The sequence below is a fragment of the Pseudooceanicola sp. NS-SX8 genome, from assembly GCF_057380755.1.
The window spans coordinates 2,344,134-2,401,804 of record NZ_CM170819.1; the positions used below are offsets into that span (position 1 = coordinate 2,344,134).

The following is a 57,671-nucleotide window of genomic DNA, read 5'->3' on the forward strand; positions in this document are numbered from 1 at the left end:
AGGCCGAGGTGCTGGACCTGATGGCGGGGCTGCAAAAGGAGCTGGGCACGGCGATTGCCCTGATCACCCACGACATGGGCGTCGTGGCGCGGATGTGCGACCGGATCAAGGTGATGCGGCTGGGCGAATTCGTGGAACAGGGCGAGATCCGGGAGATCTTTGCCAATCCGCAGCACCCCTACACGCAGCGGCTTCTGGACGCGATGCCGCGCATCGACGCCGACAAGGATGAAGCCGCCACGCGCGAACTGGGCGAGGAAATCCTGAAGGTCGATGACATCAAGGTGCATTTCCCCATCAAGCAGAAGGGTGGCCTGTTCGGTACCACCGTGCCGCTGAAGGCCGTCAACGGCGTGAGCTTTAACCTGCGTGCCGGGGAAACCCTTGGCATCGTGGGGGAATCCGGCTGTGGTAAGTCCACGCTGGCGCGCGCGGTGCTGCGCCTGATCGATCCGACGGCGGGCGATGTGAGCTGGCTGGGCACGCCGCTGACGGCGCTGGATCGTAAGTCGCTCATCAAGGAGCGGAAGGATCTGCAGATCGTTTTCCAGGATCCGCTCGCCTCTCTCGATCCGCGGATGACCATCGCGGACAGCATCGCGGAGCCGCTGAAGACCTATCGCCCGGAAATGGCAAAGAGCGAACGCCGCGAGGCTGTGCTGGCCATGATGGAACGCGTGGGTCTGGAGCCGGAGAAGTACAACCGCTATCCGCATGAGCTCTCTGGCGGGCAGAACCAGCGGGTCGGCATCGCCCGGGCGATGATCAACCGGCCCAAGCTGATCATCTGCGACGAGGCGGTTTCCGCGCTGGACGTGTCGATCCAGGCGCAGATCGTGCAGCTGCTGAAGGAGCTGCAGGCGGAGTTCGGCATGTCCATGCTGTTCATCAGCCACGACCTGTCTGTGGTGCGCGAAATCTCCGACCGGATCATGGTGCTCTACCTGGGTCGCGTGGTGGAGATGGGGCAGACGCAGGCGATCTGCGATCGTCCGATGCATCCCTATTCGCAGTCGCTGATCTCTGCCGTGCCGATCCCGGATCCGGAGGCGGAGCGCGCGCGTACGCGGATCCGGCTGCCCGGCGAACTGCCCTCGCCGCTGGATACCAAGGCGGCGCTGCGCTTCCTGCCGTCCAAGCTGGATGCGGGTCAGGTGGACTACGTGCCCCTGCTGGAAGAGGTCGAGCCCGGTCGCCTGGTGGCCGAGCACGACAGCCTGGACGTGATCCTGGCGCGCGGCGCCTGAGGCGGAGTGCCTGAACGGAAGTAGCTGACCCGGAGTAGCTGACCCCGGCCGCGCAGGTGGCCGGGGTCTTTCTGTCTGATGCACGCGCGCGCCGCGTCAGGGGCGACAGGCGCGGCCGGGCGCCCTAGGATGGCCCTTCGAGCAAGGAGGTGCCCGATGTCCGTTCCCGGTCTTTCCCCAGAAACCCTGACGACGATCCCGCTTTGGACGGCCCGTGTCGATGTCGATCCGATGGAAACCCTTGGCCCCGGGCCGCGCGGCATCCGCCACGTGGTGCCGATCACCGGTGGCAGCTTTGTGGGCGATCCCGCGGCAGGGGTCTTTGGCGTCGTGCCGTCGGGCAGGGTTCGGCCGGGCGGTTTCGACCTGCAGTGGCAGCGGCCGGACGGGGTGAAGGAGCTGGAGGCGGTCTACCACATGGAGACCGGGGATGGGGTGGTGCTGGAAATCCGCAACCGCGTGCTTCTGGATTACGACGCGGCCGGGGGATTGGCCTACGGCCGCTCCCGGATCGAGGTCATCGCGCCGGAGGGGCCGTATGACTGGCTGAACCGGCGCGTGATCGTGGGGTCCCTGCAGGGGGATCCGGAACGCCACCAGGCGGTGATCCGTGCCTGGGTGCTTTGCTGATCCCGAAGCGGGCCGCCGCCCGGTGCGGGATCCGGGGGCGGTGGGGAAGCAAGGACCGGGCCTGAAACTGCTTGCGGCTCCGGTCCGTGACCCGTGGGATCAGAGGGCGATGCGCGGGTCGGCCAGGCTTTGCGCCACCTCGACCAGGACGCCGACCAGGATGTAGCCCGCGCCGAAGACTAGGGACACGCCGAGGATCGCGGGCAGGTCCGAGGCGCCGATCGCCTGCACCATGTAGAGGCCGAGGCCGGGCCAGGCGAAGATGCGTTCGACGATGAGCAGGTTGCCGAAGAGCATGCCCATCTGCAGCGCCAGGATCGACAGCGGCGCCGAGGCGGAATTGCGCAGCCCGTGCCGGGCCACCACTGCCGGTTCCGAAAGCCCCTTGCCGCGCGCGGTGCGGATGTAGCTTTGCCGCAGCGTGTCCACCAGGGCGGCGTTGAGGCTGCGCCCGATGGCCACCGCCATGGGCAGGGCCAGCGCCAGCGCGGGCAGGATCAGGTGGCGCAGCGCGTCCAGGCTGACCTCGGGCCGGCCGGTCAGGACCCCGTCGATCAGGTTGAACCCCGTGGGGCCATGGAAGCGCCGGATCGACAGCCGCCCGGAGCCGGGCAGCCAGTCGAGCTGGAACCACACGAAGTAGACCAGCAGCAGGGAGGAGAGGAAGATCGGCACGGCGCCGAGCCCCAGGATCGACAGCCGGATCGCCCCTGCGCGGCGGAAAGCGGTCTGCGCGAAGGCCAGCGCGCCCGAGAGCAGCAGGGCGAAGACCACGGCGGTGAGGCCCAGTTCGATCGAGGCGGGGGCGTAGCGGGCGATATCCTCGGCCACCGGGGCCCTTGTGCGCGTGGAGGTGCCAAGGTCGCCATGCGCCAGCCCGGCCAGGAAGTGGCCGAAGCGGGTCAGCATCGGCTGATCCAGTCCGAGCTGGCGTCGCAGGTTCTCGATCACCTCTGGCGGGGCAGAGGGGCCGGCCATGGCGCGGGCGGGATCGGCGGGAATGATCGTCTGCAGGGCGAAGACGACGAAGGCCAGCACGAAGAGGACGGCGATCATGCCCAGCAGGCGGCGAATGAGGTAGGCTGTCATCGGGGTCTCCTGCGGTCAGGCGCCGCGCACAAGGCGCCGGGTGCCGTCGCCTGCGAGAGTGGCAAGAAGGCAGATCAGGAAGATCACCACGGCGGGCAGGATCGGCAGCCACCAGGCGGTTGTCAGGCTGTTGAGCGCGCCCGAGGTCATGGCGCCCAGTTCCGGCGCGGGCACCGGCTGGCCGAGGCCGAGGAAGGACATGGTCGACAGGATCATGATCACGTTGGCCACGTCGGTGGTGGCGGCGACCAGCATGGCCGGCAGGGCACCGGGCATCAGGTAGCGCAGGTAGAGCCGCGGGCCCCGGGCGCCGGCGATGCGGGCGGCCTCGACATGGGGGCGGGCCTTCAGGCGGCGCACCTCGTCGCGCATCACGCGGGCGTACCAGGGCCACCAGAAGATCAGCACCGCCAGCGCGGTGTTGATCAGGCTGGGGCCGAGGGCCGCGGCCACGGCGAAGGCGATCAGGGTGACGGGCAGGACGAAGAACAGGTCGGTCACGCGCTGGATCACCAGGTCGGTGATCCCGCCCGCCGCCCCGGCGATCAGGCCGATGGCGCCGCCGAAAAGCGCCCCCAGCACGATGATGCAGATTGCCGGAAGCCAGGTGTAGCTGATCCCCAGCAGCACCCGGCTGAAGAGGTCGCGGCCGATTGCATCGGTGCCCATGGGGTGGGCCGGCGAGGGAGGCAGGGTCGCGGTGGCGACGCGAAGCTGCGGGTCGTAGGGCGTCCAGAAGGGCGCCACCAGGGCGACGACGGTCAGAAGCACCAGCGCCAGCAGCGCGGCGCTTTCGAGCCAGCCCACTCGGCGCAGGGCGGCCTGCAGGCGCATCCGGCGAGAGGCTGCGGTCGAGGTTTCGGTCGGGATCTGGAAGGTCACGGGCGGTTTTCCCCTTCGCTGGCAGGCTGCGTGCCGGAGCCCCGATGGCCGGGGGGCTGGTCGAGCTGGGGCATCGCGGCGATCAGGCTGCGGGTATAGTCGGAACGGGCGGCGCGCAGCAGCGCATCGGGGGCGTCGTCGTCCACGAGCAGCCCGTCTTTCAGCACCGCGATCCGGTCGGCAACGATGCGCGCGGCGGCGAGGTCGTGGGTGACGAAGAGCATCGCCATGCCCATTTCGCGCCGCAGCCGGCCCAGCAGGTTGAGCGTGGTCGCGGCAAGGGAAACATCCATGGCGCTGATCGGTTCGTCGCAGAGAAGAAGCCGGGGCGGCACCACCACGGCGCGGGCGACAGTGGCACGCTGACACTGGCCGCCCGAAAGTTCTGCCGGCAGGGCGGAGGCCAGCGCGGGATCGAGGCCCACCCGGTCGAGGCTTTCGGCGATGCGGTCGGCGCGCTCGGACACCGGCAGGTGCAGCGGGCGCAGCCGCTCGCCGATCTGTTCGCCGATGCTGAGCCAGGGCGTCAGCGCCGCGAAGGCATCCTGGAAGATGATCTGCGGACTGTCGTCATCGCGCAGCACGCTTCCCTCATCGGGTGTCAGCAGGCCGGCGGCGATCCTGAGAAGGGTCGATTTGCCGGAGCCGGATTCGCCCACAAGCGCCACGGATTCACCTTGACCGATCCGCAGGTCGACGCCTTTCAGCACAGGTTTTGCCGCGCGTCGGCCGAGCAGGTCGGGCCGGCCGGTGGCGAAGGCGCGGGCGATGCCGGAAAGCGCCAGGGCGGGCATGTCAGCGGGTGCTGTGCGCTGCGTGGTGGCGGGGGCGGGCCAGGGCGCGCCGGCGTCGGGTGCCTTGCGGAGGGTCGTGCCGGCAAGGTGGCAGGCTGCGCGGCCCGCGTGACCCGGCGCGGGCATCAGTGCCGGCCGTGAGGCCCGGCAGATCTGTTGCGCGGCAGGGCAGCGGGGGGCGAAGGCGCAGGCCTCGCCCTGCAGCCGCGGGCCGGCAGGCAGCGTCGGAAGGGCGCGGTCACGCGGGCTGGAGAAGTCGAAGCGGGTGGCCAGCAGCCCGGCGGTATAGGGATGGGCCGGGCGCGCGATGACCTGATCCGTCGGCCCGGTTTCCGCAAGGCGCCCGCCGTAGAGCACCATGACCCGGTCCGCCAGCGTGCGGGCAACACCCAGATCGTGGGTGACGAAGAAGACCGCCGTGCCTTCGGCCCGGGCAAGATCGCGGATCAGGTCGAGGATCTGCGCCTGCACGGTAACATCCAGCGCGGTGGTCGGTTCGTCGGCGATCAGCAGCCGGGGGCGTGCCATCATCTGCATGGCGATCAGCACCCGCTGGCGCTGGCCGCCAGACAGCCGGTGCGGCAGGGAGGCGGCGATACGGCCCGGGTCGGGCAGGCCGGTGCGGGCAAGCCAGTCCTCGACGTCCGAGGCCGGGGCGGAGGGCGCGCTTTCGCGCATCTGGGCGCCGATCCGCATGGTCGGGTTCAGCGCCGTCATCGGATCCTGGGGCACCGCGCGCACGGTGCCGCGCCGCAGCCGCCGCAGCTGCGCCGGACCGGCGCCCACGACCTGGTCGTCGCCCAGCCGGATGGACCCTTCGACCTGGGGGCGCGCCTCGGCCGGCAGCAGTCCCTGGAGGGCGAGGCCCAGGGTGGACTTGCCCGAGCCGCTTTCGCCCACGACTGCAAGGATCTCCCCCGCGTGGAGGTCCAGGTCGATGCGGTCGAGGACGCGGTTGACCTCGTGGTCGCGGCTGAGCGTGACCGAAAGGCCGGAGATGTCGAGGATGCGCTCTGCCACGGGGTCAGTCATAGAAGGAGGGAGCCAGGCGGAGGGTTTCGGCCTGGTCCGGATCATGGGTGATGAAGAGGGTGGCGCCGTCGCGTTCGAGGGCCTTGAGACGGCGAAGGGAGGCGAGCGCCTCGGTGTCGTCGGAGGCGGCACCCGGCAGGATCTCCTCCTCGAAGTTGCGGCGCAGGTCGCCGACGTCGGCGGCCAGGATCACCGGGCCGGTTTCTGGCAGCTGGACCCGCAGGGACTGGTGCCCCGGGGAATGGCCGGGGGTGGCGAGGATGTCGATGCCGGGCAGTACAGGCGCGTCGCCCTCCACCAGCTGCCAGTCGAGGCCGGGCAGGTCGTAGTCGCGCGGGAAGCAGGCGGCTGGCGCGGGGGAGGCAAGGCCGTGATCGTATTCGCGCCGCGACAGCCAGATGCGGGCATGGGTGAGCTTCTTGAGGTGGCCGGTGTGATCGGCATGCAGGTGCGACAGGACCACCATGGAGATATCTTCGAAGCCGATGCCGATGGCGGCAAGCTGGGCGCCCAGTTCGTGTTCCGCGCGCACCAGCGGCGGCGGGTTCCACCCGGTATCGAGGAAGAGTTCCTTCAGCGCGTCGGGATCCCGCAGGTGCGCCTCGTCCAGGCCGGTGTCGAAGAGCAGCCAGCCTTCGGTCGTGTCGACCAGGTAGCAGGTGATCGGCACGGCGATGATGAAGCGGCGGTCCATGCCGCGCAGGGACACGGACTTGGGGATGATCTCGTATCCGCAATGGCAGATGTAGAGGCGGCGGGCTGCGGTCACGGTGCTGTTCCTCGGATCGGGTGGCGCGACCTGGGGGCGGATCGCGAAGGGGGGCCGTGCCCCATTGCTCTTCCCGCGCCGAAGGGCGCGGGATGGCTGGTCTGCAATCGGCGCGCCGGGTCAGTCTTCCCAGCGGACGGTGCCGAAGTCGATGTTGCCCGGCGGCACGACCGGGCGCAGGCCGAGGTCAACCAGCCCCTCGGGGTGGACGACCACATCCTGCACGTCGGCCAGCGGGATGAAATAGCCGCTGTCGAACCAGAGCTGGCCAGCCTTTTCATAGAGCGCGTCGCGGGCGGCCACATCGGTTTCCTGCGCGGCCTCGGTCGCGATGGCATCGGCTTCGGGCACCGAGGCGCCCAGCAGGTTCAGCACCGATCCGGTGGCATAGAAGACATCGGCCTGGGTCGCGGGGTGACCCGCATCTGGGCTGAGCTTCGACAGGACGATGTCGGGCGCGTTGTCGAGATCCTTCTTCAGCCCGTAGACGGCCCCCGGTGGCAGGGTGGAGGCGGTGGCGGTCACGCCGATCTGCGCCAGCTGGGCGATCATCAGCTCGGCCGCCGGGCCGACGTTGGCGGCTTCGACCGCGGAGTAGGCGATCGTCAGTTCCAGCCCGCCGGCCGCTTCGACCGCCGCCTTGGCCGCCGCCATGTCGGTTGGGAAGGTGATGGGCGTCGCGGGATCCAGCATCGCCACCGGGTAGAGGGACTCCGCCGGGGTGGCATAGCCGTGGAAGACGTCATCGACCCAGAGCGCGGGGTTGATCGCCGTCAGTACCGCATCGCGCAGGGCCGGGTCGTCCAGCGCGGAGCCCGGTTTCACGAAGGCGTCGAGCAGCGACATGGCGGGCGAGGCGGTGGCCACGAGGCCCGCAGGCAGCGCGCCCAGCTGATCCCAGGGGTAGGAGGTCGGCACGGCGTCGATCTGGCCAGCCTGGAGCTGCAGGATCTGCTGGCCGATCTCGGGGATGACGGGCAGGTCGATCGTCTGGAAATGGGGGGCATCGCCATAGTAGCCATCGAACCGGGTCAGCACGTAGTCCTGGCCCCGGTTGAACTCGGCCAGTTCGAACGGGCCGGTGCCATCGGCGTGTTCGATGAACCAGTCGGGGTCGTCGCCGTGCTGGGCGATCGCCTCGGGGCTGATGACCTTGGGCCCCCAGGGGCTGGCCAGCGTATCCAGGAAGGAGGGCTGGGGCGACTTCAGCGTGATCACCAGCGTGTCGGCATCCGGTGCGGAGAGGCTGTCGACGTTGGCCAGGAAGTAGGACAGCATCATGTCCGGGCCCATGCGCCGTTCGAAGGAGGTGATGACCGCCTGGGCGTCGAAGGGGGTGCCGTCGTGGAAGGTGGCGCCATCGACCAGGTCGAAGGTGTAGCTGAGCCCGTCGTCGGAGACCTGCCAGGAACTGGCGAGGGAGCCCGTCAGCTTGTTGGTGCCGGGGACGTATTCGACGAGGCCTTCATAGACGTTGTAGAGCGCCGAGAGCGCACCGACGAGGAAGGCATTGTCCGGATCGAAGGAGGAGATGTCCGACAGGTAGGGCACGATCAGCGTGTCCTGTTCCTGTGCGGAAGCAGTCAGCGGCAGGGCGATGAGCGCGGTGCTGCAGGCCAGCGCGGTGAGGCGGGTCCTGGCGCGGCTGCGCGGGCTGTTGGGGGCGCGGGCGGCGTCCCGGGGGCGTCTGGTTGGGGTCATTGAAGTCTCCTGTTGGTGTTCTTTTCTTGCTTCTTCATTCATCGAGCAATGCGAGCCGGTCGCCCGGTCGCAGCGGCTGGCCGGAGGCGAGCGGCAGCTCGCGCACGCGGCCGGGGCCGGGGGCGGGCACCGGGATCTCCATCTTCATGGATTCCACGATGGCGACGGGCTGACCCGCCGCGACCAGGTCGCCGGGGGCGACGAGGTATTTCCAGAGGCTGCCCGGAACCGGGCTTTCCACCGCGCGGCACCCCGCCGGCAGGGTGTCGGGCACCATCGGGGCAGGTTCCTCGAAGCTGAAGCTGTCCAGCCCCTCGGCCTTCCAGCGCTCGCGCTCCGCCACGAAGGCGGATTGCTGGCGGGTCTTGAAGGCGGTGATGCCATCCTGTGCGGCGGCAAGGCGCGCGCGGTGCGCGGCAAAGTCGAACTCCGTCTCTTCGATGTGCAGCGGATAGGCCCCGTGGGGGAAGGCCGCGCGGGCCTCGGCCAGTTCATCGGCGGAGACGGGGAAGAAGCGGACCTGGTCGAAGAAATCGAGCAGCCAGGGTTCGCCGTCGGGCTTGCCCTGGATCGGCCGCCAGGAGTTCCAGACCTGCACGGTGCGCCCGAAGAGCTGATAACCGCCGGGCCCTTCCATGCCGTAGATGCACATGTAGGCGCCGCCGATGCCGACGGCGTTTTCCGGCGTCCAGGTGCGCGCCGGGTTGTACTTGGTCGTGACCAGCCGGTGGCGTGGATCAAGCGGCGTGGCGACAGGCGCGCCAAGGTAGACATCGCCCAGGCCCATCACCAGATAGGAGGCGTCGAAGATGATCCGGCGCACCGCGTCCTCGTCCTCCAGCCCGTTGATACGGCGGATGAATTCGATGTTGGACGGGCACCAGGGTGCGTTCGGGCGCACCAGTTCCTGGTACTTGCGCATGGCCAGTTCGGCCTGCGGGTCGTTCCACGACAGCGGCAGGTGCAGGATGCGGGAGGGCACGCGGACGTCATCGACGGCGGGCAGCGAGGCCTCGACCTCGGCCAGCAGGGCCAGGAGGCGGGGGCGAGACAGGCGGGTGCCGTCGTAGTGGATCTGCAGCGAGCGGATGCCGGGGGTCATGTCGATGAGCCCGGGAACGCGCGCCTCTGCCAGGGCCTGGCGCAGCAGGTGGATGCGCAGCCGCAGCCCGATGTCGAGGCGCATGTCGCCGTATTCCACCAGCAGGTTGTCGTCACCCTGCCGCCGGTAGGTGACGGCCACAGGCCCGTCATCAGAACGCCCGAGGATCGGTGAGCCTGCGTCCGGCGCGGCACGGATGACGGCAGGAGCGGGGAGCGCCGCCAGGGGCGAAGCCGGCACGGGCGTGTCCTCGGGGCGGGCCAGGGCGTGGAAGCGGATGCGGTCGCCCGCGCGCATCTGGCCGATCTTCCAGAGCTCGTCGCGGGCGATGACGACGGGGCAGACGAAGCCGCCCAGGCTGGGGCCGTCGGGGCCCAGGATCACCGGCATGTCGCCGGTGAAATCCACCGCGCCCACGGCATAGGCGTTGTCGTGCAGGTTGGAGGGGTGCAGCCCCGCCTCTCCGCCATCGGTACGGGCCCATTTCGGCGCAGGGCCGATCAGCCTCACGCCGGTGCGGTCGGAGTTGTAGTGCACTTCCCAGATGGTGGAGAAGAAGGTTTCCATGTCCTCGGGCAGGAAGAAGTCCGGCGCGCCATGGGGCCCGTAGAGGACGCCAACCTGCCAGTCGGAGGTCAGCGGAACGGGCGCTTCTGCCTGCTCGTCGCCGGTGGTGCCGGAAGCTGCGGCGGTGCCGATGCGCAGCACCTCTCCCGCCTGCAGCACGCCGGTGGCGGGACCGCCGAAGTGGCCCAGCCCGAAGGTCGCGCGGGAGCCGAGGAAAACTGGCGCCTCGATCCCGCCCTGCACCGCGAGGTAGGCGCGCTGACCCGGGCCGCTGGCCGCGCCGATGGTCAGCACCTGGCCGGGTGCGACCCTGACCGGCGCATCATGGGGCACCGGGGTACCGTCCAGCGCCATCGCCATGGCGGCGCCGCAAAGCGCGATGGTGGTGGCCGAGGCAAAGCGCAGGGTGGGGCCGGTCAGCGTGATCTCCAGCGCGGCGGTGTCGGGGGCGTTGCCGGCCAGCATGTTGGCCCGGCGCAGACTGCGCGGGTCCATTGGCCCCGAGGGCGGCACGCCGACGTGCCACAGGCCCAGCCGGCCGGGCAGGTCCTGGACACTGGATTGCGCCCCGGGAGAGAGCACGTCGATCACCGGGCTTTCGAGCTGCAGGCCGTCCAGCGCCCGGGTGGAGACCTCCCCCGCGGCGAAGAGGTCGCTGTCGGCGATGGTGGCGAGGTAGGCGCGGTTCGTTTCGATGCCGAAAAGGCGGGTGGCTTGGAGCGCGCGAAGCAGCTTGCCGCGCGCCTCCTCCCGCGTGGCGCCGTGAACGATCAGCTTGGCCAGCATCGGGTCGTAATGGGCGGTGACCTCTGTCCCGGTGGCGATCCAGCCGTCGGTGCGGACATCGGGGGGGAAGGAGACCTCTGTCAGGCGCCCGGCGGAGGGGCGGAAGTCCGCGTGCGGTGCCTCGGCGTAGATCCGGGCCTCGATTGCGGCACCTTCGGGCGTGAGCCTGGCAAGCCCGTCCAGCGTGGGTTCGCCGGCGGCCTGGCGGATCATCAGCTCTACCAGGTCGATGCCGTAGACGGCTTCGGTCACCGGGTGTTCGACCTGCAGGCGGGTGTTGACCTCGAGGAAGGAAAAGGCGTCGCGGGCGGCGTCATAGATGAATTCCACCGTGCCGGCGGAGGCATAGGAGACGGAGCGGCCGAGCGCCACCGCGGCGGCATGCAGCGCGCGGCGGGTGGGTTCGGGCAGGTTGGGCGCGGGGGCTTCCTCTATCACCTTCTGGTGTCGCCGCTGCAGCGAGCAGTCGCGTTCACCGAGCGCGACCACCCCGCCCGCGCCGTCGCCGAAGATCTGCACTTCGACGTGGCGGGCGGTGGCGACATAGCGTTCCAGGAAGACGCGGGCATCGCCGAAGCTGGCCTGCGCCGTGCGCCGGACGGAGGCGAAGGCGGCGCGCAGGGCCTGGGCGTCGTGGCACAGCGTCATGCCGATGCCGCCGCCACCGGCGGAGGATTTCAGCATCACCGGGTAGCCCAGGTCGGCGGCGGCGTGCAGGGCCTCTGCCTCGTCCTCCAGCACGCCGGTGCCGGGCAGCAGCGGCACGCCGGCCCGGGTGGCCAGTTCGCGCGCGCGGTGCTTGAGGCCGAAGTCTTCGAGGTGTTCGGGACGGGGGCCGATGAAGGCGATGCCGCGATCCTGCAGGGCGCGGGCGAAGGCGGCGTTTTCCGACAGGAAGCCGTAGCCCGGGTGCACGGCATCGGCGCCGGTCTCGATCGCCGCCGCGATCACCGCCTCAGCATCGAGGTAGCTTTCGGCAGCCGGCGCCGGGCCCAGGCGCCGGGCTTCGCCGGCCTGCAGCACATGCGGCGCGAAACGGTCGGCGTCGGAGTAGACCGCGACCGAGGCGATGCCCATGTGGTCGAGGGTGCGCAGGATGCGCAGCGCGATCTCTCCGCGGTTGGCCACGAGGATCTTCTGGAACATGTCTAGCCCTTCCGTCTGGTCCGGAAGGGGGATCGGGACCGGCGGTCCGTCACCGGCCCAGCCGGATCATGGACCGGGTCGTCCCGGCGATGGCCCTGGAAGTGACCGGGTCGTCCCGGTCGGGCGTCCGGACCGGTGCACCGGTCCGCGGCAGGCGGGGGTGTCCCCGCTGCCCTCTCGATTTCCTTTTAGACCGTCCCGCCATAGGGGGCGAGTGCGGCCGGGTTTCGATGCGGTGGCCCGGGTGGGCGGGCCACCGCCATTGGTCAAATTGCAGGCAGCGCACGCCCGGGATCGGTCAGCGCGCGGCCGTGGCCATCGGCGGTCATTCGGCCGCGGCCATATAGGCGCGCCAGCCGCCGTGGGCGGTGATGTCGTTGGCACCGGCAAGGCCGCCGGTTTCACAGATGAAGCCCGTCACCTCGGTCCCATCGTCCAACGCCACCCGACCAAGGCCGAGCGGGGCCGGGATGGCGCAGGCAAAGCTGGCGAAGGCGGCGGGGGAGAGCGACCAGAGCTCCAGCGCGATTGCACTTCCGTCCGTGGCGGTGCGTTCCAGCGCTGGACGGGGCGTCGGCCCGCCGGGCAACAGGTGCAGCCGGTAAGCCGGTGCAGTCTGCGCGGGTCCGATCAGGCGGCCGCCACGCTCCGTCAGCTGGTGGTTCAGCGCCATGCCGGACAGGTGGGCGCCGACCACGGCAAGGGTGATCGCGTCGTCCGGGTCTGTGCTATCCTCGGGCAGGGGCGCGGGCACCAGGGTGCCCTCGGGACCGCTGCCGCTGCCGGCGGCGCGGTGCATGGCGTCGGCGAAGGGCGCCAGCGCGTCATCGCTGTCCTGGGGGCCGACAAGCGTCACGCCGAAGGGCAGGCCTTCGTTGGTGAAACCGCCCGGCACCGCGATCGCGGCATAGCCCAGCAGGTTCGCGAAGTTGGTGTATTCGCCGAAGCGCGAGTTCAGCGCCACCGGATCGGCGCGCATCGCCTCGAGCGTGGCGATGTCGGCGGAGGTGGGCAGCAGCAGCACGTCGCACTTGGCCCATTCGTCATAGGAGCGCTGGCGCAGCGCTTCGAGCTTGTAGCGCCCTTCGAAGGCATCGACCGCGCTGTAGCGGGCAGCGCCACCGATGATGGCGCGGACGGTGGGATCCATCTCCTCGGCGTGCTCGGCAAAGAAGTCCTTGATCGCGGCCAGCCGCTCGGCCACCCAGGGGCCTTCGTAGAGCAGGCGGGCGGCCTCCCGGAAGGGGGCATAGTCGAATTCCACAACCTCGGCGCCCAGTGCCGCGGCACGCTCCACCGCTTGTTCGTAGAGCGCGGCATAGGCCGTGTTGCCGAAGAACTGCCGGTCCTTGGCAGCCAGCACGCCGACGCGAAGGCCGGGTTCGGCGCGGGTGAAATCGGGCAGCGACGTACGGCCGAAGTGGCGGGAGAAGGGATCGCCCGCGTCATGCCCTTCGGCGATGCGGCGGACGGTGATCCCGTCGGCCACGGAGGCGGCGAACATGGTGATCACGTCGACGCTGGCCACCGCCGGAACCGACCCGGTGGAGGGCACCCGACCCGGGCTGGCCTTGACGCCCACCAGGTTGTTGAAGGCCGCCGGCACGCGCCCCGAGCCTGCGGTATCGGTGCCGAGCGCGAAGCTGCACAGCCCGCGCGCCGTGGCCACGCCCGAGCCGGAGGAGGATCCGCCCGAGACATAGCGCGTATCGAAGACGCAGCGCGGCGCGCCGTGGGGCGAGCGGGAACCGTTCAGCCCGGTGGCGAACTGATCCAGGTTGGTCTTGCCGATCACCAGTGCACCGGCCGCGCGCAGCCGGGCGACGATGGTGGCGTCAGCTGCCGGGTCGTAGGCATAGGCGGGGCAGGCGGCAGAGGTCGGCAGCCCGGCCACGTCGATATTGTCCTTCACCGCGAAGGGGATCCCCCAGAGCGGCAGGGAATTCGCCTGCGGAGCGCGTTGCATCAGCGCGCGGGCTTCGTCGCGCAGCATGGCGGCGGGCGTTGCGGTGATGAAGATGGCAGGGTCTTCAGCCACAGCAGCCTCGATCCGTTCCAGCAGCGCATCGACGACCTGCAGCGGCGTGGTGCCCGCAGCATAGAGCGCTTGCATGCGCGCCAGGTCGAGCATCGGGGGCAGAACCGTCATGCGTTGGCCCCTTCGCGATCGAAGATTTGCACGCCGACGGGGGTCGGGTTGAAGCCGTTGCAGGGGTTGTTGATCTGCGGGCAGTTGGAGATGATGCAAAGCACGTCCATCTTCGCCTCCAGCTCCACCGTGGCACCGGGAGCGGAGATGCCGTCGTCGATCAGCAGGTCGCCTTCGCAGGTGATCGGCACGTTCATGAAGAAGTTGATGTTGGGTACGATGTCGCGCTTGGACATGCCCCACTTGTCGGCCTCCGCCACGAAGTTTTCCCGGCAGGAATGTTCAAAGCGGGTGTGCTGGCCGAAGCGTACGGTGTTGCTTTCGCAGGAGCAGGCCCCGGCGGAGGTGTCATGGCGCCCGCAGGTGTCATGGGTCACGGTCAGCATCACGCGACCAAGGTTCGACATGATGTCGGTCCCGGTGGTGATGTAGGCGCGGCCCTGGGACAGCAGTGTGTCCTGGGCGGAATAGCGTTCGGAGGTGTCCTCGGCGGCGTAGAAGAGCGTGTCCACGGCCTGCTGGCCGAACTGGTCGACGATCCGCAGGGTCTGGCCCTTGCGGATGATGCCGGACCAGGGGTGACGCGCCGGGATCGTGTGATCAAGGACGAGAGCGGCGCGGGTGGTGTCGATCGGGCTGTTCACAGCTGGCTCCTGTAGCTGTCGGTATTCTCGAAACCTCGGCGGGCCTCGTCTGTGGCGGTGCGGCTGAAATCGTCATCTGCCAGGGGCAGTGCAGGCAGGAGCGCCACCTCGATCGGTTCGCCCTGCGCAGTGTCGGCGGGGTCGAGCGGATGCGGGCAGGCGGAAACGGCGATGCGCAGGTCCATCTCGGCCCGCAGTTCGACGAAGTCGCCGGGCTTCTTGGGCGTGGCGTCATAGGCCATGGTCCCGTCCTCACGCACCGAGACGGGCGCGAAGAAGGTCACCAGCGGCGGGACGTCGCGGCGCTGGAGCCCGATCTTGGACGCCGCCAGCAGCATGTTCGTACGGGTGTCGCGCATGTCGGGGCCGGAGTTGCCGAAGCGTGCGGTGACGCTCTGCGGGGTCGAGCCGCCGACCAGCATGTCGTGATGGCCGAGGCTGTCTTCAGTAATCGACAGCAGCACGCGCCCCATGTCGGAGAACAGCAGGCGGCCCCGGCGCAGCTCTGTCGTCCATTGCAGTTTCACGCTGTCGGCGTGGTTGAGCCGCTCGCTGGTGTCATGGGCGTTCCAGGCAAGCAGCGCCGCCGCGCCGCGCCCCGTGGGGTCACACAGCCGAAGCCTCTGGCCGAATTTCATCGAATAGGTGGCGTAGGAGGAGCCGGGGATCGTTTCGGACAGCAGGGCGTCTGCCGGGGGCGGCGTGATCGGCGACAGCGGAGGCAGCTTCAGCGGGGATTGTCCCGTTCCGGCCGCCTTCAGCTCTTCGTAGCGCTGCTTGTTCCGGGCGATCTGGGCTTCGGGCTGGGTCATGGTGTGGTCTTCAATCTGGTCAGCATGCCGGATGAGCCGGCCCGTTTTGCCTATTGCATACAATCTTGCATGCGCAATGGTGATATGGCAGTTTCTGCAAGTCCGGGTGGGGTGACCTTTCGAAGGGCTCAAATTTGCGGCAGCTGGTGGCGCGGCACTCCGGCGTGACCGGCGGCGGCCGCAGCTAAATGAGGGAGGCGGCGTGCCCTCGGGACAATTGCGCCCCAACATGGCAGCATACCGCGCCGAGGCTTGTTGAAGTGTCGCACTGGCTGACCCAATGGCGGCTGGGGGGGCGCTTCGGGGGCAGGGCCGTCGCTGCCGGAAGGTCGGGCGGGTAGAGAAAGAAGAAGGACGGAACCAGCAGTGCAGGGCCAGAAGAAGCCGACACGGACGGAAGAAGTACGCCAGCGCCTGGCAGAGGATATCGTCGGTCGACGCCTTCTGCCCGGCGTTGCACTGGACGAATCGGAGATTGCGCAGCGCTATGGCGTGTCGCGTACTCCGGTACGGGAGGCGATCCGCGACCTGGCCGCGATCGGCCTGGTGCGTACCCGGCCGCATCGCAGCGCCATCGTCACCGAACCCTCGCCGCAGCAGCTGCGCGACATGTTCGACGTGATGGCGGAGCTGGAGGCCCATTGTGCCTCCCGCGCGGCGGAGAAGATGACAGCGCAGGATCGCGACCGGCTGGGCAAGATCCACGAGACGCTGGCGGAGGCGGTCGAGGCGGGAGACGTGGCGCGTTACCAGCAGCTGAACGACGATTTCCACACCGCGATCTACGAGGGGGCCCGCAACGACTACCTGGTGCAGATCACTCTTGCGACCCGGGCCCGGCTGTCGCCCTTCCGGCGCGCGCAGTTCCTGTCCAAGGGGCGGCTCGAGGCCTCCTGTACCGAACACGCGGAGATCCTGGCGGCCCTCGTCGGGGGCGACGCGGCGCGAGCCTCGGTACTGATGCGACAGCATATCCTGGTGGTGGAAGATACCTACGAACGGCTATCCGAATGCCGCGAGGACGTGCCAGGGGCCTGACCTGTTGCGACCGGGCGGGCTGCGAGAGGGGCGGGGGCACAGGCGCGGTCGGTGATCGTGCACACTGCGCGCTGTCGGAACTGTTGGTGACGGGCGGCAACTGCTGGGCCCCGAGGGCATGTAGAAGACCACGTGGAGCACCGGGGCGGGGGACAGCTGGCAGTGATGCCGGGCATTGCCCGGGGACGCAGATAGGCGATCGGGCGGGGCGCAATGAGCCTGAGATCCTGTGAAATTGTGCGTTCGATTTTCTTCACGGCTTGTTCGGTGTCGCGTTTGATCCTTTTGGACAGCGGAGGGCCGGATGCGTTCAGCACGCAGGGCGCCATGTTCTGCGAGCTCTTCCTCAAGGGCCTTTATCCGCACGGTGGTGGCTCCATGTCTGTCCAATGTTTTCGTCACGTGATAGACCGTGCCCTCACGCATCACCGGTGCAGGTGCCATGTCGCTTTGACATGCAGCCTTTCGTTCGCGTGTGGTGGTCGCGCCCAAGCTGGTCTCACCATTGCGGCACAGGATCTATTTCTGTGCCGAGATCGAAGGAGCTGGTCCAGGATGGGCGGAAACGAGACGAACTGTAGGTGCTTTAAGTGGCTGAAAAGAATGTAAAACAAGATGTGGCTAGAGCCGCTCGTCTCTCCGTCGCACCGATGATGGATTGGACGAACGATCCTTAAAGATCTTTTTGTTTCAGTATCTTGGAGGATTTCCCGTCTTTGTGGTGTACGAATTGGTGTACTAGGAAGCCATTGCCCTCAGTTCGCGACGGGCATTTTCTGACGCCGCATCGATGTAAGAAGCGAGATCGAGGAGCGGGATTCCTCGCCCTGCCTTTTGACTGCTTGCCAACCTGACGACCGGCAACGGGATCTTCGCGTCAGCTAGGCGCGCGAGAAAAACCCTGGGCGAGAGATCAGGGAAAAAGTCCTGCCGGACGCGTTCCAGTGGGATGACCGGAAGCCCTTCGTAGCGCGCAGCAAGAAGCCATGCAGTGTTCATTTTTGGTCCCTCGAAAGCGGGCTGACGCGAAGTTCTTGACAGTTGGCGCTGCCGGGGACGGCGACCGGTGGGCGGATGGATTTGCCGACGCAGCTGATCTTTGGGGCTTTCGTGGCTAACATGGTGCTCGTCCTCGGTGCAGATCAGCAGGTCGGGCGGAAGACGCCGCCCTTGTAGAGCAGCGTGACCACGATGGCGAAGCCGAAGAGGTGGGACCAGAAGTCGTGCGTGCCCTCTTTCTTCTGTCCGTGCCTGGCCAAGGACATCCCGAGGCTGAGGGGCTGGGTGGCGAAGAATGCGATGATCCAACCGTTCATGGATGTGTCCCTCCTGTTCGAGTTGCAGGAGCGAAGGCGCGGTTGCTTTGACGGCGTCGAACTTGCCTGCGCCCTGAGCCCTGGTGGTCGATGGCGAGCGTCTGCATCGCTCACCCTTCCTCCTTCAGTTCCCGGATCATGGTCCCGGCCTCTCCGGCGATTGCCTTGCAGACCTTGCGCAGCGCGGGCGAGGCGTCGGCGCGGCCGAGGTCCTTCGCATTGTCGTGCAGCCGGCGGAGCCGTTCGAGCTCCTCGGCCTGGTCATCGGTGGGGTCATCGAACATGGGCGGTCTCCCTGGGTGCGAGATGGGGGCAGTTGGCGCCGACGAGGGCGGCGGCGACGGGCGGGCAGACGGAGTTGCCGACGCAGCTGACCTGCGTGGTCTTGGGGAAGGGGCGCCAGACGCGCTGGCCCGCCTCGATCTCCCAGACGCCGTCGATCTGGTAGTCGGCGGGGAAGCCCTGGGCGGAGAAGAGTTCGCGCGGGGTCAGCATGCGCATCCCGATATCGACGAGGACGAAGGTCAGGCCATGGGCCTCGATCGTGACCACCTCGCCGCCGTCCCAGGCGCCATGGGCGCGGAGGAACGCGGCCACCTGCCGGGCGCGCTTCGCATGAGCCTCGGTGAAGGGTGGGGCCTGCAGGGCTGCCTGCATGTGCGCCATGCGGTCCTTCACCGTGATGGTGTGGCAGGGGGCGTCGGTGCGGGCGCCGTCGCCGGTGCCGTAGTACTTGGCGAAGAAGGGCGCCTGGAGCAGCGTCGGCAGGAGGACCGCGTTCTGATCCTTCCGGCTGGCGCAGATCGTGTGCATGGGGGCCGTCACCGGGCGCGAGCTGCCGCCCTGCTGGGCATAGGTCAGGACCGGCGCGACGACGGCACTGTGGCCACCACCCGCCAGCACGGTCGGGTGCGGGGCGTCGTTCGGGCCGTCCCGCCGGTCGGTCCCCTTGAGCGAGACCAGGAAGGGCGCGTCGGCCTCCAGCACGTAGCGCTTCACGCCCCGCGCGATGCGGGCGAGGGTGTTCTCCGCCAGCGGCCGGACTGCCCGCAACCCGTGGGCGGCGTAGATCTCCTCCTTGCTGTCGAAGATCGAGGGGCAGGGCAGTGACCAGTCGATGCATTCCGCCGCCGTCCGCCAGGGCTTGCGCTCGCCCGCGATCACCCGGGGATCGTCTGGCGCACCGTGCGTCGGTGCGGGCCAGACGATGGGCGCGCCGTCGAAGCGGATGACGATGAAGAGCCGCTTGCGGATCGTCGGCGCGCCGTAGTCGCAGGCACGCAGCTCGCGGCTTTCCAGCTGTCCACCGAGACGGCGGATGGCCTTGACCCAGGCGCGGTAGGTCTCGCCCTTGCGCTCGGGGCAGGGGAAGAGCCCGCGCGGGGTCTCGATGACCGGGCCCCAGGTGGTCCACTCCTCGACGTTTTCCATGATCACCACGTCGACGCAGCCGCCGCTCTGCTGGATGCGCTCGATCCAGCCGGGGATCACCCATGCGAGGTCGCGGATGTTGCGGGCCACCGGGGTGCCGCCCTTGGCCTTGGAGAAGTGGCGGCAGTCGGGGCTGAACCACATCAGGCCGATGTGACGCCCCGCGAGATGGTCCAGCGGATCGACCCGCCAGACGTTCTCGGAGAGATGCAGCGCCTCCGGGTGGTTGGCAGCATGCAGGGCCAGCGCGGCCGGGTTGTGGTTGATGGCGATGTCGGGCGAGCGACCGAGGGCCATCTCGATCCCGGTCGAGGCGCCACCGCCGCCGGCGAAGCTGTCGACGATCAGCGGAGGACCAGAGGGGGCAGGGCGGTTCCCGACCGCAAGGTCAAGCATCTGCGCGCCGTCCATCAGTCCATCTCCAGCGCGTCTTTGTAGAGCTGCAGGACGGCCTCTTCCTCGGCCACGTCACTGGCGTCGCGCTTCCTCAGCGCGATGATCTTCCTGAGGATCTTCGGGGCATAGCCGCGCGCCTTGGCCTCGGCCATGACGGCCTTCTGTTGGTCGGAGACCTCGTCCTTCTCCGCCGCCAAGCGCTCAAAGCGCTCGATGAAGCTGCGCAGTTCGCCGGCGGTGACGCGGAAGGCCTTGTCGCGCACCTCGCGGTCGGCCTCGGTCTCCTTCAAGCGCGGGGTCTCGTCTTCTCCAGCCATGGTCATGTCCTTCATGCCGAGGTGGCCGCGCGGGCCCGGGCGATCCAGGCGGTGATCACGGCGGCTTCGGTATCTGCCTGGGCAACAATGCGGTGCAGGTCGATCACGGCGCGGCCCTCTGAGGGGACGTGGAAGGTGCCGCCGCTCTCGATGGCGGCACAGACGAAGGCCTCGCGCAGGCTGGTGCCGGAGAGGCGATCTGTGCGCCGGAGGAAGTCGCGGACGGTGTCGGTGTCGAGGAGGAGGGTGGTCATCGGGCTGCCCTCGCGCTGATGGTCGGCGCGGGTGCGACGGCCCCGGCAATCAGGCCAAGCGAAGCGGTCGCAACCGACCAGCCGAGCAGGGCGACCAGGAGGACGGGCAATCTCATGCGCGCTCCTCCTTGCCGATCAGGGAGCGGACGCGCTGGCGGCAGCGCTCTGTGATGTCATGGATCTCGGCCATCTGGGCGGAGACGGAAGGCGCGCCGGTCAGATGGTGGGGCTGCAGGCGGGCCATCCGCTCGGCGGGGATGGGCGCGCCGCGGGCGGCCTTCCTCGCGGCCCAGTCGGACCGCAGCCGCGCGCTTTCGTCGGGAGTGAGCATGACAGGTCTCCATCAGGGGTGATGGAGGTGATTGAATGCATATTGTGCATCTATTCCGGCATGAGCAGTCTGTGTCGATATCGCGAAGTGCACGCAATCAGTCAGCGAGAGTTGGCAGACCAGCTTGGTGTGAGCCAGAGTGCCATCTCTCGTATCGAACGGGGAGATACCTATCCAAGCCTCGCTCTCGCGGCGCGAATTGAACGCGTATCTAAAGGTGAGGTGACCGCGGTCTCGTTGGCTCCTCCGGATGAGCAGGGCTTGGTCGCAGTTATTGCCTCCTGTCCCGCGCCTCGTCCCGTGAAATCCCCCGGAGAATTTCCCCATGCGTAAGGCGCGTCCTGCTTCGATCCAGCTGGCGGTGCAGTCCGCCATTCGTGCGGCCGGCGGCCTGGAGGCCGTGGCCAATGACCTCGGCGTTGGCGTCTCGACTTTGTCGCACGGACGGAAGTCTCGGAGCAGCGACCGGGCGGGTTGGGTGTGAACTATCTGGACCGCCTGAGCCGGATCGTTCCCGGGGCGGCTGTGCCGATCGCGGCCCACTTTGCCAGCCTGGGCGGGGGCACATTCCACCCGCTGGCGTTGGACGGGGCCACGGCTGCGAACATCCATCGCGTCACCCGCGAGTTCTCGGATGTCCTGGAGCGTCACGCGCAGGCGCACTCGGTGGGTTCGGAGGCTCCGAACGACTACAGCCCGCGCGAGGCACAGGAGCAGATCGTCGAACTGGACGAGATGGTCGCGGCTGCGATGCAGTTCCGGGCCGTTCTGGTTCGCAAGGCGGAGGGCGCCGCGTGACCCTTGCGCACTTCGATATCAGTTCCTGCCGACGGGCGGGTGTCTGGCGCCAGCCACTCCTTGGGGGAGCGGCGGGCCAGTTGGCGCGGAGCGGCATGTCCCATCCGACGCTCCGCGCCATTTTCCTTTCCTCGATCCAGGCACGGAGCCCCGCGTCAGCAGCGCGGGGCCGTGAGGAGCGCCTGCGTTCGGGCAGGGCAGGGCGCTCCATCGCGCGGGGGGCCGTCCTCCCGGCCTCCCGCGCACCCCTCTGCCTGTCCCAAACTGGGGGCGCGTCCGTCGTGGCGTGCCCTGCCTTTCCGAGGAGCTCCGCATGGACATCGTGACCGAGGAAGAGCGCCGGCTGATCGACGAGGCGCTGGCACGGACGCCGGAGGCGGAGCGCCGGGTGCCGACGGGCAAGAGTGCGCTGGCCGAGGAGTACATCTGGGACCCGAAGGTGCGGCAGCTGGTCTGCAAGACGGCTGAGGGGGCGAAGGGCTTCCGCTTCATGAGGCTGGCGCCGCAGCGCAGCCTCGCCGATCGGCTGAAGGATCACGATATCGCGGCGGACATTCGGGATGGCTACGGCGTGAGCCAGGTCATGCGGATGCGCGGCGTGAGCCGGTCGTGGGTGATGCGCGTGGTCGAGGCGCGGGGGCTCGAGCTGCCCAGGATGGGTGAGGAGCCGCCCGCGGCGGAGCCGCAGCCGACCGAGGCGGCGCTGAAGAAGGAAGAGATCACCCGCAAGATCGTGGCACTGGCTGACGGCACGCGGGGGCTGACCGAGATCGCCCGGCTGGCGGGCTGCCACAAGGACGCGGTGCGCCGGAGGCGCGATCAGCTCGACCTCGACATTCCGCCGGCAAGGCGAGGGGAGGCGGCATGAACAGATGTGTCGTAAAGTCAGACCTTGTGGCGGATGGCCAGCCGGTCCAGACGGGGACACCCGCGTGTTCCCCCGACGCGCGGCCGGCTGGTCGCAACGTTCCCAACCTGGCGACGGCCTGGCGCGGCGACAGTTTCCATGCCGCCGTCGCGCCATCCCCATCCCTTGATGTCTATGACCTTTGCCGCCGCCTCGGCGCGGGTGCTTGCGGCTGCGCGGCACGCGGCGAGGGGCCCTGCGCGGACCTGCTGGATCTGCTCGACAACCACGGTTCGGTCGAGGCCGCCCACGCGGCAGAGCTGCGGCGCATGGAACAGGTGGCCCGATGCGCCCGCTGGTGAATGGACCGGGCCTGCGGGCCGTCGATGGCGAGGAGCTGGAGGAGTATCCGTTCCCATGGGGCACCCGGCTGGAGAGCCATTCCTACTTCCAGCTCCACTATGATCGCTGGCTGGAGAGCGACTTCTACACCCGGACTTCCCGGAAGGGAGACTGGGATGTTCAGGGGCTCGCCGTGGCCATCTGGTGCAAGGCACGCAAGCAGGACCCGGTGGGCACCATGCCCTCGGACCAGTCCCTGATCGCCGATCTGCTGGGCCTCTCCCTGCAGACCTGGGAAGGCTACCTCCGCCGCGATCCCTCGCCGCTCTACGGCTGGCGGCCCTGCCGGGTCGGCCGCGAGGTGCGGCTGATGCATTCCGTGGTGACCGAGGTGGTCGCCGCGGCGATCGGCTCGCGCGAGAAGAACGCCGACCGGGCCGCCGCCGACCGGGAGCGCAAGGCGCTTACCCGGCTGAAGCGCTCGCTGAAGGAGCTGGGCTTCGAGGCGGTGGCCGAGCAGGCGCAATACGTCGTCCGGCTGAATGCCTGGATGGATGCGCATTACCCCGAAGGAAACCGGACGCCGTCGCGGATCGTGGCGGGTGTCGAGGCGCTGACCAGGCGCTGAGCGGGTTGTCCCAATTCTGTCCGTTTTTGTCCTGCGGACAGAACCGGACAGAATGCGGACAGAATGGCGGACATTCTGTCGGCTGCATGAGAGGAAAAGGAGACGAAAAGACATGAATACGAAAAGAGATCTTCGTCCCACTCCCGATCAGCCGGCGTCCCTTGTGGGTAAGTTGAGCTTGGGCTGAGAAAGGGTAGGAAGATGCAACAGGTGCAGGACCATGAGAGCAAGCGGGACCGCGTGAGGCGGTTGCTGCTGGACCGGTTGAGCAGCATCGGGTTCCGGTTCCCGAAAGGGACCGACCCGGCGGAGGCGCAGAAGCGCCTCGATCGGCTGGCCGATGAGCTGGGCTACATGACCGACCTGAACCTGGAGCGGCTGTTCGAGGCGATGCGCTCGAAGGGCGAGGGCAGGGCGCGGGACTTCTGGCCCAGCCACGCCGCCTTCATCGCCCTGGCGCAGCTTGCCCAGCCGCGCCCGCTGCAGGAGATGCCCGGGCTGGCGAGCTGGTTCGGCAGCGCCGCCGGGCGCGCCGCGCTCGCCGAAGGCCGCCTGGTGGCCGAGTACCGCTGGTGGCGGGAGAAGCACCGCCCGCCGCTGAATGCCCAGGAGCGCCGCATCATCGCCGGCCGGGCAGGGGAGGCGCAGGCCAGGGCCGCGCGGGTCAAGGAACGCCTCGGCCACGCCCTGCCGGTGGATCCGGTGGACCGAGAGTGGCTCGCAGCCTTCGAGCGAGACGAGGCGGCAGCGCGAGACCTTGTAGATCTGGGGCAGACGAAGGAGCAGGCGGCATGATGATCCCAGACCAGGAAGCCTTTGAACGCGCCCGGGAGCTGCCGGGGATCTACGTCAACAGCCGGGGCACGGCCTTTGTCGGGGAGCTGCCCGGGCAGCGGCTGGCGGAGACGGATGCCGCGGCGGCGGATGTGCTGTCCCGGGCGCAGCCGCCGAAGCTCTGCGGGCCGGAGATCCCGGCGGCGCCGGCCCGGGGGCCGATGAGATCGCTGACCCCGACGCGGCTGGTACGGGGCCTCGAGGGTGAGATCAGGCGCGAGGAGGCTGGCTACGAGGGCCGGAAGGCAGCCCGGGCGCTGGATGTCTTCGACCTGATGGTGGCGCAGTCGCGCCGGTCGCATGGCCGCCTGGTGAAGCAGGCGAAAGCGCGGGGCGAGGTGGCGCCGGCCTTCGTCTCGCCCTTCACGGTGGGGCAGGTGGAGACGGCGCGGCTCTACGCGGCGCTGACGGAGCGCTGCGCCAGTTCGGGAATGCGCTGCACGCGCTGGAGCGCCGCCCCGGGCGGCAGCTCGTCTCCCGGCGAGCGCGAGCTGGCAATCCAGCGGGACCTGCAGCGGCTGCGGGCGCTGCAGGCGCGGATCGGCGATGGCCTGGTAAAGGAGGTGCGGCGGATCCGCCCGGGCGGGCGTCCGCGCCGCCCGATCCGGGCGCGGGCGCTGGTGGACGGCGTTTGCCTTGCTGACCGCAGCCTGAAGGCGGTGCTGGAGGCCCATGGCTGGGGCTATGACGCCCGGAGCCTGGAGGGGCTGAGGAATGATCTCCGCGCGATCCTCGATCGGATGGCGGGACGGTGATCTGCGCCAGGACGGAGAAGGTGGAGCGGGGAGGCTAGGGGCCGCCCCGTTTGCTTTAGGGCGAAGGGCTGGAGCTCGGAGTGGGGAGGGGAGGAGGGGGGAGGCCGGGTCGGTCAGCGTGACCGTACGAGATACAGCATGACGCCAAGCACTGACACGAAGGGCGGAAAGCCGACTTTCGCTGCTCTCGAAAACAACAATCGAAAGCATGACGAAGAGGACATTTAGGAGCTCCTTTGAAATCCGAAGTCGACCGTGAATGGGTTCAATTCCCACTGCGTGCTATCAGATCACGAACCGAACCTACCCACGTTTTTTCAAGCGCCTCAATTTTAGCAAACTGCATCGGAACTGTGCCGTGGCAGCACAAACATGAAACTACCTGAACGCTATCTTTCCCTATGTAGCGCCCAAGTTCGACACTGTTTGCGGATAGCAAGTCTACTCTGTCCAAATGACGTTTCAGCTTGTCCCGTTTCCCAGCTTTCGTTTCGCCTTGGTACTCTGACAGCATTGCCGCAATCTCAGAGTAATTTCTAGCAGAATGAAGGTTTTTACACTCGACAATTAAGACCTCCTGCGTATCTGCACGCCAAGCCAGAACATCCACGTCGCCGTAGTCAATGTCGAGCTTTCTGTTTAGAATTTTGGTTAGCGGCACGTTGCCTTCAACATGCCAACCGTTTTTTGAAAGCTCTTCCCTAGCGGACGCTTCAAACTGTTGACCCTCATTCGCAGACCCCCACCAATCATTTCGCATCTCGCCTGTTTGAAAAAAGCTCTGATCAAGACTGCCTGAGTGGGCTCCATCGAAGAGATAAGCAAAACCCTTTCGCAAAGAGTATGGGGGGATAAGAAGGAGAGGATCATCAGCCTCATCGACCTGAACGATAGGACGCACAACAAAAGACAATCTGCGTCCAAATCGCCACGGATAGATGTCCTTGATATCGAAACCTTTTGGCACTCGATCCCATCTCTTTCGTGGCTTAAGGCAAAACTGTTCTAAGAAGGCGTCTGCCACATTTTGATCAACTGAGCCGCTGACCACCGCTTGGATGACTTCTGATCTTCTCATTTCGAGTGTGGGCATCTGTTTTTCAACAGCGATGTCTTCAAGGCTCGCTATGATGTTGCGCGCTTGATCAAGGTCGAAGCCCATCTCGGCAGTCCAAATATCCCAAAACCTCTGATCAATTGCGCCTTTTGTCTCGGGAACAACCTCTGGCGCCTCATAGTTCTTCTTTTGTCTTGGTGCAATTTCAACAAAGCGGTCGCCTAAGACTCTTTCAAGCAGTGGCTCAACAACCAAGTCACCAAAGTCGTTCTTGAAAAGGATGTCCCCAAGCGCTGAAAGGGTCAATTCAGGTTGGAGCGCGTTATACCTAATTGCATCAGATAACCCCCCTAGGCGCACGACCAAAAGTGTTCTCGACACAAGCCTGGAGAGTGATAGCGCTGATGGCTGCACTGTGCCGTCAATCGGGCACATACAAACACTCATTTCCGCCAACACCCTGCTCGCGATACCTGCAGCGGCAAACTTCGAAGTCTGATGCACGTACTTGCGAAGTGTTTCCGGGGTCCGACCATGTAGTCCCAAAATGGCTGCGGATGTCCTCCGCCAATGGTCTTCTTCGGCATTCGCTTTTTCGATATTTTGCACGAGCATGTTTAGAAATGAACGACGAGGCAGCAACTGAAGTTCCTCACTAATGTCGTCTACCAAGCAAGAAACGACACTATTAAGAAAGGATGTACATTCTTTTCTGCCCTCGACTTTCGCACCATCTGCGGGGGTTCTGACGCGCCAAGCAAGACCAAGCTTGGCAATGCCATCGTCAACTTCGTCAACCGATACAACTTTATTTGGTAGAAGTTGGCGTACATAGTCCATAAATCCCTGCGACTGGAAGAAATGAAAGCTTCTCGCATCGTCATTCGGAACCACAGTCTTCTCGAACTCATCGAGCATACCGTCTGGAAGTTCACCTAAGATCAACTCAAGAAAACCCGTCAGCATCGCTCTGACGACCGTACGCTCAGCAATGTTCTCAGCAACTCTAAAACCATCTATGAAGCCAGCTTCAAAAGTAACTGTCGCACACCGCTTTTCGTGCGAGACTGCAACAGACCATAGTTTTTCTAATTCTGACCGGTCCGGCTTTGCTTTATCTCCATCAGGAGCAACAGCATCCAAAAAAACAAGGTTCGCCCGCATCGGAGCGATACCGCTTTGGTCGGGATACTCTTTATCAACGACCGAACCAATCCGATGCAGCCATTCGCCAGCCATCTCCCAGAGCCGGTATTCGACGTTCTTGTCGGAGATGTTTGGTGTTTCTATGCCAAGCCAAAGCCGGGCAATCCCTTCGTAGCAGGATGCAAGCGTGCCATCGCGCACGTCTGTCATGGACGCGTAAAGCTTTCTTGAACCTTCGCTTTCGAAGAACGGGTCTGGGGATGGCCTCTGAATAACATGGTGTTTTCCAGCCTGATCGCGTGCACCATGCCTGTCATAACCACTATCGGCTTCCGCTCGGACGGTCCTAAGCATATTTAATGGTGGATTGAGCATAAGGGGCCGATCAGGAGTAATCGGGGCCGGCGGCAGTTGTGCATGTGGCACGAAATGACCGTCGTTTCGGCGCACCCATCCCAAAAGGTTCAAGACGCCATTTGGATTGATGATTTGTACACCTCTGCTCTCGACCGCAGACAAACCGTCCTGAATGCGCCAGAAATACTCTGGCTTCATGTCGGCCATCCAACTGACGCGAACTAGGTCAGCTATAGAGATGGACTCGAAGTGCCAGTTTTCCCGATGCACATCGAAGTGCTTTGTCGCGTAGCCTTTGCCCCAGCCACCACCAATCAAAAGCGTCATTCCTGCTTGGAAGCCTTCTTCCTTTTCGAAGCGATCCATTGAAGCAAGCATTTCTTCCTGAAGCGCATCGGTTAAACCTCCATCGTCTTCAGAAGTATCCGCAAATCCGCCTTCCGAATGTGTTCGAATGCTGGGCACAAAGAAGTGCAAAGAGATGAAGTGACCTTCGTCAAATTGAAAGCCGAATGAAGAGACACGGTGTTGACCAACCTTGCGCCAATAAACAGGGGCGTCTCTCGGGCCGCCCAGCAAAGGTGTCTCATGTAGAAGGCCCGCAAATCTGTTGGTTAGCATTTTGTCAAACGCATCCTCCAGGCCGTGAGTGAAAATCTCTCCAATCACGTATTCTCGCATAGCCAGTGACAAACATGTTGGTAGCACGACAGTCACTGCCTCTTGATCAAGAACAGCGAGAGGCTTGAAGTGTAGAGCTGTTTGAGAGGCACGCTGATTTCCGATTTCGTCCTTACAGCAAGGGTCTATGAGGAATGGAGCGATGTCGTCGGGTTGGACGCCTCTTGCATCCAGAATTTCAAACGGAATGCGAGCCCTTTCAACCAGCGCGTTTCGACCCGGTAGGTGACGACTAGACAAGGCTTTTTGTGGATCGTCGTGCCCCATCTGATAGCGTGAGAGGCCAGCATTCTGACAGATGATATCTGAAATACTAAGCACGGCATCGACGCACCTTTTGATCTCTGCCCAATGTCCTTCATTCGGCATCGTTTGCACAACGTCATACACCATCTGGGTATAAAACCCGGCGGATTCCCATAATCCGTCAATGATCCGAAAATCCCGATCAACACCAATCACCAGCGACGTAAAAACATCTTCTGCCGGGTCTTCTCCAAAAACACTTCGTGACTTTCCGATCGCATGAAACCAACGCACGGCTTGGCCTATGTGAGCCTTTTTCTTACCCTTACAGTGTCTCCATGCGAGCATTGCAAGCAACTCTAACCGAAGGCAGTTTGATTGGTATTTTGGTACTGTCATGAGGCTGGCAATTAAGGGAACCGCGATCTGGGGATCGTAGCCGCTCAAATCTCGAACAAGTGCCTTATTCTCTTTTGCCACGTCGTCCAAAGTTACAGAAAGAGAAGACCATTTTTGCTGTTCTGCAAAGATCTCATGAAACTTTTCGAATGCCTCGTTGTGCGTGAACTCTGGCTTTGGCTCGTTACTCACTGGGACACCACTTTGATTGATTGGAAGCACGGCACTAAGGTGTGACGTTCAACCTTACGGTGTCACGACGTAGTGTAAGAGTCACTCAAGAACTGTTTTTTACCGCGCGCCGCTCGAACTCGACAACTTCGTCTCACTGAAGCTCTCAATGAGTTCTGAGGCGGTCCATGACCGGTTCTGGGAAACGGCACCGCAGCACGTCGGTATTCGGCTAACGGCAGCTATGGGCCCGTCATCGTCCGCGGGCCTGGCGCACCTGGTCGAGGGGCCTGCCGCGCCGCTGCAGGTCTGCTTCGAGCCCGATCTGACTGATGCTGCGGGATGACCGAACGTCTGCATTAAGGCGATATCACGCACACAACCAATGCAAGTTATTTCCGCAAATGACCGCAGTGGCCTTCCTCGAAATCCCATGCGCCGTTTTGCTCTCCGCGCTGCAAGCACACATACGCGATTTCGATGTCTGCTGTCTCGGGAACATCTACCGCGTATAGCTGGTAGCCAAAGTCTCCGTGTTCGTATGAGCATCCAAGGCGCTCGAGTGGATCCCAAAATTCGGCAAACAGCACGGGATCATGCGTACCTTGGGAAACAAGGATTCGGTACGTGGAATGCCCAGATTCTGAACCAAGGCCGACAACTTGTATTCGACCTGCAACCTGGCTCGTCATGACTGTGTCCTTGAAGCTGATGCCTTTTGCAAAGAACGGAGAATTCTCGAGCTGATAGACACCGGATCCAAGGTCGGTTGCCCAAACACTTTCGGTTGAGAAACCATGCCAAGTGTCTGAACCAAGATCAAATATGACCTTCTGCATTCGATTGTCTTTTGCGTTCATATGCTGATGCTAAGTTTCGCCTTGCGTTGTGTCACGGCCTTAGCTGAACCTTCAAGCCGCCGTTGGCACCATCGCAGCGAACGGCAGCTTCGTCCGCGGAGCTGACCTTGGGGCCTTTGGCGATGCTGCGCAGTGCCATAGAGGTCCGGAATGGGGAAGCTGCGCTGCGGCAACGGTGGTCCTGGCCAGTGTCGGCTCTGGGCCGTCCACGCCCCGCGGACCCGGCTTACCTCGGTGAGGAGCCTGCCGTGCTGCCGCATGGCCGCTTGGAGCCCAGAGGCGCCGGTCTCGCCCGGGGGCTTCGCTGCGGTTGCATTCGCCCGCTCCAGCCCAAGGCAGGCCGTTGATCTTAGATTGGATGAAGGCCCCAATAGACTTCCGTCATGTTCGAGCAAAGGAATTTTTCCAGCTCCTCGAACTGATCTTCAGGTTCTTGGCAGCAGAGGAACGAGCAGCAACTATCCCAGTGTGTACCGACCAAAAACGAGCCATCTTCCGTTGAAATCACACCGTGCGGTGGAATCCTATCTTCGGCAAGAAGATCGTCGATGACGTCGCGCCGAGACTGCTCCCCGAACTCGTCATAGACAAGCACATGAGTATGGCCGAGTTCTCCCAGACGGAGCAAGAAACGTCGTTCGTTGTGCGGGGCCAAGTCTCCTTTTTCCGGCGGAATGAGCTTCTGCTCGTCGATCATCTTCCTGAGTTGATCCTCTAGACGCTTGTTTCGTTTCCTTATTCCATGGGTCATGGACCTTAAGGCGACATCAAGTTCGCTAAGTGTCTCGAAGCCCCCTTTTTCCAGCGCCTCCGCCCAAGTCACTGGCTCACAGCCAGCAACGATTTCATTCCGCGTCGGGTATGTCCCTGGACAGAAGCATTCAAACGGAATCGCCTTCGGCTTCAAGAACGGCGACAATACGACCCAAGCGCTTGAGAAATGTTTGGAATAAGCATCGAGAATTCTGAAGTCATTGGGGGTCGGAATATACATCTATGTTACTCGTCAGCTTCGTCGGGGAGGGCCACATCTAGAATACACTTGCAGCCCGCGACATTTCGGGCAAGTGTCCGCTCCCTGCGCATTGCCGACGTTCGACCTGACGCAGGCTGCGGATGCAGCGAACGGCGGGAAGGTCCGCAGAGCTGACCTCGGCGTACGAGACCTTGCTGCACGATGCCACGGATGGCCGGTTTGGGGAAGCTGCGATGCGGCGACCGGCCTCCCATCGAACGGCAGCAACGGGCCATCCACGCCCCGCGGGCCCGGCTTACCTGGATGGGGAGCCTGCCGCATGGCCGCTTGGAGCCCAATTTCCGAATTTTGCGCTGTTTACGATTGTCAGCTTTCCCCGTGCACGACCAAAAACGTACCGAGTTTAGAGGCTGCTGTGACAAGGTTAGAACCGCGCACCTCTCTCGCGGTTGCCGCCCCCTGAGTTCGGTGGCATGCTAAGCTGATGCTACGTTTCATTATCAATACTTTTGCGGTCGTATTTCTTACGATTTTGACCCAGTTAGGCGGGATTGCGTGGCTGATAGCGCTCCTCTTCAAACGCAAGGTTGTCGCCTTCCTGCTTGCCTACACCGCTATGACGGTGGCCGCAGTTTGGGTTGCACCTAACTTTGGTCGAGTGGCATTAAATTGTTTCGATGATGGACCGCTTCAGGTTCAAAGTTTGATGTATTGCGTTCTGAACCGCCACTACGTGACCTCGGAACTGCGAGACGTTCTCATTGACACCTCTGATGAGATGGATCGCCGATACCCCGGCACTGAAACCCTTGTTCTGGACGCTAACTTCCCGTTTTTAGGAGGCTTCCCCTTGCTGCCACATCTTTCTCACGATGATGGTGAGAAGGTCGATCTCGCATTTTTCTACCGCGATGAAACAGGTTACCTGCCAGGCGCAACACGATCCCCGATAGGGTATTTCGCTTTCGAGCCCGGTCCGACTGCTTGCCCGCCGAGGTGGCCTACTCTTAGGTGGGATTTTGGTATTATTCAGCCGATTTGGCGCAATTTTGATTTAGACACCGAACGCACGGCTGCGATCATAAGACTCCTTTCAAACGATGAACGAGTGGGGAAAACGTTCATTGAACCGCATCTCGTTCAATCATTGCACGTTGCCCATCCTCGTGTTCGCTTTCAAGGGTGTAGGGCCGCCCGGCACGACGACCATATTCACTTTCAGTTATGATCGCAGATTTGCGTTCTTGCCGTTGCGTCATTTCGGGCGGCTCGCAGTTTTGATGAACACCGTCCGCTAAAGCCGACACTCATGAAGGCGCAGCAAAAGTCCCCTTCGTCCGCACTCCTGACCCTCACAGGTCTCGCGACTGTGCAGTCGCAGCGAATGGCAGGTTCAGGGAAGCAGCACTGCGGCGACAGGAACACCAGCATACGGCAGCTCCGGGCCGGGGAAGAGCCGGGCGGCGCGACTGGGGATGTCTCGCCGGCGACGTTCGCATCCTCCGCAAAGCTGCCGTCTCCATGCTCCCTTCCCACGGCGCGAGACGGAACCCGCTCGGGTCCTTCCTAGCGGATCCTGTAACGGGGGTAATTCGCACCCCGACACTCGCAAGTCTCCCGGTTATGTGGAGGGGTGGTGTTTTGGTTGTTGTTGTTCTTACGCCTGTCGCTAAATGGCGAGGGCTTCGAGAGCAAGGCCGGCGGCCAAAGCGTCCATTACCCACTTAGGACGTCGTCCGCGACCGCTCCAGGTGAGGGTGTTGTCTTCAGGGTGACGAAACCTTGCCGGCGCCTTGGTTTTCCGTTTCGAGCTCCTCCCAACCAGGTCATTCAGAGAAAAACCGAGTTCTGCTGCCTTGGCCTCAAGCGCGGCCAGGGCGTCGGCCTTGCGCTTGTCGGCGTAGGTTTCGATGCGCTTCTTCAGTTGCTTGTCGAGTGTGTGAAGCTCGTCAAGACTTAGCTTGCTCAGGTCCAGTTCAGACTTGTTGGCCATTTGGCACTCCTTCCTGCAGTTACCAAAACGATAGAGGAATCTGTCGGAAGGGCATAGCGTGGTTGGAGCGCGGCAATTGGACCTGCGCTTCCTGCTCGGACGCTGTGCGCAGGAAGTGGACATGGCGCTCGACAGGGGCAGGCTTGGTGCGGCTCATGCTATCGCCTATCTCTGGGCATTCGCCTGAATGGGCATCGATGCGGGATGGCTTCCTCGAATTGGCCATGCCTGGCGTTGTGTAGAATTACCTGGTGGGCCAATCTCGGCAGGGCGGACAGTCAGGGCTATCCATGCGACCCGCAAACAATGGAGTTGATGCATGCCAGTTCTCGGCAGGCGGACGGTAAAAATCGGCGACGTCTTTCAGATCCTGACGTCTGAAGGCGTCTGCTACGGTCTGGTGACACACACCCATGAGAAGTGGGCATTCGTAATCTCGGTGTTCAGGGATTTCTACGATCAAGAACCGGAGGATTTCGAAGCGGTATTTACGGGCAGCCCGCAGATTACCACAACCTTCTTGATACAACACTCCGTACGGTCCGGGCTTTTCGCGCTGGTAGCCCATGTCGAGGTGCCTGAGCATCTTCAAGCTTTCCCAACTTTCAGAGCAACCAACAATCTGAAGGGAGATGATACCCTCTGGTTCTTTTGGAATGGGAAAGAACAATGGCGTGTGCAGCGCCCTCTCAGTGAGGCCGAAAAAAGGTATCCCAAAGGGCCTTCTCTTCCAAGCGCGCCACTTCTAATCGAGATGATCCAGAGGGACTACCGGGTCGAACGAGACTACATTTAGTCTGATCTCGGCAGGACAATCACTGGCCGCAATCGGCTCGAAACGGTCGTGCGGCTGCGCGGCGGCCTCTTCACCCACGTGAGCCAGGTCCGCAGAGCGCTCCCGGCCCAGAGCCGACCTTCACGCCCGTCGCAGCGGAAGACCGGTCTCAGCCCTTCCAAGACATTCGTGCCGGGCGCAGCGTCACGCGAGGCGCCGACATGAAGGGCGGGGAGCCGGCTTTCATGTCGTATTGGATGAGCCGCGGCGGTGCGCAGGAAGCAAACATGACGTTCGCGGTATCTGTCGACGTCGCGCCCGTCGTTTCCAGCCCTTGGTTGCCTCTCGATGAGACGCTCGATCGCGACCCCTTCCAGCCTGATTCATTAAGTTATGAAAAGCCATTGTCCCGTAGCAGCCCGAACCGAACAGGTCTCGGTCTACGGAGGGATCAATCAAGAGCGTAGGTGACGAGGTCTTCCAACGATCGCGGCAGGAGGGTGTCTGAGATCAGTTCCAAGATGTCCGGAACATGGGTGTAGAAACGTTTCAACTGGTTATGAGCCACCCGGTCCTTGTCTCCCATATAGTCGAGTACTGGTTTTTGGCGCTCGTATTCATCGTGCCAGTACTTGCCAATCAAGGCTCGACCCACCGGGTCGAATATCTTGGCGTCTGGCGCAGTGAAGAGCCGAACTTTGGACAGAAACTCGATCGGGTCGTGTCCAGCGCGGTGCCAGATTTGATACAGCTCTGTCATGCACGGCACTGAGCGCAGGTACTTGTCGCTCAGCACGATCAAGATGCGGTCTCCCCTCACAAGCTTGGCCATGAACTCTGAGATGAGCTGGCCGAAAATCACTTCGTCCCTGTCGCGTCGAATATGCACGCCTTCCGCTTCCGCGCGTTTGCAGAACGCATCCACAATTTGGGCGCGATCTGGATTGTCCTTGTCTCCCCAAGCGTAGGATACAAAAAAGCTCTTGGGTGCATCCGGGTTGGGGGCGTAATCCATTTCTTGATCTTCTTCGGGCTTTTGAGGTGTGGGGGCGTCTGGGGTCATGTTGAATAACTCCATGGTCGTTTCGCTGAGTTTGCCGAGCGATCCGACAAGTTCCATTGCACCACGGCCCTTCGCTGACAGCATCAGTCCATTGCCCTTGTCAGGGTCGTAAATCTCTTCCACTTGAATGTGAGCCTGATTTTGCCGACTGAAGCCTGCAAAGCCAGTGCGCCAATATGTGCCATTGATGCCTGCTTTTCGCCCCAAGGCGACCAGAAGTGCGCGCATGAAGCCCGGAGCAATGCCGGGGAACCAGTAGCAATGCGAGGCATCGGGGCTTTCCAGTGGCTGCGGCTGCTCTCCGTCCAGGTGCTTCGGTAGTGCATCGGGGGCAATATAGACTGCGGTACCGTCTTCCTCGCGCCCGGAGATCTGAAAGCAGATTCCGCTCTCGCACATGAAATTTATGAAGACCTTTTGTTCTTCATCGGAATACCGCTCATTGTCCCATAGAAAGCTACCCATGAGGTGTCGGGTAAAACGACCTCGGCTGTGTAGAAGGTTAGTCCAGCACTTCTCGCGCTCGTAGATTGCGTAGATCGCCTCCAACGCCCAGGCCTGATCCAGAATGATGCTGTGCTCAGGGCTCCGGTGGTTCCAGAAGACCTCCCCGGCATTGTGGAGAAACGACAGGAACTGCTCCGGGTTCGAGATGCCGCCCGCTCTTTCGCAGAGAGCGTGGAATTCGCCCATCGACAGCGTGCGGTGTTCACGCGCGGCGCTCGGCCGGTCCTGATCTTCTGTGAGCATCTCCCGAAGCATCTTCATCACGGCCAGCCGCCCCTTGCCAATCAAAGGTGGGTTGAAACGGTCCGCAGCACCGGAAAGCGCATCTTTCAAGGTAGGCAGGCCCTGGTCTGTCAGGGCACTCATCGCCAGAGCCCTGCAGTAGCTCAATTCGCTACGCAAAGGCGTTAGATCGGGGTGATCCCCCCGGTCATAGCCGCCTTTCCGGTCAATCTGGTTCTGCACGACGATCAAAGGCGACCCCGCCCCCCCGAAGCGCAAGACAATGTCCAGCCACCAGCCCACGGGGCGATTGCGAAACTGGAGGCCATAAGCGGGGATATCTTCGTTGCTGTTGTCCGTGTCAGGCGTCCAAACCAACATGAAGACTGCGCGCGAGCGTAGGAAAAGCGCGTGAGTGCCGTGATAGATCTCCTGTCCGCCGAAATCCCAAGTCAGGAACGTGCCTTGGCGGGCCGGAATTGGCGCTTCAACCAGCTTGATCCCGTGGGTGCTGTCGGCGTCTGTGTCAAACGGGACGTTGCGTAGTCGATTACAGATCTGGGTCTTGCCGATACGGCCGTTACCCAAAACGATCAGTTTGACCGTATCCAAAGGCTGTGGATCGTCGCCGAGGTCGGAGAAATGTGCGCGGGCCCGATCAGCGCAGTTCTCGCCGAAATGGGTACTGAGGACTTCGTCGGGAATTCCGCGGACGCGCACGCGGGACGCCGTGAGAGAAAAGTTACTATCCTTTGAAAGCAGGTCTCGAAGGGGCTGCGCCTGTTGAATGTCCAGCATTGAGCAGTCGAGGCGCTGCAGGCTGGAGAGACCGCTCAGCGGCGTGAGATCGCTGACCTGGGTGTGCGAGCAGGTGAGGCTCTGCAGGCTGGAGAGACCGCTCAGCTGCGTGAGATCGCTGACCTGGGTCTGCGAGCAGTCGAGGCTCTGCAGGCTGGAGAGACCGCTCAGCGGCGTGAGATCGCTGACCTGGGTGCCCGAGCAGTTGAGGCTCTGCAGGCTGGAGAGACCGCGCAGCGGCGTGAGATCGCTGACCTGGGTGTCCGAGCAGGTGAGGCTCTGCAGGCTGGAGAGACCGCTCAGCGGCGTGAGATCGCTGACCTTGGTGTGCGAGCAGTTGAGGCTCTGCAGGCTGGAGAGACCGCACAGCGGCGTGAGATCGCTGACCTCGGTGACCGAGCAGTTGAGGCTCTGCAGGCTGGAGAGACCGCTCAGCGGCGTGAGATCGCTGACCTGGGTGTCCGAGCAGTCGAGGCTCTGCAGGCTGGAGAGACCGCACAGCGGCGTGAGATCGCTGACCTTGGTGTGCGAGCAGTTGAGGCTCTGCAGGCTGGAGAGACCGCACAGCGGCGTGAGATCGCTGACCTCGGTGACCGAGCAGTTGAGGCTCTGCAGGCTGGAGAGACCGCTCAGCGGCGTGAGATCGCTGACCTTGGTGCCCGAGCAGGTGAGGCTCTGCAGGCTGGAGAGACCGCGCAGCTGCGTGAGATCGCTGACCTTGGTGCCCGAGCAGTTGAGGCTCTGCAGGCTGGAGAGACCGCTCAGCGGCGTGAGATCGCTGACCTCGGTGACCGAGCAGTTGAGGCTCTGCAGGCTGGAGAGACCGCTCAGCGGCGTGAGATCGCTGACCTGGGTGTGCGAGCAGTTGAGGCTCTGCAGGCTGGAGAGACCGCTCAGCGGCGTGAGATCGCTGACCTGGGTGTCCGAGCAGTTGAGGCTCTGCAGGCTGGAGAGACCGCTCAGCGGCGTGAGATCGCTGACCGTGGTGCCCGAGCAGTTGAGGCTCTGCAGGCTGGAGAGACCGCGCAGCGGCGTGAGATTGCTGACCTGGGTGTACGAGCAGTCGAGGCTCTGCAGGCTGGAGAGACCGCTCAGCGGCGTGAGATCGCTGACCTGGGTGCCCCAGCAGTTGAGGCTCTGCAGGCTGGAGAGACCGCTCAGCGGCGTGAGATCGCTGACCTGGGTGCCCCAGCAGTTGAGGCTCTGCAGGCTGGAGAGACTGCTCAGCGGCGTGACATCGCTGACCTGGGTGTGCGAGCAGTCGAGGCTCTGCAGGCTGGAGAGACCGCACAGCGGCGTGAGATCGCTGACCTGGGTGTGCGAGCAGTCGAGGCTCTGCAGGCTGGAGAGACCGCACAGCGGCGTGAGATCGCTGACCTGGGTGTGCGAGCAGTCGAGGCTCTGCAGGCTGGAGAGACCGCACAGCGGCGTGAGATCGCTGACCTGGGTGTCCGAGCAGTTGAGGCTCTGCAGGCTGGAGAGATCGCTCAGCGGCGTGAGATCGCCAATATCAGTAAAATCGCAGCTCAAGCGCTCCAGCGAGGCCAGGTGAGAAACTGGCGCACAACCGGCAAGCCGACGGGCCTCGACATAAACCACCGCCGCCTTCGAACCGTCCTGCAACTGGATTTCGGAACCTAAAAACTCGTTTCCTGAATAAACCTTTCCATCAGGTGCCAGGTCGTCACCAAGGCACAGACGAGTGAGCTGGCGACATTCAGAAATGCTGTCGGGCAACTCCTCCAGCGCGGATAGATCCGACAGGTAGAGCAAGTTGCAGCTATTGTCTGCGAGGGTTGCGCTGATGCGCCGCCGCGCCTCGTCGAAAGCAGCCGAAGGGTCCGTTCGCCAGATCACCTTACCATACTTGATGCCAGCCGCCGCACTCAAATTCATCACCAAGGAATTGCGTTCTCTTGCTGGGAAGGTATCCGCTGTATTCTCGCGCGCAAGCCACTCTTGCACCATTCAAAACACGAGCTTGGACAATATCGAGGTTCGAGGCAATCTTCGTTCTCATTTGCGGCACATTTTCAGTCAGACAAGTGAAGCCCAGCGTTTTCAGCGCTGAACAGAGTACCGGATTTGACCACGACTCCCTGCTGGCCAACTTAGCGCCCAAGAGTTGAGTAAGCCCGCTTCTGGTTGAAGCCAGTGATGCTCTGCGCTTATTGCGAAGGTTGGGCATGGTCTTATTTGGTTGAAAAACTCGGCTCGGGAGCATCGCGAACAGTATCTTTGGCCACGACCTCAGGCGCGCCAGAAACTACCAGGATGGTAGCCACACCGTTTTTGACTTTTCCACCAGCGCGTAACGAAGAAACTCCGTCGTGCCTATGCTTTATCATTGCAGCAGTGTAAACATTCGCATTATCTGCCACCTTTCCTTGGGCAAAGCTGCAGTGCCGGAAGCGACAGCGCACCAGGGGGGCATGCGCATCCCGCCGCCTCGCATCATGACGGGGTCGAACCCAAGGTGGTCATCGCCGCATCTGGCTCCTTGCCGAGGAGAGCAAGGGTGACGCGGTACCGGCCCAGTGCTGCCAATGATCGCTCTCGCGGCGAATGACAGCTCTGGTGTCAGCTAGAAATCTGGATGGCGGGCTCAATCCTGTCCCGATCCCCCGGCGGGATCTGGCGGGGGCCTGTGGCTCCACAAGCCGTTAGGCATAAATCGAGACGTCAAAGCCACGGCCTCGCACAGATAGGACGTTTCGCTACGACGGCTTGGCCCGGCGCGACGGCGTAATCCGTGTTCAGAAATTCACAGCGCATTAACGCGGGAGGCATACCCTTTTGGGTTATCCCTGTCCGGAGACATGAGATGTTCAATGACTTGCCCGCTCGCCGAAAGATCTCCCTCATCTTTGTCGCGATCCTATTTGTTGCGCTGGCGTCTATCGGTGCCTCCTATAGTCTCCTGAAAAGCGTCGGCGATCATGGGGTTACCTTGGGGCAACGCCTTGCACCACTGGGCGACGCCGCCATGGAGATCAAGCTCACCGCAACCGAAGCCCATCTCAAGACCGAAGAGATCATGGCTGGCGACACCGAAGAAAGATTCTCGGATGTCGAGGCCTACCTCGACGACAGTACCTTTTACGCCAACGCGATCCTCAACGGTGGCCAGAACGACGAGGGAACCTTTTTTGCCAGTTCTTCGCCGCTGGTTCGTGAGCATATTTCCGGGGTTCTCCAAGACATTGAAACATTTCGCCAGGCCGCGCGGGACCGCTACGCGATGCTTGACGACGCCGAAGGCGTTGGAAGCGGCGCGGATGCCGAGTTCGATGCGCTCTATGACCAGATCGAGGACGATCTGGCCAAGCTGGCGGCACGGGCGCCAGGACAAGCCGGACTTCAGGCGTTGGTGGGCGAGGCGCGTTATCTCATCGCGCATGGTCACTTGCTTCTAGCCGAAATTCTCGGAGGTGACGGATCCGAGGATTTTGCAGAGGTTACTGGCTCCTTCGTGACCGCCCGCAACCTCCTGGCGAATTCACCCTATAGCATTGGCACCGAACGCGACTGGAGCGCGCCCGTTCTCGCTGATCTGGATCGCCTGAGTGAGTTGGCGCAGGAACGCTATTCCTCCGAACTGGAGCGCGCGGCGGCCATGGCGGCAGCCGAGCAGAGTTTCGACGCGACATTCACACGTTTCATAGCTTCTGCGGACGAGGCCGAAGAATTGATTCATGCGGATATGGCCCTGGCGCTGGCGGATCTGAAATCCAGAATGATGATTGCGACCGGCGTATTGATAGCCGGGTCAGCGATGCTGCTCGCTATGCTGGCGTTGGGATACTCGCGATTGAATTACAGCTTCGGCAAACGCCTCAGGGATCTGTCCGAAACCATCACCCCTCTCTTGCAAGGGGACCACAGCGTCGAGCCGCCCGAGTGGCGCTCTGCGGATGAGGCCGGCCTTTTGCGTGAGGCAATCTCGGAGATGAGGGCGGTGTTCTTGCGGCAGATCGAGCTTGAAAGGGTTGCCCAGCAAAAGAGCGCAGAAGCAGAGGGTCAGCGCCAAGCCGCCGAAAAGCTACAGATCGCTGCGGAACAAGAGCGCACTCTTGCCGTACAAGCGCGCGAGAAGACCGCAACCAGAGCCGAAGCGGCTGATGCATTCGCAGCAGAATTCACTCGCGTCGTCAACCGCGCCGCCAGCGGTCTTTTCGATACCCGGATTGAGGCAAAGTTCGAGGAACAGGACCTCAACAGTCTGGCCAATGGGATGAACGCGCTGGTTGAGGAAGTCGACCGAAGCGTGGGCGCGACGAGCAGGGTCTTGAACGGGCTCGCGAATGGCGATCTGTCCCAACGCATGACAGGCGACTATGCCGGGGTGTTTGCGCAGCTGAAACTGGACCTCAACCTGACCGCCGAGAAAATGCAGGAAGTGGTCAACGCCATCGGCCAATCCACCAAGGAAATCGTCTCAGGCTCCGAGAATATTGCCTCAAATTCCGAAGGCTTGGCTCTCCGCACCTCGTCGCAAGCCGCCGCTGTGGAGCAGATCGTTGCTGCGATGTCCCAAATGTCGGCACAGGTGCAATCCACGACGGACAACGCAAACCATGTCGCGACGCAGGCGCGCACCGCTGAGGATCAGGCTCAGAACGGCAACCGTGCCTTGTCCTTGACTGTTGAGGCCATCCAGAAGGTCAACCAAAGCTCACAGGAAGTCAGCAAGATTGTCAGCGTAATCAACGACATTTCCTTTCAGACCAATCTGTTGGCCCTCAATGCCGGCGTTGAAGCGGCCCGCGCAGGGGAAAGCGGCAAGGGATTCGCGGTTGTGGCGCAAGAGGTTCGACAATTGGCGCAACGTGCCTCTGAGGCCGCTCGAGGCATCGGCGAGCTTGTCGAAGGGAGCGCCCGTGACGTCGAAGAGGGCGTGCGTCGTGTGAACGAAACCGGGCAAGTCCTGGGAGAGGTTCTGGCCGCAATCGCAAGTGTATCGACTGCAACAGAGGACATCCGAGCCGCCGGCGGCGAACAAATTGCGGCCGTCAATGAAGTCGTGAGAGCGATCGAGAACGTCGACCAGATGACCCAGCAAAACAGCCACGTCGCGGATAGCGGTGTCGACGGATCGAAGAACCTCTTGAGCGAAGCGCAGCGCCTGCAAGGCCTCGTATCATTCTTCATCGGCCTGGATGTCCCAGATACCGAAGCACGACGCCCTGATGCATCTCAAGCAGCCTGAGGTGTTTCCGGCAAGGCGTGAATTTGCTAGATACCTTGGTCTGGGGATTGCGCAACTCAGAACAGGGTCCCAATCCGTTTGAGAAACGAAAATCTCTCCGAGCGTTCTTTCGCCTCTCAGCAAGCGTCGAGCCAACTCAGTATAGCGGACATCGGCGCCAAGCGCAGCGAACTTCCGCCCCCCGCCCTTTGTGTCGACGCCCAGCTTGACGCTGCGACGTGCACGTAGTGCAGTTTAGCGCTGTATATGGGCCTTCGTTTTAGTCACTTGGGTGCTGCTTGGAGATGGTTGGCCCGACCGCCCCCTGGGGGTATCTGAAAATCAGAGAAAAGTCCTCACCCTCGGTGAGGGGACCGCAGTTTTCGTGCTTGGCTAATTGGAGAAACGCCTTCTAGAACAATTGCGGAACCTGTGGGTCAGCCCCATTGGCGGTACTGTCGCGCAAGAGACCGGAGGCAATTGGTGTGCTGCAAGGGCATGGGAACGCACTGGCGTGGGAGCATTCGGAGCGGGGATTTTTCACTATCCCCTTCTCCTAGTGTAGTGCCGCCCACGCCTTGGTGAAGCCCAGCAGGGAGATCTCTGGGGAAACTCTTGTTTCTGTGGCGTCGTAGAACGAAACGGTCATCCTGCTGCCGCGCTTGAGTGCCTCGAGCAGATCTGGCGTCAAAACGACCCCAGCGTGGCACCCATCCACCTTGCAGATCTCGAATGGCTGAATGACCGGCGCGGCGCTGTCGATCTTGTATTGCCAGCCAGGGCTCAGGAGGATGCCCAAAGGAAAGCTGACGAGCATTGTCGGATTTTCCCCGGCGTAGATGCGAGCGCGCAGAATTCTCCTATGGGACGAGTTTTGGGATATGGATTGGGTCATTGAGCATGCCGCGGATGCGGGGCAGGCGACCAGCCAGTCCTGGTAAGTGTGCTCCAACTGCGGTGGCTCGGGAGCTGATCCTCTGCCCTGCGCCGCGGCCGCAAGGGCGCCTGTGGCAATGATAAGACAGGTCAATGAAATCCGCGAGAATGGAAAAGGCATGTTGTATCCGACTATTTCAATCAGGTAGCTCTATTGCAATTAGTCTGCCTCTTCGCAATTTGAAATTTGCTGGGGTTACGGTCTGGATTGGAGTTGCTCGTGCGAAGTTTTGATACGCACTGGATTATTGCCTGTTTATGTACGCTTTCGCCAGAAATTCTTATGGCGCAGTCAGTCATTCCGGATGGTTCCACCGCGACCGGGGTCAGCATAGGTTCTGCGGGACTGACAACGGTCGAGCTTGCTCCGACTGACAGCGCGGGGGTTAGCCTCAATCGCTACTCGGTCTTTTCCGTTCCTGAAGCCGGGGTCTCATTGCGGAACGACAGCGTGGCCGCAGGTCTGATAGTGAACGAAGTAACTTCCTCTGCGCCGAGCTTGCTTGCGGGCCCGCTGACGGTGCTGGGCCCCGCTGCAAACGTTATCGTTGCAAATCCGAATGGCATCCAAGTCGATGGGGGCAGTTTCATCAACACTGGAAACGTCGCGCTAACCACGGGAAAGCTGCAGGAGATGTCGCCGGGGAACTGGTCTTCGCAGGTGCGGGAGGGAGAGATCGACATCACCGGCACGGGTTTGGCGGGAACCATGGAAGAGCTGGCTCTGCTGGCGCGGGTACTGCGGGTGTCGGGGCCGCTGACCCTGAGCGCGCCTGACGCTCATGCGAATGTCGTGGTGGGCGAGAGCGACGTATCCTTTGATGCTTGGCGGGGCGGCTTCGGTCAGGCCGGCACTGGGCAGTTGCCTTGGGCGCTCGCAAGCCACGGCAATGGCGCGTCGGATGGTTTCGTCGTGGATATTGGGCAAGGCGGTTCGGTCGGGGCTGGGCGGATCAGCATCACGGTAACCGACCAGGGCGCGGGGGTGCGCTTCGCGGGTGATCTCATGGCTGACAGCGGTGGTTTCTCGCTGAACAGCGACGGGCGTCTTGAGGTGAACGGCGGACGCCTAGGTGCCCAGGGCTCAGTGAACATCATGGTGGCCGATGCGGATTTAGTTGAGTTGCCTGAAGGGGAGCGCAGTGCATTGTGGTCAGAGACGGCAGGTGTGACCTTGCAAGCGACCACGGGCGATCTGGATCTTGGCAATGCTGCGGTTTCTGGCCGCCAAGTCTCTTCGGACAATTTCGCCTCTGAAGGGGGGGTGACACTTTCGGCCAGCGGTCAGATCCGCGGAGCAGGGGCCCGGCTCGTGTCCGACCCCGGCGAGCAGGTGGAGGGCGCGGGAAGCAGCAACATCGTCCTGATCGCTGATGGAGACATCCTTCTGAGCAGCCTGACAGCCACGGCCCTTGATGACCTCAGGATATCTGGGGGCTCGGCCATCGAAATCGGGCAGGGAGTGCTGACGGCCGGCGGCACGGGGCGCTTGCTGGCCGCAGACGAGCTGGGAATTAAGGCAACCACGCTTGAGGCCGGGCACCTGCGGCTGGATGGTCTGGCATTGCAATTTGGCACCGAGGACCCCGCCGAAGCGCGTACGGAGCTGCGAGCCACCGAAGGCGGGTTGGTGTTGCGCAGCACTGCGGGGGACATCCTCAACTACGGGGGGCTGCTGCAGGGGCGCAGCAGAAGTGCCGGGGATACCTCGTCGCGGGGCGGTGTGTCCATCTACAGCGCCGGAGACCTGCTTAACCGCAGCCTTTCCGTTGATCGGTTGGCCGTCGCCTTCGGAGAGGTGGACGATCTGCATGTCGAGGTCGCCGGTGACCTTGTGAACGAAACGGGTCGGTTGTTCTCCAACGCCGGGATCACGCTGTCGGCGGCGGGCCGTATCGAGAACCGGACCTTGGTCACGGGTGGCACCGCGCTGCCCGGGATCACGCGCAGTGAAGGCGCGCGCTACCTCGGCTCCCTGTTCCTGAAGAAGGCGCAGCGGTTGCGTCTGACTGCGGACCTGGGGGATCTGGCCATAGCCGGAGAGCAATCTTACATCCTCGGCGTCGGCCAGGTGTCCCTGAGCGCAGAAGAAGTCCTCAGCTACGGGGCGGATATCACAGGGGGCAATGTCCTTATTGAAGCCACCGGCATGTTTGAAAGTCATGCGCTGGATGTGGGGTATGTGGACTATCATCAGGTGTGCAAATTGTTTTGCCGGGTCTCAGGCTCTTCCACGCTGCGCCAGGTCGGCGGTACTGTCACGGCATCGGGTAAGCTGGACGTTGTCTCCGGAGAGCGGATTGAGGTTCACGGTGGAGTCCTGAGTGGGGCGGCAGGCATCGAGTTGTCGGCGCCGCTGACCACTTTCACACCACGACTGAGCTGGACACTGGTCGAGCGGCCGGTGGGTCTAGTGGGGCTGTTCTCGGGGCGCAGCGGCCATCTTGTGTTCGGCGAAGAGGCCGCCGCCCTGCAGGCTTCTGCCGGGGCGATCACGATAAACGGTGATGCGATGACGGGGACTGCGGCGCTATCGGCGCTGAGCGGCGTCACGATCACTGGTAGCCAGATTGAGTCCGAGCCACTTGCGCTTCCAGCAGTGTCTGAGCGGCCCTTCGGACTTCTGTGGGCCAGTTTCCAATGATTTGGATGACGGAGGTGCCGTGGCGCCGCGCTGTCTGCGCCCTGCCAATCATCGCGTGCCTTGCTGTGCCTGGTTTGTCGCAAAACCGTGATCCCGGCGGGGAGCTGCTCGAGCGTGAGACACGGCAACATCGTCTGGAGGCTCTGGCGCAGGAGGGCGCAGGGCAGGACATCCTGATACCAGATCGCAGGGGCGTGGTGACAGAGACGCCGTGTTTTCCGGTCGAGCACATCGAGCTGAACGGCGCTGAAATCCTCGGGTCAGGGGCTTTTGCCGACCTCCTTGTTGAATTCGAGGGCGCCTGCCTGGGGCAGGCGAGCGTTGGCAACCTTCTGCAGGCGATTAACGCGGCCTATGCGGAAGCCGGATATATCACCTCGCGGGCCTATGTCCCTGCGCAGGATCTGAACACCGGACGGCTGCAGATCGCGGTGCTAGAGGGGCGCATCGAGGCCTACGTCTATCAACGCCGCTCGGCGGACGGAGAGGTGCTGCCCGCTCGGCCACGCAAGCTGATCGCGGCGATGCCGCAGCAGGCAGGCGACGTGTTCCAGTTGCGTGACCTTGAACATGGGTTGGAACAGATGAACCGTCTGCGCTCCTCCGAGGCGTCCGCCAACCTTGTTGCAGGCTCTGCGCCTGGCACGACCCGGGTCGTTGTCAGTGAAGTGTCGGAGGACCGCATCCGGGGCAGTCTGGGGCTGGAAAGTAAGGGCGGCGAACAGGTGGCGTTGAGCTTCGAGGCCGATGACCTGTTGTCCCTGAACGACAGCCTGCGGGTCTCTTATACCGGGGGGCGCAGCAGCAATGCCGTGGCCTTCAACGCATCGGTGCCGCGTGGGCGCTGGCGCTTCTCGCTCGCGGGCTCCTATTCCGAGACCCTGTCCCCGGTTGCCGCGACAGCGGAACTGCTGAGCCAGACCGCGAACCTGGACCTGACTGCAGAGCGGTTGCTGATGCGGGACGCGGCCACCAAGACCTTTGCCTACGCAGGCCTCGGCGCCTACCGCAATGAGCGGTATGTGAACATCGCAGCCCTTTCCCCGCAGGCTCTGAGCACCCTGCGCCTAGGGTTCCGGAAGGAAGATCGCGCAGAGACCTATGTCCTCTCGGTGGATGCCGCCCTGGTCCTGGGTCTGCCCATCCTGGGTGGAAGTGCCGATCCCGAGAACATCACCGCAGACAGCCCCCATGCGCAGTTCTCCAAGATCGAAGCCGACGTAGCCTATCTGCGTCCGCTGGAGAACGGCTTGCAGGTTTCGGCCTTCCTGACGGCGCAGCACGCGAACGCGGCGCTGCACTCCAACCAGCAGATGAGCCTTGGAGGCTGGGACAGCATCCGCGGGCACGAGGGTCATGGGGTCTCGGTAGACAGTGGCATCAGCCTTCGTTCGGAATTGAGCCTGCGCAGCCGTCGTATGTCGATCCTTGGCCGCGAAGGCGCGATGCGGCCTTTCGGTTTCCTGGACCTGGGATACGGGCGCGCACGGGCAAGCGGTGTCACAAGCCGGATGGCCGGGGCCGGTGTAGGCATGACAGCACAACTGGGGCGCGTTTCCTTGAATGCGGCGCTGGCTTATCCGCTTGGGAGTGGTTCCGAAGCCACACCGGCTGAGCCGCAAGTCTCATTCGGACTGACGATGGCAATTTTTTGATTGCACGAGGTGGCGCCAATTGGCATCACCAAGGAGATCGCAATGTTTTTGTGATTCCGTAAGTGAAAATGATACGAGAGGGCAAAGCAGGCACGCAAAAAGCCGAGAGCTTCCCGAGATTTACTTTCGATAGAGCCAGCGAGTCGCCAGCTTACGCCAGGTCGTTGAAATCGACCCAGCCTTGAATTCGTCAGATCCTTCCTACTTCGTCGCCGGTCTTCAAAGCTGGCGATGGACCAATTCGGGTGATCTTTTCGATGCGAGCCGTCCATCTGCGACGCGTAAGGAATTGATAAATCTGGAAATCAGGACTGTTTCCTTCCAGTTTTTCTTGCGAACAACGAAGGGCCTGGGCCATTTTGGATGCGGTTGTGTCTTTCTCGAGCACTGTGTCATGCGCGCGTGGTCCGGCTTCGCGTCATCTATTGGGAAGTCCAGTCGCATGTATTGGGCGGTGAATACGCATTCGGGGGGATATTTGCGATGCTGAGAATTGAAAAGAGCCGGATTTTCCGAGGTATCGGAATTGTTGCACATGCCGGGATAACCCTTCTCAGCTCTCTTTCGATTGTCATCTACTCGGTCTCCGCGACCTACGCGCAGACGCTGATTGTCGACCCGTCGGCGCCAGGTACATCCTTTTTGGCGACTTCCAACGGGACGCCGCAGGTAGATATCAAGACACCTCAGGGTGGAGTCAGCCTGAACGCTTTCGAACAGTTCAATGTTGGCTCTGACGGGCTCGTGCTGAACAACTCCACCACCGGGGGGACCAGCGTCATCGGCCAGAACGTGACGGCGAACCCCAATCTGATGGTCTCGGGCCCCGCGGATGTAATCATCGGCGAGGTCACCGGAAGCGGCAGCTCCAGCCTGTCCGGGACCACCGAGGTTTTTGGCGCCTCGGCCGCCGTGATCATCGCCAACCCCAATGGGATCACTTGCAATGGATGCGCCTTCCTCAATGCGACAAGCTCGACCCTGACCACCGGCAAGCCGACGGTCACCGCGTCCGGGGTCGACCTTCTGGTCACCGAGGGCACCGTCACCGTGGGCGAGGGGGGCTATGTGGCCGGACCTCAGGGCGCCCTGATCGGGCGTCACGTGACGACAAGTGGCGCCGTGTCGACCAGCCAGCAGCTGGCAGGGAACGCCATGATCCTGTCAGGGGGCGCTCAGGCGGTCTCGTTGGATACGGCAGACCTGGCGGACAGCAGCTTTGCTCCGGCGGCCAGCACGACAAGCAAGACCTCTCCGTTTGCAGTTGACGCCACGGGAGCGATTTCCGCAGGCGCCCTGCGTGTTCTGGGCCAGGAGGCCGGCCAGGCCGTGAACCTGGACGGAGACCTCGAGGCCTACTCAATCGATCTCGAGGCACTTGGGGACATTCAGTACGACAATATCGTGTCACAGACCGATGTGGCAGTGCACGGTCATGATATTCGCCAGTATGGCGACGTAGTATTCGGAGAGGGCGGCGCCTTCCAAGCCGGCGGGGATGCCTTCACCTTATATCAGGGACGGCAGCTGCAAGGGGATGGGGCGGTCGACATCTCGGCCACGGATTTCATCGTCATTGCGGGCGAGGTCTCTGGAAGTTCGATCCTGCTCGATGTCACCGACGGGTCGCTGACCAACACCGGCTTCGTTATGGCCGACGGAGCCCTGACCGTCGTTGCCGGGGACAGTGTCTTTCTGCAGAGGCAGGTGGCGACCGAGTATGACACAAGCACCGATCCGGTCCTGCAGCAGTACCTGGATGCGTACTATGCGCAGATCCTCGCGGGCGGGGAAGAGGCCGCGATTGCCGAGGACATGATCGCGCGTGCCAGTCAGCTAGAAGTGGTCGCGGAATATGCCGACCGCGGCGCGACGATGACCGGCGGCAGCGTGTCGATCACGACAGAGACTGGAGACATTTCCAATGTCGGCGGGGCGATTGCCTCGGCTGGGGATATGAACCTGCAGGCTGGTCGCGATCTGATCAACAGCTCGCTTTCGCTCCTCCGGGCTGATGAAGACGTGCCCGGAAGCTGTGTCGAGGATTGTGAGGACCTGCTCAGCTTTCACTCGGGTGAACTGCTGGCTGGGGGTGCCCTCAGCGCGGAAGCCGCCAGAGATATCCGCAACGAGGCTGCCAGCATTGTCGCAGCGGGGGATGTCAGTCTGACCGCAGGGGGAGACATTTCAAATGTCATGTTGGCGTCCCAGGCGGCCTCGACATATTCGACGACCCCGACCCAGTTTTCCGAAAGGACAATCACCGAGCGCATCGCCAACTCTCTGGCGCCCGCGACCATCGCCTCTCTGCATGGGGGGGTGAACCTGCAGTCCGGTGCGAATTTCTCGTCTAACGGATCGCAGATCAGCGCCCAGGGCCTGCTCGAGATTGCGGCTGCAGGCAATGTCGAGCTCAAGAGCCACATGGCGCATGAATATGCGTCACGTGTGGATGACTGTGGGGGCTGCCATCCGTGGTCGCTGATTAACTTCGAACTCATCGAAGAGCGGCTCGTGGCGGCCTTCTCGGACATCGTTGGTGGCTCGGTGCGGATTTCTGCGCAGGGCAATGTCGAAGGCGAGGGCGCGCGGGTACTGTCCCAGGACGACCTTCTGATCGAGGCGGATGGAGAGGTCGATTTCACTGCAGGGGTCGTGCCCGCGGGACAGCAGGTGGCTGCGGCCGGCTTTGCGCCGCTGATGATCTTTGGTGATGATCCTGCCGCCGAACTCGTCAGCTCGGCAGAGGCGATCAGCAACTATCTTGATTTTCTGGCACAGAACGAGGTGTTGCTAGCCGCGGAAGCACTGCGGCGTGCAGAAAGCGGGGCCGCCCTGCAAGAGGCTGCGCTTGCGGTCGGCGTGCAGGGCGTGGTGGGCCATGGCGCAGGTGACGAGAGCGGGTCTCCAGGTGCGGGGATCGTCGTTGGGCCGGTTGCCGGTGCGGCGCCCAGCCTTGCGGCCCTGTTGAGCGAACAGGCGTTCCCGGAGCTCGAGAGCCCCGCGGATATCGCGCTGGATGCTGATGGCGTACTGGTCAACGGTGAAGCCGGCAACGCCCTGCTCTTCGACCCGCTGACGCATGACGCTGCGCTAGGACAGACTGCCTTGCTGAACGCGCTGTCGTTCCGGCTGGGCGCGAAGGACGCTCTGTCGACGGTGATCCCGGAAAACCTTCTGCTCTCCCAGGGCGGGTTGAGCGTGCTTGGGACCACGGGCATCGCCTTCGACCGGGGGCAACTGACGGCGAATGGTTCCCTCAAGCTGTCCAGTTTCGGTGACCTGGAAATTGCCAGCGCCGAACTTTCCGCGGCGCAGATCGACATGTCCAGCTATCTGGATCTGACGGCGGGCGGGGTGCAGATGGATGCGCTGCAAGATGTGAGCCTGACCTCATACCTGGGGTCTCTTCACCTTGGCAGCGTCGAACGTACCTATGACAGCACGACAGGTTTCGACGAGGTCGTCGGAACCCTGGCCGGACAGGAGTGGGTAGCCGAGAACTCGCTGACCTCGCAGGAGCTGAGCTCTGTCGCGGCAGGTGGCGATCTTACCGCGATGGCGTCGAACGGGCACCTGACCTTCGGTGGTGTTGCTGCGGAAGTGTCGGGCGATGTCACGCTTGCCGCTGGTGCGGATCTAGGCCTGCTCGCTCCTCGATCCGTTGTCGAGTTCAGCAGCGGGAACAGCAACAACGGCACGGACATGTACGATATCCAGCCGACGGTCACTGAGATCCTGGCCGATGGTGCGATCTCGGTCATGGCCGGGGACAACGCCCTTCTCGAGGGCGCGATCCTTGAGGCAGGTTCGACCCTGGATCTTTCGGCAACCAACGATGTGCTGCTGTCCGCCGCTCAGGAAATCTATAACTACGAGACCCGCAGCTACAGCCGGAACTGGTTCCGCACCAAGAGATCACGGAAGGAGATCACCCAGGTCACCCATGACGGGACTGACCTGATCGCCCAAGAAGATCTGACGGTGACCTCTGAACAGGGCAATCTGATCACGGCCGGCACCCGCTTTGCCAGCCTCGGCGGAGACGTGAACCTGTCCGCCATCGAAGGGGATATCCTCGCGGGGGCCTTTACCGACATCGACCGGATCGAGCAGTCTCGCAGCACGTCCTTCCTTGGCGGTCTGATCTCGTTCTCGAACTCGGACCTGCGGGACTTCCGGGATGCGACCGGGACGCAAATTCTGGCCGACCTTGACCTCTCCATCGTGACGGGGGGCGACCTGGAACTGGTTGGTGCCGAGCTCTCGGCGGGGGGCGACCTGAACTTGGATGTCGGAGGGGATCTAAACGTCCTGGCTGCTATCAGTTCCGCCCAGGAAGAGCATTACTCCAACAACATGGGGTTGATCCTGACGACGACCACGACGGAACGGTCGAACCGGGAAAGCGCCGTGCTGACCACGATCGATGCGGAAGGAGAGATCACGGTCTCGGTCGGTGGGGAGGCGTTCGTCACGCTCTACGATGCCGATGGCGATCCCATGGAGATGGCCGCTGCGCTTTACCCGGAAGAGCTGCTTGCCCTGCAATCGATGATCCTTCTCGATCAGGATCTGCTGGACGAATATTTCTATGACGAGACTCGCTCCCTTTCGCCCGCCTTCACGGCGGTGCTGTCGATCGTCCTAACGAGTGGCTTTGGCAACCTGATCCAAGGTCTTAATGTTTCGGGTCTAGTTGCTGGAGGGGAACTCACTGCTGCTGGAAAAGCGGTAGCCGCATTTGCTTCTTCTAGCTCGCTTGGTGTCGCCAATGGAGCAATCGGCGGGGATATGGATCTGGGAGAGGTCCTCGGCAATGCTGCCCTTTCGGCCGCGACGCAGTATTTGACGCAGTCGATTGACTTGAAGATGCGCGGAGAGGTCCAGGCCGCCGAGGAACTAGCGCAAACCTCTGCAGAGCTTACGTTGGCGGCACCACACTTGAGGGATCAGCCCTTCATGCTGTTCGGCGGCTCGTGGGATGCCAGCATGACCGCGTCGATCTTTGGCGACAACCTGACAGCTGCGAATGTCCTAGAGGGCGCTTTTGATACGGCGATCTCCGCAGGCCTCAGCTCTGCCGTGAGCGGTACCGACTTCCGAGCCGAGTTCACCTCAGGCCTGGTGAAATCGGTCGTCGCGCTTGGCCTCGCGGATGCGCAGGGGGCGATCGGGAACATTTTTGATGATGGCGCATATGGGGGCGAAGGCTCTTTCGGCCATGTGATGTTGCACGGGATCGCAGGCTGTGCGGCGGCTGAAGTGCAGGGGGCAGACTGTGCGGCAGGTGCAGCGGGAGGCATTTCTCAGGCACTATACTCCGGGATGGATCCATTAGCGCAGGGAGTAGATCCCGAGAGGATTGTCGAAAACGCAACCCTCATTGGTGCTTTGGCTGGGCTTCTGGCTTCACGTGGTAAAGCCGAGAATGTTGACGTTGCCGGAGACATCGGTGGGTCTGGAGTTGAGAATAATTATCTTACTCATGAGCAAGTTGTACAGCTTGCCGATAGTTTGGATGAGTGTGGCATTGATGATGTTTGTGCGTCGCAAATTCTTAGTTATTTCTTTGAATTGAGTGAGTTGCAGAATATCGAGCTGCAGCAGGCTATTTTGGCGGACGATCGGGACTACATGCAGCAGCTGCTGGCAAATGCGCCGGGAAACTATGCTGTTTTTGAGAATCTCTGGATGTCAGGGAATTATAGTGCGGAAACCCTTTCCGCTGTAGCGACGGTGCTTGATGCGACGAGTCGTTTTGAATTCATGGGGGGCCATCTCTATTACTCTGAGTATGCAGTTGAAGCGCTAAAGGGCGCATATGGAGGTGCTGAGCTCTCGCTTGATGAAGCGGCTCATATTGGAGGTTGGGTTGGGCCAAGTGCACTCATATCGCCTGCTTTGTTCATGTTGATGAGTGGAATGCGACCAGGTGTGTCGACTTTCACAAAAGGGGAGATTGCGCTTGCTGATGGTACTGTCCTGCGAGCAGGGACCACAATTAGCAAGAACGCTGATGGGTCGGTAACGATTCTTGAGCCCGGTTTTTCTCCTTACAGTCTGCGTCCATCAGCAGCCGTTGCGACAGAGGCTGAGGTTGCGACAAGTTTTCAGCAGAACCGGACATACTGGAGCGCCGATCCGGTAGAATTCTCTGGAAATAGAGTGTTTCAGAGAGACGATTTATTTGATCCCGCGCACATTTCGACCTGGACTGAAGGCGGCCAAGTTTACAGCGGGAGTAACGTCGAACGGATGGCTGCAGGCCGGGCGCCGATTGGGGTTGACGGGCACCCGGTGAATCTTCACCATCTGACCCAGACACAAACTGGAGCGATCGCTGAAGTGACACGCACCTTTCATGGGGACAATGGCCGGGTTTTGCATATAAATAGCGGGTCGCTCCCCTCGGGTATATCGCGATCTCAGTTCAATATGTGGAGGAAGAACTATTGGATAGAGCGATCTGCCTCGTTTTTCCAGTAGATATTTGGTGGGTTAGATGAGCTACGAAGAATTCGCGACTTTGGTTGGGTCCGTTCCCGACCACGTGATTGATTTCATGGGTCCTGGAAGTGTTTTGATACCTTCCCCTCAAAGAATTGCTGAAACTGAGGCTCTTATTAACTCTCCGATTTCTCGGTGTTATCTTTGGTTCCTTCAGACTTATGGGGGGGGGACACTGTTCGGTGATGAGCTTTGCTCTATCTATCCGGTATTTTCAGCAGAGAATATGTCCGACATTGGGGCGCGGACACTTTCAGATCGATGCGCGGGAAGGATTTCTGCCAACGACATTGCAATATACAGCACTGATTTTGGGGAAATGTTTGTCCTTAATGGAAAAGAAGATCCGGAAGCTGTTTTTAGGCTGATCGATGGAAGTCGGGAGAAGTTTTCGAACGATTTTCTACTTTTTGTCGAAAGACTCCTGAGTGAGGATGCGCAAGGTGGCTTTGACTAGGGTGAGGATTCATAACCAATAGATGACGGTTGTCGCTAGGGCGATGGCCGAGAGGAAAACCTTTGGGCAACGGTCGTAGCAGGTGGCGACGCGCCTCCAGTCCTTGAGCCTTCCGAACATGATCTCGATCCGGTTGCGGCGTTTGTAGCGGCGCTTATCGTATTTGACGGGCCTCTTCCGTTGTTTCCGGCCGCGGATGTAGGTGCGTATTCCTTTGTCCTGCAAAGCTTCTCGGAACCAGTCAGCATCTTAGCCGCGATCACCCAGAAGCCATTTGACGTTTGGCAGGCCGCTGAACAGCGCCCGTGCGCCAATGTAATCGCTCACCTGTCCCGCGGTGACGAAGAGGTTGAGCGGAGGCCCCTGGCTGTCGCAGATGGCGTGCAGTTTGGTGTTCATCCCACCTTTGGTTCGTCCGATCAGACGACCGCGCCAAATTTTTTTGGCGGCCATGCTGGTCGCCGTGCGGTGTGCCTTTGAATAGGTGGCGTCGATCATCACGGTCTTTTCCTCGCCGTGCTTGGCATACGCCTCTGGCGAGGACCGCCTAACGGGGATGTGGCTTCAATGCTAAGTTCGACCTAATGGCAGACCTTAAGCTCACTTCCGAGATCGAGATCCTTGGCGCCGAAGATGTTCCGCGTCGGCGCCCCTGGAGCGATGCGGTCAAGATCCGGGTCGTGAAGGAAAGCTATCGGGGGCAGCGTCATGGCGCCGCGATGGCGCGGCGACATGGGATCTCGCGGTCTCTCCTGACGGTCTGGCGGCGACAATATCGGAACGGCGAACGCAGCCAGGAGACGACATTCGTGTCGCTTGCTCTTGCCCCTGTTTCCCCCGCTAGAGCGCACAGGCTGCGGCGGACGATGTCCAGCTTGAGATTGTGCTGACAAACGGGCGACGGTTGATCGTGTCTTCGACGGTGGATCCGGATGCGCTGACCCGCATTTTGCCGGTTCTGAAAAGCCAATGATCGCTTTACCGGCGGGGGGCGTCTGGATCGCGGACGACGTGACCGACATGCGGCGGGGCAGGAATAACTGGCTCTGAGGGTCCAACAGGGGCTCGGGCGCGATCCTCATGCGGGTGAGATCTTTTGCTTCTGCGGCCGCAAGGGCGACTTGGTCAAGTTGCTCTGGCACGTCGGTGTTGGCATGTCGCTCTATACCAAGCGGCTGGAGGCCGGGAAGTTCACCTGCCGGGACTGCGAGAAGATCAGCCAACCGCCACCCCCCTTTCCCCCCGAAACTGCGGGGATGGGCCGACCCGAACCTGCTGGCCATGATCCTGTTCGAGAAGTTCGGGCAGCACCAACCGCTCAACCGCCAGGCCGAACGCTATGCCAAGGAGGGCGTCGATTTCAGCCTCTCGACGCTGGCTGATCAGGTCGGAGCCTGTGCCGTCGCGCTTGAGCTGATCCCCGGCTTGATCCGGACCCACGTCTTGGCGGCCGAACGCCTGCACGGCGATGACACCACGGTCCCCCTTCGGGCCAAGGGAGGGACGAAGGCAGCACGGCTATGGACCTATGGCGAGATGACCGTCCTTTTGGTGGCGGTTCGCCTTCAGCCGCGTTGTTCTACTTCTGGCGCGACCGGGAAATGCTCCATCCGAGCCGCCATCTCGCAGGATGGCAGGGTGTTCTGCAAGCCGATGCCTATGGAGGCTACAACGACCTCTATCGCGGGGATCGTGATCCGGGCCCGGTGCTCAGCGCCTTCTGTTGGAGCCACGCCCGGCTGAAGTTCTTCGAGCTTGCCGACATCAAGGAGAAGGCGCGGCAGAAGAAGTCCACATACGACATCTCGCCTGTCGCGTTGGAAGCCGTGAAGAAGGTAGACGCCATCTTCGATGTCGAGCGCCAGATCAACGGTCTGGACATTGCCAGCAAACTTGACGCCCGGCACCGGCTGGTCCGCCCCCTAGTCGACGATCTGCACGACTGGATGCGGACCGAGCAAGGAACAATGTCGAAGCACAACCCCGTCGCCAAGGCGATCAGCTACATGTTCAAGAAAAACCGATGGGATGCCTTTACTCTTTTCTTTGAGGATGACCTGCTCCCCTGAAAAGTCCGCGGTTTGAAGATAGCCTGTTCTCCACACGAGGAGACAGACGATGCGGAAAAGCCGTTTTAGCGAAGAGCAGATCATTGGCATCCTGAAGGAGCACCAAGCCGGGATAGGCGCCAAGGAGCTTTGCCGGAAGCATGGCATCAGTGATGGCACGTTCTACAAATGGCGCTCGAAGTATGGCGGCATGGAAGTGTCTGAGGCCAGGCGGCTGAAGGCGCTCGAAGCCGAGAATGCAAAGCTGAAGAAGATGTTGGCTGAACAAATGCTCGACGTGGCCACGCTCAAGGAGATGCTGGGAAAAAACTTCTGAAGCCCGGTGCAAGGCGACGCGCTGTGGACTGGGCCATGACAGAGAAAAGCTACAACCAGCGGCGGGCTTGCGCCCCAGCCGGGATCGATCCGCGTGTGTATCGGCGTGGATCAACCAGACCTGCAGACACCGGACTGCGAGAGAGGCTAAAGGCGCTTTCCAGCGAACGGCGTCGCTTCGGCTATCGGCGACTGCACCTCCTGCTGGGCCGAGAGGGCTGGAAGGTGAACTGGAAGAAGCTCTACCGGATCTGCCGAGAAGAAGGCTTAACAGTCCGTAAACGGGGCGGTCGCAAGCGAGCCCTGGGGACCAGGGCACCCATGACGATCCCGCAGGGGCCGAACCAGCGATGGTCGCTGGACTTCGTGTCAGACAGCCTGTCCGATGGTCGTCGCTTCCGGGTGCTCTGCGTCATCGACGACTTCAGCCGGGAATGCCTGGCCGCGGTCGTGGACACCTCGCTGTCAGGGCAGCGCGTTGGCCGTGAGCTCGACAGCATCGCTCGGGTGCGCGGCTATCCCTGCATGGTGGTCAGCGACAACGGCACGGAGCTGACCTCGAACGCCATCCTCAAATGGCAGGAGGACCGCAAGGTCGAGTGGCACTACATCGCTCCGGGAAAGCCCATGCAGAACGGCTTCGTCGAGAGCTTCAATGGCCGCCTGCGCGACGAGTGCCTTGACGAGCACCTGTTCGCCAACCTGCGCCACGCTCGGGAGCTGATCGCCGAATGGCGCGACGACTACAACCACCACCGCCCTCACACGAGCCTCGACGGGCTCACCCCGTGGGAGTATCACCAACGGTCAGTAGAGGACCAAAGCCTGAACAGAGCTAACTCATAAACGCGGACTCTATGGGGAGCAGGTCAAGGCGCTTTCGACCAGATCGAGAAGATCGTCATGAAGCTTGCTGTGCCCATAGACCTTGCCGCTTTCGACCTAGGCCTCCTTCAGCAGTCCGGTCTGGCGGGCGTCCTCGTGGGCGCACTTGCTGAGCGGTGCCTTCACGCACGCATAGAAGCTGCTGGGCTGGATGCGCAGATACCGGCACGTAGTCCTAACGGAGAACTGCCCGCGATGCTCGGCTATGAACGGGTAATTCACTTCGCATCCCTGGCGAAATGCGCGGTGGCCACTCTTAGGATGTAACGCTCCTCCGAGACCCGCGCCAATTGCATATGCAGGCGCCGGATCTCGGCGTCCTTCTCCGTCTCTTCGGATGACGCCTTCGCGAGTTTCTTCCTCCAAGTATTGGGCGAATACGCAGTGACCCCAAACGCTCCGACACTTCCCTGACCGGGTAGCCCCGCTCGGTGATCTGCGCGACCGCGCCCTGCTTGTTTCATCGTTGAACTTGCTGCTGCGCCATCATGGCCTCCTTGCCTCAAAATTGGCGAAGAAGGCGCCCACGATACACGGGGCTATTCAGTAATGCGACGAAGCCAAGCCCAGTCCCGCCATTTGTCTCCGGTCGTGCACAGGTGACTGTATCGCTGCAGACTTTGCCAGCTGCGATGGCCAGATACGCTTGCGGCTTGTGGAATAGTTCGGCCCATCTCGAATAGTCGCGACACCCCTTCATGACGCAAATCGTGGAAGTGCAAGTCGTCGATGCCGAGTAGTTTGCAGGCCCTGGTGAAGCTGGCCGAGACCGCATCGGTGGAGAAAGGGAAGATTCTCTTTTCGCCGGGTACCCTTGGCTGGGCCAGAGCGATTGAAAGAGCTTCTGGCGTCAATTCACACCAAATGTCGTTTCCGACCTTCTCGCCCGGATGCTTCATGTCCCGTACGAGAACACGTGAGTGGTCCGCTTCGAGGTCATGCCAGCTGATCCGCACGATCTCCTCTTGGCGACGGGTCGAGAAGAGAGCGAAGGCGCAGACATGGTGCATCGGGAGGCTTCTGCCTCGAAGATGCCTGTCGGCGAAATGGCTCATCAGCTTGTCCATCTCTTCAACGCTTGGGCGACGGTCGCGCTTCGCCGATTTCGCGATCAAGCCCATGCG

42 protein-coding genes and 3 pseudogenes (2 of these 45 cut by a window edge) are annotated in these 57,671 nt (G+C 62.7%); 20 read left to right on the forward strand and 25 right to left on the reverse strand.

The features are described 5' to 3' along the window. Both AC2IR1_RS10730 and AC2IR1_RS10735 read left to right on the forward strand, forming a co-directional pair. On the forward strand, positions 1–1,247 hold the 3' portion of the coding sequence (locus AC2IR1_RS10730; protein WP_486476270.1) for an ABC transporter ATP-binding protein. 562 nt of this gene lie to the left of the window's left edge; only the last 1,247 of its 1,809 coding nucleotides appear in the window; its start codon lies off the left edge, out of view; it ends in the stop codon at positions 1,245–1,247. Between the two features lie 156 nt (positions 1,248–1,403). Continuing rightward, positions 1,404–1,877 carry a DUF3237 domain-containing protein gene (locus AC2IR1_RS10735; RefSeq protein WP_486476271.1) on the forward strand — a complete coding sequence of 158 codons (474 nt, stop codon included), beginning with the start codon at positions 1,404–1,406 and terminating at the stop codon, positions 1,875–1,877. Between the two features lie 99 nt (positions 1,878–1,976). Here AC2IR1_RS10735 and AC2IR1_RS10740 read toward each other — a convergent pair whose 3' ends face one another. The 9 genes from AC2IR1_RS10740 to AC2IR1_RS10780 all read right to left on the reverse strand — a co-directional run bounded on the left by AC2IR1_RS10740 (position 1,977) and on the right by AC2IR1_RS10780 (position 15,350). After that, positions 1,977–2,966 (reverse strand): ABC transporter permease, encoded by a 990-nt coding sequence (locus AC2IR1_RS10740; RefSeq protein ID WP_486476272.1) that lies wholly within the window; start codon positions 2,964–2,966, stop codon positions 1,977–1,979. Positions 2,967–2,981: 15 nt separating this feature from the next. After that, the gene (locus tag AC2IR1_RS10745) at positions 2,982–3,848 is read right to left on the reverse strand and encodes an ABC transporter permease (RefSeq protein ID WP_486476273.1); all 867 of its coding nucleotides are present in this window, start codon (positions 3,846–3,848) and stop codon (positions 2,982–2,984) included. Further along, on the reverse strand, positions 3,845–5,662 hold the full coding sequence (locus AC2IR1_RS10750) for an oligopeptide/dipeptide ABC transporter ATP-binding protein (protein WP_486476274.1): 1,818 nt from the start codon (positions 5,660–5,662) through the stop codon (positions 3,845–3,847). The genes AC2IR1_RS10745 and AC2IR1_RS10750 overlap by 4 nt, the downstream gene beginning before the upstream one ends. Before the next feature lie 4 nt (positions 5,663–5,666). Continuing rightward, entirely contained in the window at positions 5,667–6,443 is a 777-nt protein-coding gene (locus tag AC2IR1_RS10755) for an N-acyl homoserine lactonase family protein (RefSeq protein WP_486476275.1), read from the reverse strand. 120 nt (positions 6,444–6,563) lie between these two features. After that, positions 6,564–8,144: an ABC transporter substrate-binding protein gene (locus tag AC2IR1_RS10760; protein WP_486476276.1), complete on the reverse strand. Its 1,581-nt coding sequence runs from the start codon at positions 8,142–8,144 to the stop codon at positions 6,564–6,566. A gap of 34 nt (positions 8,145–8,178) precedes the next feature. Continuing rightward, positions 8,179–11,745 (reverse strand): urea carboxylase, encoded by a 3,567-nt coding sequence (gene uca / locus AC2IR1_RS10765; protein WP_486476277.1) that lies wholly within the window; start codon positions 11,743–11,745, stop codon positions 8,179–8,181. A gap of 325 nt (positions 11,746–12,070) precedes the next feature. Next, positions 12,071–13,894, reverse strand: a complete 1,824-nt coding sequence (gene atzF / locus AC2IR1_RS10770) for an allophanate hydrolase (protein WP_486476278.1) — start codon at positions 13,892–13,894, stop codon at positions 12,071–12,073. Then, a complete protein-coding gene (locus tag AC2IR1_RS10775; RefSeq protein WP_486476279.1) occupies positions 13,891–14,538 on the reverse strand; it encodes an urea amidolyase associated protein UAAP2 in 648 nt (215 codons plus the stop codon). Before AC2IR1_RS10775 ends, atzF begins: the two co-directional genes overlap by 4 nt. Then, positions 14,535–15,350, reverse strand: a complete 816-nt coding sequence (locus AC2IR1_RS10780; RefSeq protein WP_486476280.1) for an urea amidolyase associated protein UAAP1 — start codon at positions 15,348–15,350, stop codon at positions 14,535–14,537. Before AC2IR1_RS10780 ends, AC2IR1_RS10775 begins: the two co-directional genes overlap by 4 nt. Positions 15,351–15,716: 366 nt before the next feature. Between AC2IR1_RS10780 and AC2IR1_RS10785 the strand changes: the two genes are divergently transcribed. Then, on the forward strand, positions 15,717–16,388 hold the full coding sequence (locus tag AC2IR1_RS10785) for a GntR family transcriptional regulator (RefSeq protein WP_486476281.1): 672 nt from the start codon (positions 15,717–15,719) through the stop codon (positions 16,386–16,388). 738 nt (positions 16,389–17,126) lie between these two features. On the opposite strand, the gene AC2IR1_RS10790 is transcribed toward AC2IR1_RS10785, so the two are convergent. The 7 genes from AC2IR1_RS10790 to AC2IR1_RS10820 all read right to left on the reverse strand — a co-directional run bounded on the left by AC2IR1_RS10790 (position 17,127) and on the right by AC2IR1_RS10820 (position 20,433). After that, positions 17,127–17,387, reverse strand: coding sequence for a pyocin activator PrtN family protein (locus tag AC2IR1_RS10790; protein WP_486476282.1), 261 nt, complete (start codon positions 17,385–17,387; stop codon positions 17,127–17,129). Between the two features lie 143 nt (positions 17,388–17,530). After that, entirely contained in the window at positions 17,531–17,704 is a 174-nt protein-coding gene (locus tag AC2IR1_RS10795; RefSeq protein ID WP_486476283.1) for a hypothetical protein, read from the reverse strand. A 110-nt stretch (positions 17,705–17,814) separates the two neighbouring features. After that, on the reverse strand, positions 17,815–17,988 hold the full coding sequence (locus AC2IR1_RS10800; protein ID WP_486476284.1) for a hypothetical protein: 174 nt from the start codon (positions 17,986–17,988) through the stop codon (positions 17,815–17,817). Continuing rightward, positions 17,978–19,546: a DNA cytosine methyltransferase gene (locus AC2IR1_RS10805; RefSeq protein WP_486476285.1), complete on the reverse strand. Its 1,569-nt coding sequence runs from the start codon at positions 19,544–19,546 to the stop codon at positions 17,978–17,980. The genes AC2IR1_RS10800 and AC2IR1_RS10805 overlap by 11 nt, the downstream gene beginning before the upstream one ends. Further along, positions 19,546–19,848: a DUF2312 domain-containing protein gene (locus AC2IR1_RS10810; protein WP_486476286.1), complete on the reverse strand. Its 303-nt coding sequence runs from the start codon at positions 19,846–19,848 to the stop codon at positions 19,546–19,548. The genes AC2IR1_RS10805 and AC2IR1_RS10810 overlap by 1 nt, the downstream gene beginning before the upstream one ends. A gap of 11 nt (positions 19,849–19,859) precedes the next feature. Beyond that, the gene (locus AC2IR1_RS10815) at positions 19,860–20,102 is read right to left on the reverse strand and encodes a hypothetical protein (protein WP_486476287.1); all 243 of its coding nucleotides are present in this window, start codon (positions 20,100–20,102) and stop codon (positions 19,860–19,862) included. Positions 20,103–20,214: 112 nt separating this feature from the next. Continuing rightward, positions 20,215–20,433, reverse strand: coding sequence for a hypothetical protein (locus tag AC2IR1_RS10820; RefSeq protein ID WP_486476288.1), 219 nt, complete (start codon positions 20,431–20,433; stop codon positions 20,215–20,217). A gap of 60 nt (positions 20,434–20,493) precedes the next feature. On the opposite strand from AC2IR1_RS10820, the gene AC2IR1_RS10825 reads away from it, so the two are divergent. From AC2IR1_RS10825 to AC2IR1_RS10855, 7 genes are all read left to right on the forward strand, one after another. Beyond that, complete coding sequence (locus AC2IR1_RS10825; RefSeq protein WP_486476403.1) at positions 20,494–20,766, forward strand: helix-turn-helix transcriptional regulator; 273 nt, start codon at positions 20,494–20,496, stop codon at positions 20,764–20,766. Between the two features lie 147 nt (positions 20,767–20,913). Next, complete coding sequence (locus AC2IR1_RS10830; RefSeq protein ID WP_486476289.1) at positions 20,914–21,231, forward strand: hypothetical protein; 318 nt, start codon at positions 20,914–20,916, stop codon at positions 21,229–21,231. A 313-nt stretch (positions 21,232–21,544) separates the two neighbouring features. Beyond that, positions 21,545–22,099 carry a hypothetical protein gene (locus AC2IR1_RS10835; protein ID WP_486476290.1) on the forward strand — a complete coding sequence of 185 codons (555 nt, stop codon included), beginning with the start codon at positions 21,545–21,547 and terminating at the stop codon, positions 22,097–22,099. Further along, entirely contained in the window at positions 22,096–22,440 is a 345-nt protein-coding gene (locus AC2IR1_RS10840; protein WP_486476291.1) for a hypothetical protein, read from the forward strand. The genes AC2IR1_RS10835 and AC2IR1_RS10840 overlap by 4 nt, the downstream gene beginning before the upstream one ends. Beyond that, positions 22,425–23,048, forward strand: a complete 624-nt coding sequence (locus tag AC2IR1_RS10845) for a hypothetical protein (RefSeq protein ID WP_486475188.1) — start codon at positions 22,425–22,427, stop codon at positions 23,046–23,048. The genes AC2IR1_RS10840 and AC2IR1_RS10845 overlap by 16 nt, the downstream gene beginning before the upstream one ends. A 201-nt stretch (positions 23,049–23,249) precedes the next feature. Next, positions 23,250–23,843 (forward strand): hypothetical protein, encoded by a 594-nt coding sequence (locus AC2IR1_RS10850; protein ID WP_486475189.1) that lies wholly within the window; start codon positions 23,250–23,252, stop codon positions 23,841–23,843. Further along, positions 23,840–24,637, forward strand: coding sequence for a hypothetical protein (locus tag AC2IR1_RS10855; RefSeq protein ID WP_486476292.1), 798 nt, complete (start codon positions 23,840–23,842; stop codon positions 24,635–24,637). Before AC2IR1_RS10850 ends, AC2IR1_RS10855 begins: the two co-directional genes overlap by 4 nt. A 265-nt stretch (positions 24,638–24,902) precedes the next feature. Here AC2IR1_RS10855 and upx read toward each other — a convergent pair whose 3' ends face one another. The 3 genes from upx to AC2IR1_RS10870 all read right to left on the reverse strand — a co-directional run bounded on the left by upx (position 24,903) and on the right by AC2IR1_RS10870 (position 30,548). After that, positions 24,903–28,715, reverse strand: coding sequence for an anti-phage protein Upx (upx, locus tag AC2IR1_RS10860; protein ID WP_486476293.1), 3,813 nt, complete (start codon positions 28,713–28,715; stop codon positions 24,903–24,905). A gap of 371 nt (positions 28,716–29,086) precedes the next feature. After that, complete coding sequence (locus tag AC2IR1_RS10865) at positions 29,087–29,533, reverse strand: DUF4265 domain-containing protein (RefSeq protein ID WP_486476294.1); 447 nt, start codon at positions 29,531–29,533, stop codon at positions 29,087–29,089. 370 nt (positions 29,534–29,903) lie between these two features. Then, positions 29,904–30,548: a DUF2711 family protein gene (locus AC2IR1_RS10870; RefSeq protein WP_486476295.1), complete on the reverse strand. Its 645-nt coding sequence runs from the start codon at positions 30,546–30,548 to the stop codon at positions 29,904–29,906. 466 nt (positions 30,549–31,014) lie between these two features. Between AC2IR1_RS10870 and AC2IR1_RS10875 the strand changes: the two genes are divergently transcribed. Continuing rightward, positions 31,015–31,758 carry a hypothetical protein gene (locus tag AC2IR1_RS10875; protein WP_486476296.1) on the forward strand — a complete coding sequence of 248 codons (744 nt, stop codon included), beginning with the start codon at positions 31,015–31,017 and terminating at the stop codon, positions 31,756–31,758. Positions 31,759–32,199: 441 nt separating this feature from the next. Here the strand turns inward: AC2IR1_RS10875 and AC2IR1_RS10880 are convergent, their stop codons facing one another. Next, the gene (locus AC2IR1_RS10880; protein ID WP_486476297.1) at positions 32,200–32,523 is read right to left on the reverse strand and encodes an H-NS histone family protein; all 324 of its coding nucleotides are present in this window, start codon (positions 32,521–32,523) and stop codon (positions 32,200–32,202) included. A gap of 319 nt (positions 32,524–32,842) precedes the next feature. Between AC2IR1_RS10880 and AC2IR1_RS10885 the strand changes: the two genes are divergently transcribed. Then, positions 32,843–33,319, forward strand: coding sequence for a hypothetical protein (locus tag AC2IR1_RS10885; RefSeq protein ID WP_486476298.1), 477 nt, complete (start codon positions 32,843–32,845; stop codon positions 33,317–33,319). Between the two features lie 430 nt (positions 33,320–33,749). Here AC2IR1_RS10885 and AC2IR1_RS10890 read toward each other — a convergent pair whose 3' ends face one another. Next, entirely contained in the window at positions 33,750–37,784 is a 4,035-nt protein-coding gene (locus AC2IR1_RS10890; RefSeq protein WP_486476404.1) for a leucine-rich repeat domain-containing protein, read from the reverse strand. A gap of 928 nt (positions 37,785–38,712) precedes the next feature. Between AC2IR1_RS10890 and AC2IR1_RS10895 the strand changes: the two genes are divergently transcribed. Next, positions 38,713–41,097, forward strand: a complete 2,385-nt coding sequence (locus AC2IR1_RS10895) for a methyl-accepting chemotaxis protein (protein ID WP_486476299.1) — start codon at positions 38,713–38,715, stop codon at positions 41,095–41,097. Between the two features lie 535 nt (positions 41,098–41,632). On the opposite strand, the gene AC2IR1_RS10900 is transcribed toward AC2IR1_RS10895, so the two are convergent. Further along, positions 41,633–42,133, reverse strand: a complete 501-nt coding sequence (locus AC2IR1_RS10900; RefSeq protein ID WP_486476300.1) for an invasion associated locus B family protein — start codon at positions 42,131–42,133, stop codon at positions 41,633–41,635. 162 nt (positions 42,134–42,295) lie between these two features. On the opposite strand from AC2IR1_RS10900, the gene AC2IR1_RS10905 reads away from it, so the two are divergent. The 4 genes from AC2IR1_RS10905 (at position 42,296) to AC2IR1_RS10920 (ending at position 53,278) form a co-directional block, all read left to right on the forward strand. Beyond that, positions 42,296–44,656 (forward strand): filamentous hemagglutinin N-terminal domain-containing protein, encoded by a 2,361-nt coding sequence (locus AC2IR1_RS10905; protein WP_486476301.1) that lies wholly within the window; start codon positions 42,296–42,298, stop codon positions 44,654–44,656. Further along, positions 44,653–46,311: a ShlB/FhaC/HecB family hemolysin secretion/activation protein gene (locus tag AC2IR1_RS10910; RefSeq protein ID WP_486476302.1), complete on the forward strand. Its 1,659-nt coding sequence runs from the start codon at positions 44,653–44,655 to the stop codon at positions 46,309–46,311. The genes AC2IR1_RS10905 and AC2IR1_RS10910 overlap by 4 nt, the downstream gene beginning before the upstream one ends. A gap of 483 nt (positions 46,312–46,794) precedes the next feature. Beyond that, a complete protein-coding gene (locus AC2IR1_RS10915; protein ID WP_486476303.1) occupies positions 46,795–52,800 on the forward strand; it encodes a two-partner secretion domain-containing protein in 6,006 nt (2,001 codons plus the stop codon). A gap of 16 nt (positions 52,801–52,816) precedes the next feature. Next, positions 52,817–53,278 (forward strand): SMI1/KNR4 family protein, encoded by a 462-nt coding sequence (locus tag AC2IR1_RS10920; protein ID WP_486476304.1) that lies wholly within the window; start codon positions 52,817–52,819, stop codon positions 53,276–53,278. Positions 53,279–53,287: 9 nt separating this feature from the next. Here the strand turns inward: AC2IR1_RS10920 and AC2IR1_RS10925 are convergent. Beyond that, positions 53,288–53,803, reverse strand: a pseudogene (locus AC2IR1_RS10925) (IS5 family transposase); the annotation flags it as partial. A 59-nt stretch (positions 53,804–53,862) separates the two neighbouring features. Between AC2IR1_RS10925 and AC2IR1_RS10930 the strand changes: the two are divergent. The 3 genes and pseudogenes from AC2IR1_RS10930 (at position 53,863) to AC2IR1_RS10940 (ending at position 56,508) form a co-directional block, all read left to right on the forward strand. After that, a complete protein-coding gene (locus AC2IR1_RS10930; RefSeq protein WP_486476305.1) occupies positions 53,863–54,168 on the forward strand; it encodes a transposase in 306 nt (101 codons plus the stop codon). Positions 54,169–54,324: 156 nt separating this feature from the next. Further along, positions 54,325–55,341, forward strand: a pseudogene (tnpC, locus tag AC2IR1_RS10935) (IS66 family transposase); the annotation flags it as partial. A 55-nt stretch (positions 55,342–55,396) separates the two neighbouring features. Next, a protein-coding gene (locus tag AC2IR1_RS10940; RefSeq protein ID WP_486476306.1) for an IS3 family transposase occupies positions 55,397–56,508 on the forward strand; the annotation gives its coding sequence in 2 pieces (ribosomal slippage) (positions 55,397–55,646 and positions 55,646–56,508; 1,113 coding nt in all). A 99-nt stretch (positions 56,509–56,607) separates the two neighbouring features. Here the strand turns inward: AC2IR1_RS10940 and AC2IR1_RS10945 are convergent. Then, positions 56,608–57,027, reverse strand: a pseudogene (locus AC2IR1_RS10945) (transposase); the annotation flags it as partial. Positions 57,028–57,086: 59 nt separating this feature from the next. Continuing rightward, a protein-coding gene (locus AC2IR1_RS10950) for a site-specific integrase (protein WP_486476307.1) crosses the window boundary here: on the reverse strand, positions 57,087–57,671 show its 3' portion. It continues 489 nt past the right edge of the window; the window shows 585 of its 1,074 coding nt (coding positions 490–1,074); its start codon lies beyond the right edge, outside the window; it ends in the stop codon at positions 57,087–57,089.

Excerpts from the sequence above, each read along its gene's own strand:
- AC2IR1_RS10840 (WP_486476291.1), top strand. The coding sequence starts at position 22,096 with ATGAACAGATGTGTCGTAAAGTCAGACCTTGTGGCGGATGGCCAGCCG.
- AC2IR1_RS10735 (WP_486476271.1), top strand. The coding sequence starts at position 1,404 with ATGTCCGTTCCCGGTCTTTCCCCAGAAACCCTGACGACGATCCCGCTT.
- AC2IR1_RS10810 (WP_486476286.1), bottom strand. The coding sequence starts at position 19,848 with ATGGCTGGAGAAGACGAGACCCCGCGCTTGAAGGAGACCGAGGCCGAC.
- AC2IR1_RS10815 (WP_486476287.1), bottom strand. The coding sequence starts at position 20,102 with ATGACCACCCTCCTCCTCGACACCGACACCGTCCGCGACTTCCTCCGG.
- AC2IR1_RS10760 (WP_486476276.1), bottom strand. The coding sequence starts at position 8,144 with ATGACCCCAACCAGACGCCCCCGGGACGCCGCCCGCGCCCCCAACAGC.
- AC2IR1_RS10910 (WP_486476302.1), top strand. The coding sequence starts at position 44,653 with ATGATTTGGATGACGGAGGTGCCGTGGCGCCGCGCTGTCTGCGCCCTG.
- AC2IR1_RS10915 (WP_486476303.1), top strand. The coding sequence starts at position 46,795 with ATGCTGAGAATTGAAAAGAGCCGGATTTTCCGAGGTATCGGAATTGTT.
- AC2IR1_RS10870 (WP_486476295.1), bottom strand. The coding sequence starts at position 30,548 with ATGTATATTCCGACCCCCAATGACTTCAGAATTCTCGATGCTTATTCC.
- AC2IR1_RS10835 (WP_486476290.1), top strand. The coding sequence starts at position 21,545 with ATGGACATCGTGACCGAGGAAGAGCGCCGGCTGATCGACGAGGCGCTG.
- AC2IR1_RS10880 (WP_486476297.1), bottom strand. The coding sequence starts at position 32,523 with ATGGCCAACAAGTCTGAACTGGACCTGAGCAAGCTAAGTCTTGACGAG.
- AC2IR1_RS10825 (WP_486476403.1), top strand. The coding sequence starts at position 20,494 with ATGAGCAGTCTGTGTCGATATCGCGAAGTGCACGCAATCAGTCAGCGA.
- AC2IR1_RS10920 (WP_486476304.1), top strand. The coding sequence starts at position 52,817 with ATGAGCTACGAAGAATTCGCGACTTTGGTTGGGTCCGTTCCCGACCAC.
- AC2IR1_RS10805 (WP_486476285.1), bottom strand. The coding sequence starts at position 19,546 with ATGGACGGCGCGCAGATGCTTGACCTTGCGGTCGGGAACCGCCCTGCC.
- AC2IR1_RS10855 (WP_486476292.1), top strand. The coding sequence starts at position 23,840 with ATGATGATCCCAGACCAGGAAGCCTTTGAACGCGCCCGGGAGCTGCCG.
- AC2IR1_RS10845 (WP_486475188.1), top strand. The coding sequence starts at position 22,425 with ATGCGCCCGCTGGTGAATGGACCGGGCCTGCGGGCCGTCGATGGCGAG.
- AC2IR1_RS10890 (WP_486476404.1), bottom strand. The coding sequence starts at position 37,784 with ATGAATTTGAGTGCGGCGGCTGGCATCAAGTATGGTAAGGTGATCTGG.
- AC2IR1_RS10865 (WP_486476294.1), bottom strand. The coding sequence starts at position 29,533 with ATGCAGAAGGTCATATTTGATCTTGGTTCAGACACTTGGCATGGTTTC.
- AC2IR1_RS10790 (WP_486476282.1), bottom strand. The coding sequence starts at position 17,387 with ATGAACACTGCATGGCTTCTTGCTGCGCGCTACGAAGGGCTTCCGGTC.
- AC2IR1_RS10895 (WP_486476299.1), top strand. The coding sequence starts at position 38,713 with ATGTTCAATGACTTGCCCGCTCGCCGAAAGATCTCCCTCATCTTTGTC.
- atzF (WP_486476278.1), bottom strand. The coding sequence starts at position 13,894 with ATGACGGTTCTGCCCCCGATGCTCGACCTGGCGCGCATGCAAGCGCTC.
- AC2IR1_RS10875 (WP_486476296.1), top strand. The coding sequence starts at position 31,015 with ATGCTACGTTTCATTATCAATACTTTTGCGGTCGTATTTCTTACGATT.
- AC2IR1_RS10900 (WP_486476300.1), bottom strand. The coding sequence starts at position 42,133 with ATGCCTTTTCCATTCTCGCGGATTTCATTGACCTGTCTTATCATTGCC.
- AC2IR1_RS10885 (WP_486476298.1), top strand. The coding sequence starts at position 32,843 with ATGCCAGTTCTCGGCAGGCGGACGGTAAAAATCGGCGACGTCTTTCAG.
- AC2IR1_RS10800 (WP_486476284.1), bottom strand. The coding sequence starts at position 17,988 with ATGTTCGATGACCCCACCGATGACCAGGCCGAGGAGCTCGAACGGCTC.
- uca (WP_486476277.1), bottom strand. The coding sequence starts at position 11,745 with ATGTTCCAGAAGATCCTCGTGGCCAACCGCGGAGAGATCGCGCTGCGC.
- AC2IR1_RS10740 (WP_486476272.1), bottom strand. The coding sequence starts at position 2,966 with ATGACAGCCTACCTCATTCGCCGCCTGCTGGGCATGATCGCCGTCCTC.
- AC2IR1_RS10780 (WP_486476280.1), bottom strand. The coding sequence starts at position 15,350 with ATGACCCAGCCCGAAGCCCAGATCGCCCGGAACAAGCAGCGCTACGAA.
- AC2IR1_RS10850 (WP_486475189.1), top strand. The coding sequence starts at position 23,250 with ATGCAACAGGTGCAGGACCATGAGAGCAAGCGGGACCGCGTGAGGCGG.
- AC2IR1_RS10820 (WP_486476288.1), bottom strand. The coding sequence starts at position 20,433 with ATGCTCACTCCCGACGAAAGCGCGCGGCTGCGGTCCGACTGGGCCGCG.
- AC2IR1_RS10795 (WP_486476283.1), bottom strand. The coding sequence starts at position 17,704 with ATGAACGGTTGGATCATCGCATTCTTCGCCACCCAGCCCCTCAGCCTC.
- AC2IR1_RS10930 (WP_486476305.1), top strand. The coding sequence starts at position 53,863 with ATGGCAGACCTTAAGCTCACTTCCGAGATCGAGATCCTTGGCGCCGAA.
- AC2IR1_RS10905 (WP_486476301.1), top strand. The coding sequence starts at position 42,296 with ATGGCGCAGTCAGTCATTCCGGATGGTTCCACCGCGACCGGGGTCAGC.